The sequence below is a fragment of the Rathayibacter rubneri genome (assembly GCF_023743255.1).
GTDB classification, from domain to species: Bacteria; Actinomycetota; Actinomycetes; order Actinomycetales; family Microbacteriaceae; genus Rathayibacter; species Rathayibacter rubneri.
On record NZ_JAMRYM010000015.1, the window covers coordinates 1 to 50335 of the forward strand.

Here is a 50335-nt window from a genome sequence, read left to right on the forward strand (position 1 = left end):
CGGCAGGACCGCGGGCCGGGGAGCGCTCGCCCGGGTGGAACGGCGGGACGGGCCGCCGGTCGCGGCTGCGCCGTCGGATTCGCCGGTGTGCCGTGCGGATGAGTCGCTCATGAGTGCCTCCCGAGGCCTGCTGCGGGCGGCCCGCGAGGCGGATCCCAGCCTAGAGCCTCACGCCCGGGAGCCCGCCGAGCGCCCGAGCAGCCCCGCGCGCGCCAGCAGCAGGTAGAGCTCGCAGCCCAGGCAGACGCCGAACACCGCATTGAGGACGGCGGCGAGGAACGCGAGCGAGCCCGCCACCGCGACGGCGTACGGCACGCCCGCGAGATGGAGGAGCACACCCGCGCCCGTCACGACGAGTCCGACCACTTGCGCGAAGCGGAGCGGACGCGCGTCCTCCCACTCCCGGGGTGGCGCGAGACGCGGGCGGACCCGCCGGCGGAACACGACCGCCCACGGACCGGAGTCGACGCCGCGCACCGCCGACCACGCGAAGAGCGCGGCGAGCGCCGTGAGCAGGAGGAAGCCCGGCTGCACGAGCCGCGCCGCCACGTCGGAGCGTGCTGGAGCGGCCAGCGCCAGGCCGACCGCGAGGAGCAGGAGGAGCGCGGTCACGGAGGCGGCGAAGCGCGGACCGCGCGGATCGACGCGGCCGGCGGGAGCGGGAGCGGTCACGGGATTCTCTCCAGGAGTCGGTCGAGCTCGTCGAGCACGACGGAGCGGGCGGGGGCTCCGCTGAGGCGGCTGCGCGCCACTCCGTCGGCGTCGAGGACGAGCAGGGTCGGGGTCTGCAGGACGCGGAAGCGGTCGGCGAGGTCCGCGCGGTGGGTGAGGTCGACGTCGAGGTGCACGACGCCGTCCCGCTCCCTGGCGAGGGCGTCGAGCATCCGGTGCACGCCCGGGCAGCGGGAGCAGTACTCGGTCGAGAACTGGACGACCGTCGCCGCGGCGCCGAGAGCCGCTCCCGACACGAGCGAGGCGGGATCGATCCGCTCAACGGAGGAAACGGGCCGGGCGCGGACGCGCCCGCTCGCGCGCCGGTGGGCCAGGCCGAGCACTGCCGCGAGAGCGACGAGCCCGGCCAGCAGTGCGGCGATCAGGAGGGGGTCCACGGGGGAAGGCTAGGCGCGATCCTCGGGCGTTGCCCGTTCATTGCGGCATGCGTCGGGACGCGATGGCCCAGCGCCGGGAGCGACGGTGTTCTATCGTGAGGCGGTGACCGAGCAGACGACCGCGCAGCCCTCCGACGCCCCCGACGACGCAAAGCCCTCGATCGAGTTCCGATCCGACATCGTCGTCGAGCTGGTGCGCTCCAGCGCCCACGACTCCGACGTCCTCTTCGCGGCCCGCGTCTCGACGCAGGGCGAGCAGACCCTCGCCGGCGCCCTCGACGCCGAGGAGGCCGACGCCGAGATCCAGCGCAAGCGCGACCGCGGCCTCATCAACTACCTGATGCGCGACCGCCACGGCTCGCCGTTCGAGCACAACTCGATGACCTTCTACGTGCAGGCGCCGATCTTCGTGTTCCGCGAGTTCATGCGGCACCGCATCGCCTCCTACAACGAGGAGTCGGGCCGCTACCGCGAGCTGCGCCCCGTCTTCTACGTGCCCGGCCCCCAGCGCAACCTCGTGCAGGTCGGCAAGCCCGGCGCCTACTCCTTCGAGCCCGGCACGCCGGAGCAGACCGAGCTCGTCGTCGCCGAGACCCGCCGCGCCAGCACCCAGGCCTTCGAGGCCTACCAGCGGATGCTCGGCGAGGGAGTGGCCCGCGAGGTCGCCCGCATCGTCCTCCCGCTCAACATCTACTCGTCCATGTACGTGACGCTGAACGCGCGCTCCCTGATGAACTTCCTGTCGCTGCGCACCAAGCGCGAGGACTCGACGTTCCCCTCGTTCCCGCAGCGCGAGATCGAGATGGCCGCCGAGCAGATGGAGCAGCGCTTCGAGGAGCTCATGCCCCTCACCTACGCCGCCTTCAACACCAACGGACGCGTCGCCCCCTAGCCGACGCCCGATCTGCAGGCCCCCGTCTGCCTGCAGCCACCCGTCTGCCTGCAGCCACCCGTCTGCCTGCAGCCACCCGTCCGATCTGCAGGATCCCGTCCGATCTGCAGGTGCTGGGCAGAGGAATCCGCTTTCCTCCGCATCCTCACGCCGTGCACGGCCGGGATCCCCTGCAGATCGCGCAGCAGAGCGGCCTCACAGGTTCCTCCACCGCGCGGCACCACTGCACCCTCTCCACAGAGCGCGGGCCTCGCGTCCGCCCCCGCGGCACGGGCGTCGAGACTGCCTCCGTGCGCTCCTCCTCCTCGTCCGTCCTCCGCGCCGGGGGTGTGGTGAAGACGGAGCAGTTCCTGCGCGAGGGAACCACTCAGCGTCAGCTGCGCGACGCTGTCGTGGCCGGCTCCCTCGTCCGCATCCGGAAGGGCTGGTACAGCCTTCCCGGCCTCGATGCGCGGATCGAGCAGGCCTTCCGCGTCGGCGGCGTCCTCGCGTGCGCCGATGCCGCCGTCTCGCACGGGCTCTGGGTTCCGAGGTTCCGCGGGCTCCACGTGGCCGTTCCCGAGCACGCGTCTCGGCTGCGCGATCGCGACCAGCACGCGTCTCGGCTGCGCGATCGCGACCAGCACGCGAGACGGCTGCTCGGCGACCCCGGAGTCGTCGTCCACTGGTCGGCAACCGCCCCACCGCCGTGCACCCTCGTCCAGGCGCTCGAGGACTGCATCGTCACCGCCGCCTCCTGCGTCGGCGCGGAATCCGCGTTCGTGCTGCTCGAATCCGCGCTCCACCTGCGACTCCTGGGCGCGCCCGGCAAGGCGAGGATCCTCGCACGTCTGTCCTCGCCGCTCCGAGCGCTCCTGCGGTGGGCAGGTGCGCGCTCGGAGAGCGGCCTGGAGTCGCAGGTCGCGTTCCGGCTCCGTCGGCTCGGCGTCCCGTTCCGCCAGCAGGTCCGCATCGGCGGTCGCCGCGTCGACTTCCTGATCGGCGAGGTCCTCGTGCTCGAGGCCGACGGAGCGGCGTTCCACGACCCGGACAGCGACAACCGCCGCGATGCCGACCTCGGCTCCCTCGGCTACCGGATCCACCACTTCCGGGCGTCGTTGATCGACGACGGCTGGGACCTCGCGGAGGCGGACATCGTCGCGGCGCTCTCTCGCGGCGACCACTGGCGCAGTTGAGACCACTCCTCGCTGCCCGCCGGTGCCGGCAGCTGGTGCGCCATCTGCAGGGGATCCCGGCCGGTGGCACGGGTCCCAGGCGGAGGAATGCGCCTTCCTCGGCAGATCGCCTGCAGATCGATCGAGGGCCTGCAGATCGAACGGGTCCACCATCCGAGCGACGAGGAGCCGACCTCCGATCCCGCCCCCGGCCTCCCGCGCCCGACCCGCTACCCTGGCCTCGTGTCAACTCCGGAGAATCCTTTCGGCCAGGTCCTGGTCGCCCTGGTCACCCCGTTCACCGCCGACGGCGAGGTCGACTGGCCCGGTGTCGAGAAGCACATCGACGACTGCATCCGCGCGGGCGCCGACGGCATCGTCGTGACCGGCACCACGGGCGAGACCAGTACGCTCACCGACCCCGAGAAGATCCGCCTCGTCGAGGTGGGCAAGTCGGTCGCCGCGGGCCGCGCGAAGATCATCACGGGCGGCGGCTCGAACGAGACCGCCCACGCGATGCAGCTCGCCCGCCAGAGCGAGAAGGCCGGCGCCGACGGCAACATGATCGTGACGCCGTACTACAACAAGCCCACGCAGGCCGGCATCCTCACGCACTTCCGGATGATCGCCGACGCGACGGACCTGCCCGTCATCCTCTACGACATCCCGGGGCGCACCGGCGTCCCCATCCGCTACGAGACGATCCTGCGCGCGGCCAAGCACCCCAACATCCTGGCCGTGAAGGACGCCAAGGGCGACCTGTCCGAGGTGAGCCGCGTCCTCAACCAGACCGACCTGATGTACTTCTGCGGCGACGACGCGAACGTGCTGCCCGAGCTCGCGATCGGAGCGACGGGGCTCATCGGCGTCACCGCCAACATCGCGTCCTCGCCGTACCGCACCATCGTCGACGCGGTGAACGCGGGCGACCTGCGGGCCGCGACCCTCGCGCACCAGCAGCTCGAGCCGCTCGTGCGCGCCGTGATGACGCACGTCCCCGGCACCGTCGCGGCGAAGTACATCCTGCACGGCCTCGGCCGCATCTCCTCTCCGCGCGTGCGCCTGCCCCTGGTCGGCCCGGAGGAGTCGGAGGCGGCGCTCATCGAGGACGAGCTCGGCCTCGTGCGCGACATCCCCGGCGTCGACTTCCGCAACTTCCGCCCCGACCGCAACGCCGCCGCCGGCGGCGCCCTCCCCAAGGTCGCCGGAACCACACGCTGACGCCGCTCGAGCGGCACCTCCACCGAGAACCGAACGAAGAGGAGGGCGCATGCCCAGTCCCGTGATCACCCCGCCGGCGCTCGCGGCCGGCACGCTGCGCATCATCCCGCTGGGCGGTCTCGGCGAGATCGGCCGCAACATGACGATCTTCGAGATCGACGGCAAGATCCTGGTCGTGGACTGCGGCGTGCTCTTCCCCGAGGAGAACCAGCCGGGCGTCGACCTGATCCTCCCCGACTTCTCCCCGATCAAGGACCGCCTCGACGACATCGTGGGAGTCGTCCTCACCCACGGCCACGAGGACCACATCGGCGCCGTCCCCTACCTCCTGAAGCTCAAGCGCGACATCCCGCTCATCGGCTCGACGCTCACCCTCGCGCTCGTCGAGGCGAAGCTCAAGGAGCACCGGATCAAGCCGTACACGCTGGCGGTGAAGGAGGGCGACATCGAGAACCTCGGGCCCTTCGAGCTCGAGTTCGTCGCCGTCAACCACTCCATCCCGGATGCGCTCGCCGTGGCGATCATCACGGACGCGGGCTCGGTGCTGCACACCGGCGACTTCAAGATGGACCAGCTGCCCCTGGACGGCCGGATCACCGACCTCCGCGCCTTCGCCCGCCTGGGCGAGGAGGGCATCGACCTCTTCATGGTCGACTCGACGAACGCCGACGTCCCCGGATTCACGCCGAACGAGCGCGACATCGGCCCGGTCATCGAGAGCGTGATGGCCAAGGCGTCGCGCCGCGTCATCGTCGCGAGCTTCTCGAGCCACGTCCACCGCGTGCAGCAGGTCCTCGACGCCGCGCACGCGAACGGGCGCCGCGTCGCTCTGCTGGGCCGCTCGATGGTCCGCAACATGGGCATCGCCGCCGACCTCGGCTACCTCCGGGTGCCGCAGGGCGTGCTGATCGACTTCAAGAAGGCGGGGGACATCCCCGAGGACCGGATCGTCTACATGTCGACCGGCTCCCAGGGCGAGCCGATGGCGGTCCTCAGCCGCATGGCCAACCTCGACCACCAGATCGAGCCGGGGGAGGGCGACACCGTCATCCTCGCGTCGAGCCTCATCCCCGGCAACGAGAACGCCGTCTACCGCGTGATCAACGGCCTGACCAGGCTCGGCGCGACCGTGGTGCACAAGGGCAACGCCAAGGTGCACGTCTCGGGTCACGCGGCGGCGGGCGAGCTGATCTACTGCTACAACATCCTCAAGCCGCTCAACGTCCTGCCGGTGCACGGCGAGTACCGCCACCTCGTCGCGAACGCGAAGCTGGCGCGCGACACGGGCATCGCGGAGGAGAACACGATCATCGCCGAGGACGGCACGGTCCTCGACCTCCTCGACGGCACGGTCACCCGGGTCGGGCAGCTCGATCTCGGCTTCGTCTACGTCGACGGCTCGACCGTCGGCGAGATCACGGACGCCGATCTCAAGGACCGCCGCATCCTCAGCGAGGAGGGCTTCATCTCGATCATCGTCGTCGTGGAGGCGGGGACCGGACGCATCGTCGTGGGCCCCGAGATCCACGCCAAGGGCTTCGCCGAGGACGACCGCGTCTTCGACGAGGTGAAGCCGCGCATCGCGAAGGCGCTGGAGGAGGCGGTGCAGAGCGGAGTGAGCGATCAGCACGCTCTGTCCCAGACCATCCGCCGCGTCGTCGGCCGCTGGGTGAACTCGAGCTACCGCCGCCGCCCGATGATCGTGCCGCTGGTCATCGAGGCCTGACCCGGAGGGCGGGGGAGCGCCGCTCCCGAGCCCGCCGCATCCGGGGAGAGGGCGCACCGCCCGCCGGGGGAACCACCGACCGAGCAGCCAGGAGGCCGCACGTGGAGTACAGGATCCGCACCGCCCGGAGCGAGGACGCGCCGTTCCTCGCCGACATGCTCGTCGAGGCCGCCAACTGGAACTGGACGACCGCCAGGACCCGCATCGACGTCCTCGAGGAGGAGTCGACCCGCCGGTACGTCGCGGGCTGGCCCCGCCCGGGAGACCTGGGCTCCATCGCCGAGACCGGCGAGGGCGAGCGGATCGGCGCCTGCTGGTCGCGCCTGTTCACGACCGCCGTCCCGGGGCGCGGCTTCGTCGCGCCGGGCGTCCCCGAGCTCACGCTCGGCGTCCGACCCGTCTGGCGGGCGCAGGGAGTGGGACGAGCGCTGCTGAAGGCGGCGCTCGAGCAGGCGCGATCGGCCGGCTACGCCCGGATGTCCCTGAGCGTCGCGACCGACAACTTCGCCCGCCGTCTGTACCGCAGCGAGGGCTTCACCGCCGTCGCCGACCGGGGCGACGCCGAGACCATGGTCGCCACCCTGTGCTGAGCGGGCCGCCTCGGCGCGGGTCCCCGGCGATGACGGGGCCTGCAGGTACGGTGGCAGCATGGCCACGAGTACCAAGACGACCTCCCGCGGGCGGGGGAGCTCGCCCGCGCGCTCCGGCGCGCCGCGTTCCGGCCGGGGCTCGGGGCGGGGAGCGGCCGAGACGAAGGCCACCGTCGCCTTCGACTCCGGTCCGCGCACCAACGTCCTCGTCCGCCTGTGGATGACGCTCGCGCACGTCGTGGGCGGCGCCGCGCGCGCCCTCGGCCCCGAGCGCCTCGCGAAGGAGGAGCGCCGCGACGGCGTGCCGTTCCTCCTGGTCCTGCTGGGAGTCGTCGGAGCCGTGGTCGAGTGGTTCCTCGCGGGCGATCCCGTCGCGCAGGTGCTCGACGCGTGGAGCTTCGGCGCCCTCTTCGGACGGGTCGCCTACGTGCTCCCGGTGGTCCTCGTGCTCTTCGCGCTGTGGCTGTTCCGGCACCCGAGCTCCGTCGACGACAACGGCCGGATCGGCGTGGGCCTGTCGTTCCTGCTGATCGCCTCCGCCGGCATCTGCCACGCCCACCTCGGCACGCCCTACCCGGGCGACGGCATCCTCCGCATGGCCGCGGCCGGTGGCGTGCTCGGCTGGCTGGTCGGCGCCCCCCTGGTCGCGATCGCGACGGTGCTCGGCGCGACGGTGGTGCTCTCCGCGGTCATCCTGCTCTCGCTCTTCATCATCACCAAGACGCCGCCGAACAGGCTCGGCTCGCGGTTCCGCGACCTCTACTCCTACCTCTTCGGCGCTCCGGTCGTCGACGACGAGGAGCGGGCCCGTCTGAAGGCCGAGAAGGCCGCCGCGAAGGCGGCCGCCAAGGCCGAGGCGGAGTCGTCCGACGACCAGGAGGACGGCGGCGAGCTGCCCTGGTGGCGCCGGACCGAGTCCGGGCGCGAGGACGAGCCGATGGTGCAGGCCGAGCTCCCGATCGACTCCCTCGCCGAGGTCGACGACGAGCCGAAGGGCCGCCGCGGCCGCTCCCGCACGAAGGGCTTCGACACCGCCCTCGAGGAGCACGACGAGCCGTCCGACCCGCCGACGCGCTCCTACGAGACCCAGGTGCTCTCGGACGTCGAGGACGCCGAGGCGGCCCTCGCGCGCTTCGAGCGCTCCGGTGCAGCCACCACTCCCGTCGGAGTCGTCGACGACGACGCGACCGGGGTCATCCGGTTGGACGACCTCGACGTCGCGCCCGCCGTCCCGGTGCCGCCGGTCATCGAGACCGGTCCCATCGCCCCCGTGCCCGCAGACGACCCGACCGCCGGCTTCGACTCCTCGTTCGAGGACGACACCCCCTACCGGCTCCCGTCGGCCGCCGCGCTCTCCACCGGCACGCCGTCCAAGGCCCGCTCCGCCGCGAACGACGAGATGGTCCGCGCCATCACCGAGGTGCTGCAGCAGTTCAACGTCGACGCCACTGTCACCGGATTCTCCCGGGGCCCCACGGTCACGCGCTACGAGATCGAGCTCGGTCCGGGCGTGAAGGTCGAGCGCGTCACCGCGCTGAGCAAGAACCTCTCCTACGCCGTCGCCAGCAACGAGGTGCGGATCCTCTCGCCGATCCCCGGCAAGAGCGCCATCGGTGTCGAGATCCCGAACACCGACCGCGAGATCGTGTCACTGGGCGACGTCCTGCGCTCCTCGGCCTCCACGACGTCGACCCACCCGATGACGATCGGCGTCGGCAAGGACGTCGAGGGCGGCTACGTCGTGGCGAACCTCGCCAAGATGCCGCACCTCCTGGTCGCGGGCTCCACCGGCTCCGGCAAGTCCAGCTTCGTGAACTCCATGATCACGAGCCTGCTCATGCGCGCGCGGCCTCAGGACGTCCGCATGGTCCTCATCGACCCCAAGCGCGTCGAGCTGACGATCTACGGAGGCGTCCCGCACCTCATCACGCCCATCATCACGAACCCCAAGAAGGCGGCCGAAGCGCTGCAGTGGGTCGTGAAGGAGATGGACATGCGATACGACGACCTCGCGTCGTTCGGCTACCGCCACATCGACGACTTCAACGCCGCCGTCCGCGGCGGCGAGATCGTCCTGCCGCCGGGCAGCAACCGGGTGCTGAAGCCGTACCCGTACCTGCTGGTCGTCGTCGACGAGCTGGCCGACCTGATGATGGTCGCCCCGCGCGACGTCGAGGACTCGATCGTCCGCATCACCCAGCTCGCGCGCGCCTCCGGCATCCACCTGGTGCTCGCGACCCAGCGCCCGAGCGTCGACGTCGTGACCGGCCTGATCAAGGCCAACGTGCCGAGCCGTCTCGCGTTCGCGGTCACGAGCGTCACGGACTCCCGGGTGATCCTCGACCAGCCGGGCGCCGACAAGCTGATCGGGCAGGGCGACGGCCTCTTCCTGCCGATGGGCACGAACAAGCCGATGCGCGTGCAGGGCGCGTGGGTCCGCGAGGACGAGATCGCGAAGGTCGTCGAGCACGTCACCCGGCAGGCGCAGCCCGAGTACCGCCAGGACATCACCGTCCAGGCGCAGCGCAAGGAGGTCGACTCCGACATCGGGGACGACCTCGAGCTGCTCGTCGCCGCGGCGGAGCTCGTGGTCAGCACGCAGTTCGGCTCGACGTCCATGCTCCAGCGCAAGCTCCGCGTCGGGTTCGCGAAGGCGGGACGCCTGATGGACCTCCTCGAGTCGCGCGAGGTCGTCGGTCCCTCCGAGGGGTCCAAGGCCCGCGACGTCCTGGTGACCGCCGAGCAGCTTCCCGGCGTGCTGGCCCGCATGCGCGGAGAGGAGCCGGGCGAGGCTCCCGTCGCCCCCTCCGCGGTCGCTCCGGACCCCTATGACGACCCGCTGGCCGAGCCGACCGGTCCCGCCGCCGTCGACTACCACGACCACGACGAGAGCTCGGACGACGACGCCTGGCACCTCACGGGACGCGACTGAGCGATGATCCGCGCGCCGCACAGGACGACCACGACGAACGCAGGAGCACGATGAGCACCCCCACTCACGACCAGGCCTCCCCGGTGAGCAACTGGAACCTGCCGAACGCCATCACCGTGGTGCGGATCCTGCTCGCGCCGGTGTTCTTCTGGATGCTGCTCGCCGACGGGGGAGACGACGGCGGCCTCCGGATCGCAGCCGCCCTGCTCTTCATCGTCGCCATCGCGACCGACGGCATCGACGGGCACATCGCCCGCAGCCGCGGCCTGGTCACGGACCTCGGCAAGCTGCTCGACCCGATCGCCGACAAGGTGCTGACCGGTGCCGCCCTCATCGGCCTCTCGATCCTCCTCGAGCTGCCGTGGTGGGTGACGATCCTCGTCCTCGTGCGCGAGATCGGCATCACGGTGTTCCGGATGGCCGTGCTGTCCGATCGCGTGATCCCCGCCTCGCGCGGGGGCAAGCTGAAGACGATCGCGCAGTCCGTGGCCCTCTCGCTCGCGCTGCTGCCGCTCTGGAACGTGCTCGGCGAGTGGGTGCACTGGCTGAACGGCGCGACCATGACCGTCGCCGTCGTCCTCACCGTCGCGACGGGCATCGACTACCTCGCCGACGCCGCCCGTCAGAGCCGCGCGGCGCACCGGGCGTGATCGCCGGGCCGCTCGTCCGCGCGCTGGAGGCCCGCGGACTCGGACTCGCCGTGGCGGAGTCGCTCACCGGCGGAGCCCTGAGCTCCGCGATCGTGGAGGTGCCCGGCGCCTCGGCGGTGCACCGCGGGGCCGTGGTGAGCTACGCCACCGACCTCAAGCACCGGCTTCTCGGCGTCGACGAGTCGCTCCTCGAGGCGGAGGGCCCGGTGCACCCCGAGGTCGCGCTCCAGATGGCCCGGGGGGCGGCCGAGCTGCTCGGAGCCGCCGGCGCCCGAACCGTCGGCGTCGCGACCACCGGAGTCGCGGGGCCGGACCCGCAGGGAGGCCGCGCGGTGGGCACGGTCTTCGTCGCCGTGGTGCTCGGCGGTCTCGAGACGGTGCGCGAGCACCGCTTCGAGGGCGACCGCGCGGCGATCCGAGCGGCGAGCGTCGAGGCGGCCCTGAGCCTCGCCGCCGAGACCGTCTCGCGCTCGTCGGACGAGTCCGACTGAGTGTTCCGGAATCGCTCCGGAATCGTGGAATGCCCTGGGTTTCGCCCCGGTTACATCTGACGTCGCTCACACGCAAAGTCCAGTCATCCGGTATTAGAGTCGACTCACACGAGCCGGGTAGTGAACAGCTATCCGGTTCCTTCGTACACACCCCCTTCGAATCCGTGCTCCGGCATCACTCGACGAGACCGTGGACGAAGAAGCGGTTGACGTGGAGAAGGAGGGTCCAATGGTTCTAGTTCGTCAGGAGATCGGCGATGTCCTCAGGGACTTCCGCCTGCAGAAAGGTCGCACGCTGCGCCAGGTGGCCAGCAAGGCGAGTGTCGCTCTGGGCTACCTCAGCGAGGTCGAGCGCGGTCAGAAGGAGGCCTCCTCGGAGATCCTCGCCTCTGTCGCCGATGCGCTCGACACCCCCATCTCCGTCATCATGCGCGAGGTCGGAGACCGGCTCGCGGTGATCGAGGGGATCGACACCATTCCCGACACCATCCCGGCCGACATGGTCGCCGGATTCGACGCGGATCTCGTCACGCGGTAGACGGTTCCGCCCGCTTCATCACTCACCTCCATTCCACGCGAAGGGCGCCCCGGCTCCGGCCAGGGCGCCCTTCGTCGTTCCCGGGTGGCCGCACCTGCGGTTAGCGTGGAGTCATGAGGTTGAGCGAGTTCCGGCAGTTGGTCGACGACGAGTTCGGGGCGTCCTACGCCCGCGTGCTCGTCTCCGATCTCGTGCTGACGGAGCTCGACGGCCGGACCGCCGACCGGGCGCTCCGGGACGGCGCCGAGCCCCGGGAGGTGTGGCTCGCCCTGTGCCGCGCGAGCGACGTGCCCGAGAGCCGGTGGCACGGGATCGACCCGAAGAGCCGTCGCCGCTGAGCCGGTGGCGCCCCCCTGCCCGAAGTCGTGTTCGACACGCCGGGTGCCCATGATCGAAGTCGTGTTCGATCGGGTCTAGGCTCCTCCACAGAAGCAGGAACGCCACCGTCTCCACGGAGGCGCTCCTGCCGGCCGCCGATGTCGGTGGTCCGGCATACCGTGATGACAAGTCAACGGACCTGCTTCACCGCCTTGTCGCAGCCGGCCGGCGTCGTGTTCACCACGGCGGCACCACCGGCACGACGCGACAGCCTGTAGGCGATACCACCCCGACACGAGAGCGAGACGGCCATGCCCAGTTCCTCAGACCGCGAGAAGTCCCTCGAGACCGCACTCGCGCAGATCGACCGCCAGTTCGGCAAGGGCGCCGTCATGCGCCTCGGCAGCGACGAGCGCGCCCCCGTCGAGGTGATCCAGACGGGTTCGATCGCCCTCGACGTTGCGCTCGGCATCGGTGGGCTCCCGCGCGGGCGCATCGTCGAGATCTACGGCCCCGAGTCCTCCGGAAAGACGACGCTGACGCTGCACGCCATCGCGAACGCGCAGCGCAACGGCGGCATCGCGGCGTTCATCGACGCCGAGCACGCGCTCGACCCCGAGTACGCCAAGAAGCTCGGCGTCGACATCGACTCCCTGCTGGTCTCCCAGCCCGACACCGGAGAGCAGGCCCTCGAGATCGCCGACATGCTCGTCCGCTCGGGGTCCATCGATCTGATCGTCATCGACTCCGTCGCCGCACTCGTGCCGCGTGCCGAGATCGAGGGCGAGATGGGCGATTCGCACGTCGGTCTGCAGGCGCGCCTCATGTCCCAGGCGCTGCGCAAGCTCACCGGCGGACTGAACACCACCAACACCACGATGATCTTCATCAACCAGCTCCGCGAGAAGATCGGCGTCTTCTTCGGAAGCCCCGAGACCACCGCCGGAGGAAAGGCGCTCAAGTTCTACGCGTCGGTCCGCCTCGACATCCGCCGCATCGAAACGCTGAAGGACGGCACCGACGCGGTCGGCAACCGCACCCGCGTCAAGGTCGTCAAGAACAAGATGGCGCCGCCGTTCAAGCAGGCGGAGTTCGACATCCTCTACGGCATCGGCATCTCGCGCGAGGGAAGCCTCATCGACTTCGGTGTCGAGCACGAGATCGTCCGCAAGTCGGGAGCCTGGTACACCTACGACGGCGACCAGCTCGGGCAGGGCAAGGAGAAGGCGCGTCAGTTCCTCATCGACAACCCCGACATCGCGGCCGAGATCGAGAAGCGAATCCTCATCAAGCTGGGTGTCGTCGCCGATCCGAACGCGGTGAAGGACGCCGCTCCGGTCGCGATCGAGACCAAGCAGCCCGTCGCCAAGCAGCCCGTCCGCAAGGGCGCCTGAGCCCGGTGCGAGACGTGAACGGGGAGAGGGCCGAGGGCCGTCCCGTGGCCTTCCTCCCCTGGGTCACCGAGGGCGAGCGGGAGCCGGAGGCGTCCGCCTCCGCTCCTGCGGGCGCGGGCGACGGGCCGACGGATCGGATCGCCGAGCTGTCGGCGCACGTCGCCCGCCGCTCCCCGGCCGCTCCCGCGGCGTCCGAGCCCGCTCCGCTCGAGGCGGCCGCCGACGAGGACGACGAGGCGCTCGAGCTGCCGGAGGAGCCCGACCCCGAGCAGATCGCCGACCGCATCGTCCGGGGACTCTCGCGCAAGAGCCTGTCGGTCGCCGAGGTCGAGGCGCGCCTCTACACCGAGGGCGTCGCCGAGAAGGACGCACTCGAGATCCTCGAGCGGTTCGCGCGCTTCGGCTATCTCGACGACCACCGGATGGCCGAGCAGCTGGTCACACAGCTGCGCGAGCGCAAGAAGCTGGGCAGGTCCTCGATCATGCAGGAGCTCCGCGGGCGCAAGCTCGACCCCGATGCGATCGCCGCGGCGCTCGACGAGCTCGACGGCGACGACGAGTACCGCACTGCCGTCGAGCTCGCGCGCAAGCGCCTGCCGAGCCTGCGCTCCCTGTCGGACGAGGTGGCGGAGCGGCGCCTGACCGGGTTCCTGGCGCGTCGCGGCTACTCCGGAGCCCTCGTGCAGCGCGTCGTCCGCGAGACCGTCCGCAAGCCGGGCTCGAGCGTCCGCTTCCGCTGAGCGGCGTGGGGATGCTCCCGCCCCGAGGGCGCACCGGGAGCGCTCCGAGCGGCGCGTAGAATCCCTGACCATGACCACGCTCATCCCCGCTCCGGTCTCCGTCGCCGGCGCCCGTCCGAGGACCTACGAGGTCCGCACGTTCGGCTGCCAGATGAACGTCCACGACTCCGAGCGGCTGAGCGGGTCGCTCGAGGCGGCGGGCTACGTCCCGGCCGACGGTGCCGAGGCCGATGTGGTCGTGATCAACACCTGCGCGGTGCGCGAGAACGCCGACAACAAGCTCTACGGCAATCTCGGCCATCTCGCGTCGGTGAAGCGCCGGCACGAGGGCATGCAGATCGCCGTCGGCGGCTGCCTGGCGCAGAAGGACAAGAACGTCATCCTCGACAAGGCGCCGTGGGTCGACGTCGTCTTCGGGACCCACAACATGGGTGCTCTGCCGAGCCTGCTCGAGCGCGCGCGTCACAACGACGAGGCGCAGCTCGAGATCCTCGAGTCGCTCGACGTCTTCCCGTCGACGCTGCCGACCAAGCGCGACTCGACGTACAGCGGGTGGGTGTCCATCTCGGTGGGCTGCAACAACACCTGCACGTTCTGCATCGTCCCCTCGCTGCGCGGCAAGGAGAAGGACCGCCGTCCGGGCGACGTCCTCGCCGAGATCCAGGCTCTCGTCGACGACGGCGCCATCGAGGTGACGCTGCTGGGGCAGAACGTGAACTCCTACGGCGTCGAGTTCGGCGACCGCCAGGCGTTCTCGAAGCTGCTGCGCGCCGCCGGGACGATCGACGGGCTCGAGCGCATCCGCTTCACGAGCCCCCACCCCGCCGCCTTCACCGACGACGTCATCGACGCGATGGCCGAGACCCCGTCGGTGATGCCCCAGCTGCACATGCCCCTGCAGTCCGGCTCCGACCGCGTGCTCAAGGCGATGCGCCGCTCCTACCGCTCCGAGCGCTTCCTCGGCATCCTCGACCGGGTGCGGGCGAGGATCCCGCACGCCGCCATCAGCACCGACATCATCGTCGGATTCCCCGGCGAGACCGAGGCCGACTTCGCCGAGACGCTGCGCGTGGTCGAGGAGGCCCGCTTCGCCTCGGCCTTCACCTTCCAGTACTCCATCAGGCCCGGGACTCCCGCAGCGACGATGCCGGACCAGCTGCCCAAGCAGGTGGTGCAGGAGCGCTACGAGCGCCTTCTCGCCCTGCAGGACGCGATCAGCGAGCAGGAGAACCGCACCGTCGTCGGTCGCGAGGTCGAGGTCCTGGTCGCCACGGGGGAGGGGCGGCGTGACGCCGAGACGCACCGCCTGAGCGGTCGCGCCGAGGACAGCCGGCTCGTCCACTTCGACGTGCCCGCCGGATCGGAGCAGCCGCGGCCCGGAGACGTCGCCTCGGTCCGGATCACCCGCGCCGCTCCCTTCTACCTGATCGCCGACTCCGCGGACGGAGCGCCGCTGCGCATCCGCAGGACCCGCGCGGGCGACGCGTGGGACCGTGCGCAGACGGAGTCCTGCGGCGTGCCGCAGACCGGCGCGCCGTCGACGGGCGGGACCGGCGCGCCGCGGGTCTCCCTCGGTCTGCCGACGCTCCGCGCACGGCCGGCCGCGCTGACGACTCCGATCTACGACGCGCTCGATGGCGAGCGCTGACGCGGGCGCACCCGAGCTGATCGCCGTCGTCGGGGCCACGGGCACGGGCAAGTCCGAGCTCGCCCTCGATCTCGCCGAGCGGGTGCGCGCGGCCGGTCGAGGGGCCGAGATCATCAACGCCGACGCCATGCAGCTCTACCGCGGCATGGACATCGGCACGGCGAAGCTCCGCCCCGACGAGCGGCGGGGGATCCCGCACCACCTCCTCGACGTCCTCGACGTCACCGAGGAGGCGTCGGTCGCGCGGTACCAGTCCGAGGCGCGCCGCGTCGTCGACGAGGTGCGGGTGCGGGGGGCCCTGCCGATCCTGGTCGGCGGCTCCGGTCTCTACGTCTCGAGCGTCGTCTTCGAGTTCTCCTTCGCGGGGACGGACCCGCAGGTGCGCCGTGCACTCGAGGAGACCGCGGAGCGCGAGGGCGTCGCCGTCCTGTTCGAGCGCCTACGCGCCGTGGACGAGGTCGTGGCGGCTCGGATCGGTCCGCACAACGTCCGGCGCATCGTCCGCGCCCTCGAGATCACCGAGCTCACCGGCACCCCGAACAGCGCCCTGATGTCGGACGAGCCGGAGCTCTGGCGGCCGGCGGAGCTGCTGGTCCTCGAGGCCCCCCGCGACGTCCTGGTGCGGCGGCTCGACGAGCGCGTCGAGCGGATGTGGGCCGACGGCGTGCTCGACGAGGTGGAGCGGCTGGTGCCCCTCGGGATCGAGCGCGGTGTCACCGCGAGCCGCGCGATCGGCTACGCCCAGGCGCTCGGGCAGCGTGCGGGCGAGCTCTCGCAGGAGGAGGCGATCGCCTCGACGCAGTCGCTCACCCGCCGCTACGCCCGACGGCAGAACAGCTGGTTCCGCCGCTACCGGGACGCTCACCGCCTCCCGTCCGGAGCGCCGGATCTGGCGGCACGGGCCGCGGTCGCAGCCCAGGTCGACGACTCCGCTCCTCGCTAGGCTGTCCGCCATGACGATCGAGCTGCACTTCACCAAGGGCCAGGGCACCGGGAACGACTTCGTGCTCTTCAGCGACCCCGACGGTGAGGTGGACCTCACGCCCGCGCAGATCGCGATGATCTGCGACCGGCACTTCGGCGTCGGAGCCGACGGCATCATCCGCGCCGTGCGATCGAGGGCGATCGCCGAGGGCGCGGCCTCGCTCGCGGAGGAGCCGGAGGCCGAGTGGTTCATGGACTACCGCAACGCCGACGGGTCGATCGCCGAGATGTGCGGCAACGGCGTCCGCGTCTACGCGGCGTTCCTCCTGGCGGGCGGGCTCGCCGAGCTCGAGCCGGGCGACACCCTCCCGATCGGCACCCGCGCCGGTGTGCGCGACCTCACGCGCAGCGGCTCCGGTTTCCAGGTCGACCTGGGCCGCTGGGAGCTGGCGGGCGGCGAGCCGCTGGTGCGCGCCAAGGAGCTCAAGGTCGCCCGTCCGGGTCTCGGCATCGACCTCGGCAACCCGCACGTCGTCGTCGCGCTCAGCAACGACGAGGAGCTCGACTCCGCCGACCTGACCTACATCCCCCAGGTCGAGCCGGAGCCCGTGGACGGGGCGAACATCGAGTTCGTCGTGCCGGGGGAGCCGCTGATCCACGACGGGATCGGCCGCATCCGCATGCGCGTCCACGAGCGCGGCAGCGGCGAGACCCTCAGCTGCGGCACCGGTGCCGCGGCGGCCGCCCTCGCGGTGCGCTACTGGGCGGGAGCCCGCGCGCCGCAGTCGTGGCGGGTCGACGTCCCGGGCGGCACGCTGGGAGTCACGATGTTCGCCACCGAGGAGGGCGAGCACGTGGGCCTGTCCGGTCCGGCCGATCTCGTCTACACCGGCACGATCCGCATCGACTGAGGCGGGAGTCAGGCTGAGGCGGGAGTCAGGCCGAGGCGGGAGTCAGGCCGAGCGGGTGGTCCGCAGGACGCGGAAGCCCTTGGCGCTCGCGACCCGCTCGACCTCGAGCCGCTCGTCGAAGGCCTCGACGAGCCACTTCTGCAGGGAGTCGGACCCGAGGTTCCGCTGCACGACCAGCCAGCCGTCGGCTCCGGGAGCCAGCCGGGGGAGCCAGCGCTCGAGCAGCGCGTGCAGCTCCTCCTTGCCGATGCGGATCGGCGGGTTCGACCAGATGGCGTCGAACCGCACGTCCGCGGGAACATCCTCCGGCAGGACGGCGTTGACATTGGTGACGCCGAGTTCCTCGCAGTTGCGACGGACCAGCTCGAGCGCCCGCTGATTGACGTCCACCGCCCACACCCGGGCGGCCGGAGCGCCGAGGGCGAGCGCGAGGGCGATCGGACCCCAGCCGCAGCCGAGGTCCAGCAGGTCCCCGCTCGCGGGAGGCTCGGGGACCGCGTCCAGCAGGACGCGGGTTCCGAGATCCACGTGGCCGGGGCTGAACACGCCTCCGGCGGTGGTCAGCTCGAGGTCGCGGCCCGCCAGACGGGCCGTGATCCTGCGGGGCCGGAGGTCACCGTCGGGCGTACTCGTGAAGTAGTGCTCGGCGACCATGAGAAGTGAACCTATCAAGACCTGAGGAGTTAGTGTTATCCGGATGACGGAAGACCTGAACGAGACCGGCACGACCGAGGCCGTGGACGTCGTCTCGAGGGTCCTGGCGAACGCGCAGTCGCGGTCGGCGGGATACTCGCGCTTCGTCTCGGGCGGCGCCCAGGCGCTGCAGACGTCGGGGCACGGCGGCGAGGACTCGGACGGCGAGCAGTTCGACCGCGAGGACCGGCAGGCCCTGCGCCGCGTCGCCGGCCTCTCGACCGAGCTCGAGGACGTCACGGAGGTCGAGTACCGCCAGCTGCGCCTCGAGAACGTGGTGCTGATCGGCGTGTACTCGCAGGGCTCGCTCGAGGACGCCGAGAACTCGCTGCACGAGCTCGCCGCTCTCGCCGAGACGGCGGGGGCGACCGTTCTCGACGGACTGCTGCAGCGCCGTCCGCACCCCGACCCGAGCACCTATCTCGGCAAGGGCAAGGCCCAGGAGCTCGCCGGTGTCGTCGCCGCGCTCGGCGCGGACACCGTGGTGGCCGACACCGAGCTCGCCCCGAGCCAGCGCCGTGCGCTGGAGGACGTGGTGAAGGTGAAGGTGATCGACCGCACGGCGGTGATCCTCGACATCTTCAGCCAGCACGCCAAGAGCAGGGAGGGCAAGGCCCAGGTCGAGCTCGCCCAGCTCGAGTACCTCCTGCCGCGACTGCGCGGATGGGGAGAGTCGATGTCCCGCCAGGCCGGTGGCCAGGTGGGCGCGGGAGCCGGCATGGGCTCGCGCGGACCGGGCGAGACGAAGATCGAGCTCGACCGCCGTCGCATCCACACCCGCATGGCGCGACTGCGCAAGCAGATCACCGCGATGAAGCCCGCCCGCGAGGCCAAGCGCGCGAACCGCAAGCGCAACGCCGTCCCGTCGGTCGCGATCGCCGGCTACACCAACGCCGGCAAGTCGAGCCTGCTCAACCGGATGACCCACGCGGGCGTCCTGGTCGAGAACTCGCTGTTCGCGACGCTGGACGCCACGGTCCGGAAGGCTCAGACGGCCGACGGCCGCCTCTACACGTTCGCCGACACCGTCGGCTTCGTGCGGGCGCTGCCGCACCAGCTGGTCGAGGCGTTCCGCTCGACGCTCGAGGAGGTCGCCGACTCCGACATCATCGTCCACGTCGTCGACGCCTCGCATCCCGACCCCGCGGGGCAGATCGCGACGGTCCGCGACGTGATCGGCGAGGTGGGTGCCCGCAGCATCCCCGAGATCATCGCCTTCAACAAGTCCGACCTCGTCGACGAGGGCGCTCGGCTCGTCCTCCGCGGCCTCGCTCCGGACGCGGTCTTCGTCTCGGCGAGGACGGGCGAGGGCATCGACGAGCTGCGCTCCCGGATCGCCGAGATCCTGCCCGAGCCGAACGTCGAGCTCGATCTGCTCGTGCCCTACGACCGCGGCGACGTGATCTCGCAGCTGCACCGCAACGGCCGCATCCTCGCGACCGCGTACGTCGACGGCGGCACGCGCGTGCAGGCGCTGGTCCACCAGGACCTGGCCGGCCCGCTGGCCGAGTTCGCCGCTCCGGCGGCGGCCGTCGAGGCGTAGCAGCACCACCCGAGCGCCCGCGCTCCCCGACGAGGGGGCGCGGGCGCTCCGTCGTCCCGGGCACGCCCGACCGCCGCGCACAACGCCCTCCGACACACTCCGTCACGCCCGGTCACACCGCGTCACGCGCCTCGACGGCGCAGCGGAGGCGTTCCTACTGTGGACCCCGGAGCGCCACCCGGCGCCTGGAGCGACAGCCGAGCCCGGCACCCGCCCCACCGATCACACACTGTGGAACGGAGGGCCTGCTGTGCCGTCGACCCGCTCGGAGACCTCTCCGGACACGCACTGTCCGACTCCGGTCCCCTTCTCCTTCGAGGTCTACCCGCCTCGCACCGATGCGGCGACCGCGGCCCTCGTGCGCACCGTCGACCGCCTCGCCGAGGCCCGCCCCTCCTTCATCTCGGTCACCTACGGGGCGGGCGGCTCGTCGCGCCGCGCCTCCCTCGAGCTCCTCCGCCACATCCGGCGGCACACCTCCGTCGAGGCCCTCGCCCACCTGACCTGCGTCGGGTCGACGGCCGCGGAGGCGAGTCGGCTCGTGCACGAGTTCCTCGAGGCGGGAGTCACCCGCTTCCTGGCTCTGCGCGGCGATCCTCCGGCGGGCACCGCGGACGGCGAGACGTTCCTCGGCGAGCTGGGCAGCGCGGCCGAGCTGGTGCAGCTCATCCACCGCGTGCAGGCCGAGCGCGAGCCCTACGGGGCGGTCGCCGTCCCGGGGTCGTCGGCGCTGCGAGTGGATCCGGCGTCGCGCCCGCGCGCCCAGGTGGCGGTCGCGGCGTTCCCCAACGGGCACCCTCGCTCGCGGTCGTCGTCGCAGGACATCGACGCGCTCCTCGCGAAGGAGGCGGCGGGGGCGTCGTTCGCGATCACGCAGCTCTTCTTCCACCCCGCCGACTACGTGCGCTTCGTCGAGCGGGCGCGAGCCGCCGGCGTGCGCATGCCGATCATCCCGGGGGTGATGCCGGTCACCAGCCCCGGCCGCCTCCGCCGGATGCTCGAGCTCAGCGGGGAGGACCTGCCCGCCGAGCTCGCGATCGCGCTCGACGTCGAGCCCGACGACGAGGCGCGCGCTCGGATCGGAGTCGAGCACGCGGCGGGTCTCGTCCGCACGCTCGTCGAGTCCGGAGCGCCCGCCGTCCACCTGTACGCCTTCAACCGGCACGAGGCGGTCCTCGCCGTCCTCGCCGAGAGCGGCCTCCTGGCCGCCACTCCCGCCCCGACCACGACCCTCATCACGGAGAGAGCATCATGACGACGACCGCACCCGACTTCCCGACCGGAACGATCCTGGGCTACCCGAGGATCGGCCGCAGACGCGAGCTCAAGAAGGCCGTCGAGGCGTTCTGGAGTGGTGCCGCGTCGGCCGACGAGCTCGAGCGCGAGGCCGCGGGCCTGCGCGCGGCGACGCGCGAGCGCCTCGCCGCTCTGGGGCTGGGCCGCACCGACTCCTCGATCCCGGAGGCGCACTCCTTCTACGACCAGGTGCTCGACACCACGGTCGCCGTCGGCGCGATCCCCCAGCGCTTCGCCGATCTCGTCGCCGACGGCCCGCTGGATCTCGCCGGCTACTTCACCCTGGCGCGCGGGGACGGGGAGCGCGCTCCGCTCGAGATGACCAAGTGGTTCGACTCCAACTACCACTACCTCGTGCCGGAGATCGGCCCCGAGACGTCGTTCTCGCCCTCGGACGACCGCCGGGCGCGAGAAATTGAAGAGGCTCGGGACGCCGGCTTCACGACCCGCCCCGTGCTCGTGGGACCGGTGACCTACCTCCTGCTCGCGAAGCCCACGGACGAGGCCCCTGCCGGGTTCTCGCCCCTCTCCCGGCTGGCGGATCTCCTCCCGGTCTACGTCGAGCTCCTGGCGCGGCTGCGCGCGGCGGGCGCCGACTGGGTGCAGCTCGACGAGCCCGCGCTGGTGTCCGAGTCGGTCGAGGCGCGGAGAGCGGAGGTGCTCGCTGCGGTCCGGGAGGCGTACCGCGTCCTCGGCGGTGCGGTCGAGCGCCCGGCACTGTTCGTCGCGGCTCCCTACGGCGATCTCCGCGACGCCCTGCCGGTGCTCGCCGCGTCGGCCGTCGAGGCCATCGGCATCGACCTCGTCAAGGGATCGGCGCCGGCACCGACCCCGGGGCTCGAGAGCACGGTGCTGGTCGCCGGCGTCGTCGACGGGCACAACGTGTGGCGGGGCGACCTCGCGGCGGCCCTCGAGACGGCCGAGGGGCTGCGACCGCTCGCGGGCGGCCTCGCGGTGTCCAGCTCCACGTCCCTCCTGCACGTCCCGCACGATGTCACGGACGAGCCGGATCTGGACCCGCGCCTGGCGTCCTGGCTCGCGTTCGCCGATCAGAAGGTCGGGCAGATCGCCGTCCTCGCCGAGGGGCTCCTCGCGGGTGCGGCGGCCGTCGAGCGGCCGCTCCGCGAGGCGACCGCGGCGCTCGAGGACCGCCGCTCCGCTCCCGGAGTGCGCGACGGCGCCGTGCGGCAGCGCGCGGCACGACTCACCGCCGACGACCACCGCCGCGTCCCCTACGAGGAGCGCGTGGCGGCGCAGGAGGAGTCGCTCGGTCTCCCGGTGCTCCCCACCACGACGATCGGCTCCTTCCCCCAGACCCGGGGGATCCGCACGGCGCGGGCCGCGCTGACCCGCGGCGAGCTCTCGCACGAGCAGTACGTCGAGCGCATGCGCGACGAGATCCGGCAGGTGGTGACGCTGCAGGAGGAGATCGGCCTCGACGTGCTGGTGCACGGGGAGCCCGAGCGCAACGACATGGTGCAGTACTTCGCCGAGAACCTCGACGGGTTCGCCGTGACGCGCAACGGCTGGGTCCAGTCCTACGGGAGCCGCTGCACGCGTCCGTCGCTGCTGTGGGGTGACGTCTCGCGCCCCGCACCCATCACCGTCGAGTGGTCGAGCTTCACCCAGTCGCTCACCGAGCGGCCGGTCAAGGGCATGCTCACCGGTCCGGTGACGATCCTGGCGTGGTCCTTCGTCCGCGACGACCAGCCGCTGGCGGACACGGCCGTGCAGGTGGCGCTGAGCCTGCGCGACGAGATCGCCGATCTCGAGGCCGCGGGCATCCGCATCGTCCAGGTCGACGAGCCCGCCCTCCGCGAGCTCCTGCCGCTCGAGAAGGCGGATCAGCCGGAGTACCTCGAGTGGTCCGTCGGGGCCTTCCGGCTCGCGACGGCAGGAGCCCGTGCCGCAACGCAGATCCACACGCACCTCTGCTACTCCGAGTTCGGCGTGGTCATCGACGCGATCGACCGGCTCGACGCCGATGTGACGAGCATCGAGGCTGCGCGCTCCCGGATGGAGGTCGTCGTCGACATCGAGCGCTCGGGCTTCGCCCGGGGCATCGGCCCGGGCGTCTACGACATCCACTCCCCGCGGGTGCCGGGCGTCGAGGAGGTCTCGGACCTCGTCGGAACCGCGCTCGGCTCCATCCCCGCGCGGCAGGTCTGGATCAACCCGGACTGCGGCCTCAAGACGCGCGGATACGACGAGACGGTCGCATCACTGCGCTCCCTGGTCGCGGCGGCGGCCGAGGCGCGCCTCGCGCTGGCGGAGGCGGTCGTCTAGCGGGGCTCGGAACGACGAAGGGGGCGGACGGCGCGCAGCCGTCCGCCCCCTTCGCCGTCGGCGCTCAGACGGAGCGCAGGACCGCGACGATCTTGCCGAGCACCTCGGCCTCGTCGCCGAGGATCGGCTCGAAGTTCGAGTTGCGGGGGAGCAGCCAGGTGTGGCCGTCCCGCTGGCGCAGCACCTTCACCGTGGCCTCCCCGTCGAGCATCGCCGCGACGATCTCGCCGTTCTCGGCAGTGCGCTGCGACCGGACGACGACCCAGTCGCCGTCGCAGATCGCGGCGTCGATCATCGACTCGCCCACGACCTTGAGCATGAACAGCTCGCCCTTGCCCACCAGCTGGCGGGGGAGGGGGAACACCTCGTCGATCTGCTGATCCGCCGTGATGGGGACTCCGGCGGCGATCCGCCCGACCAGCGGCACCATCGCGGCGTCGCCGACCGTCACACTCGACTCGAACGAGCCGTCGTCCTCGGTCGAGCTCGGCACGTCGATGAGGATCTCGAGAGCGCGCGGGCGGTTCGGATCGCGGCGGAGGTAGCCGCTGAGCTCGAGCTGGTTCAGCTGGTGCGTGACGCTCGAGAGCGAGGCGAGGCCGACCGCGTCGCCGATCTCGCGCATGCTCGGCGGGTAGCCCCGGCTCGAGACCGAGCGCTGGATCGCGTCGAGGATCGCGAGCTGCTTCGCGCTCAGGTTCTTCCGGCGGCGTCCGGTGCCCTGCTTGGCCTTGGCGGTCTGCGCGTCGCTCACGTGATCCTCTCTCGGCGCGCACCCCGCGTGCGCGCCCGCCCGGGTTCCGGTCGACCGCCGATGTCGGTGGTCGCTGCTGTACTACCAGCGGGCTCTCGAAACTGTATCCGGCAAGGGTTCCCGTTCGAAACATTCGTTCGAGTGTGTCGCGCGTTCTCGGCAACGGATACGACGCGACAGGCTCTTGCCTCCCGCTTTCTTCGAAGATATATTCGGAACAGAGGTTCGGGGCGGCCTCCCGGCCGAGGTCCGCCCCGAATCCCTGCTGAAAGGAGCGATCCCCATGATCGATCAGCACACCCACCAGCACCGCAGCGCCGTCCTCGACGGTGCCGAAACGCAGCGTCCCGCCGTCGTGCGCACGCGACTCCGGATCACCCGCCGCGGCCGTGCCGCCCTCTCCGTCCTCGGAGCGCTCCCGCTCATCGCCGGCGCCTTCGCGTTCGGGCTCAACGGCGGAGGAGCGGTCGCCTCGGGCGAGACCTCCGACGTCGAGTTCCAGTACGTGACGGTCCGCGCGGGGGAGTCGCTCTGGTCCCTCGCCGAGGAGATCGCGCCCGACAGCGACCCGCGCGACGTCGTCTCCGACATCGTCTCGCTCAACCAGCTCCCGAGCGCCGGCCTCGAGCCCGGTCAGCGCCTCGCCGTTCCCGGCGCGTACGAGCTGGTCCGCTGAGCGGAGCGTCGGGGCGACTCCACGGCGGACCCTCCCGTCTCGATGGGCGCCGCTACCATTCCCTGGTGACGACTCTCGACGACCTTCCTCTCCGTGACGATCTCCGCGGCAAGCTGCCCTACGGCGCCCCGCAGAAGATCGTCCCCGTCGCCCTCAACGTCAACGAGAACACGCACCCCGTTCCCGACGACGTCATCGCCGACATCGTCGAGCGGGTGTCCGTCGCCCTGCGGACCGTCAACAGGTATCCCGACCGCGAGTTCCGGGAGCTGCGGGACTCGCTCGCCGGCTACCTCGGTCACGGACTGACCGCCGACAACCTCTGGGCGGCGAACGGCTCCAACGAGGTGCTGCAGCACGTCCTGCAGGCCTTCGGCGGACCCGGACGCTCGCTCCTCGGCTTCGCGCCGACCTACTCGATGTACTCGATCCTCGCCTCCGGCAGCGGCACCGAGTGGATCCCCGCGCCCCGGCAGGACGACTTCGAGGTCGGAGCCGACCACGCCGCGGAGCAGGTCCGCCGTGCGCAGCCGGACATCGTCTTCCTCTGCGCGCCGAACAACCCGACGGGCACGCCGCTTCCGCTGGCGACCATCGAGGCCGTCTACGACGCGACCCCCGGGATCGTCGTCGTCGACGAGGCGTACGCCGAGTTCGGCGGCAGGGACGCCGACACCGCCCTCAGCCTGCTTCCCGGACGGCCCCGGCTCCTCGTCTCGCGCACGATGAGCAAGGCCTTCGCCTTCGCCGGTGTGCGCCTCGGCTACCTCGCCGCCGACCCCGCGGTCGTCGACGCACTGCGGCTCGTGCGCCTCCCGTACCACCTCTCCGCCCTCACTCAGGCGGCCGCCACTGCCGCCCTCGCGCACGCCGACGAGATGCTCGCGATGGTCGGCGACATCATCGAGCAACGAGATCGGATGGTCCTCGGACTCCGCGAGCTCGGCTACACGCCCCACGCGACGGGCAGCAACTTCGTCCTCTTCGGCGGGGTCGCCGACCCCACGGCGACCTTCGAGGCGCTCCTGGCGCGCGGCGTCCTGATCCGCGACGTCGGGATCGCCGGGCACCTGCGGGTGAGCGCGGGCACCGAGGAGGAGACGACGGCGTTCCTCGAGGCGCTCCGCTCGCTGCCGGCACCCGACGCCGACCCGGCGACGGCGCTCGCGCACGAGTAGCTCCGGCCCGCGGAGGGGCGCGGGGCGGCGAATAGACTGGTTGCCATGACCTCCCCGAGCGCCGCATCCGGGCGCACCGCCTCCCTCAGTCGTGCCACCAGCGAGTCGAGCATCGAGCTCTCGATCGACCTCGACGGCACCGGCGTCGCGGATCTCGAGACCGGCGTGCCCTTCTTCGACCACCTGCTCACCGCCTTCGCGAAGCACTCGCTGACCGACCTCCGGGTGCGCGCGACGGGCGACGTCGAGATCGACATCCACCACACGGCCGAGGACATCGGCATCGTGCTCGGCACCGCGATCCGGCAGGCGCTGGGCGACAAGAGCGGCATCTCGCGGTTCGGCGACGCCCTCGTCCCCCTCGACGAGGCCCTCGTGCAGGCCGTCGTCGACATCTCCGGACGCCCCTACCTGGTCCACAGCGGCGAGCCGGAGGGCTTCGCCCTGCACCTCATCGGCGGCCACTTCACCGGCTCCATGGTCCGCCACGTGTTCGAGGCCATCGCCTTCAACGCGGGTCTCACCGTGCACGTGACGGTGCTCGGCGGCCGCGATCCGCACCACATCGCCGAGGCGGAGTTCAAGGCGTTCGCCCGTGCCTTCCGCCAGGCGAAGGCGTTCGACCCGCTCGTCGCGGGGGTCCCCTCGACGAAGGGCGCCCTGTGAGCGGCCGCCCGTCCGTCGTCGTCTACGACTACGGATCCGGCAACGTCCACTCGGCGGTCAAGGCGCTCGAGCTCGCCGGCGCCGATGTCGAGCTCACCTCCGACCGCCGGAAGGCGCTGGAGGCCGACGGCCTGCTCGTACCCGGGGTCGGCGCCTTCAGCGCGGTCATGGACGCGCTGACGAAGGCCCGCGGCGGCGAGATCATCGACAAGCGGCTCTCGGGAGGCCGCCCGGTCCTCGGGATCTGCGTCGGCATGCAGGTGCTCTTCGAGCGCGGCGTCGAGCGCGGTGTCGAGAGCGAGGGGCTGGGCGAATGGCCCGGCACGGTCGACCTCCTCCCCGCCGAGGTGGTCCCGCACATGGGTTGGAACACCGTGCAGGCGCCCGCCGGCTCCGTCCTCTTCGACGGCATCGCCGACGAGCGCTTCTACTTCGTCCACTCGTACGGTGCGCGGGAGTGGTCGCTCGACGTCATCCCTCCGTTCCCGGCTCCCGCGGTCACCTGGTCCGATCACGGCGGGCCCTTCATCGCGGCGGTCGAGAACGGTCCTCTCTCGGCGACCCAGTTCCACCCCGAGAAGTCGGGCGCGGCGGGCCTGCGGCTGCTCTCCAATTGGCTGGGCGGGCTCCGCACGAACTAGGATCGGCCGGTGGTCGGCGCCGCTCCCGGTGAGCGCCGCCTCTGCACCAGGGCTCCCGAGACTGAGGATGACGATGAGCGAGTTCACCAAGGCCCCGGGCCTTGTCCTTCTCCCCGCGATCGACGTGGCCGGCGGCAAGGCCGTCCGCCTGACGCAGGGCGAGGCGGGGACCGAGACCAACTACGGTGACCCGATCGACGCGGCCGGCGACTGGGCCGACCAGGGCGCGGAGTGGATCCACCTCGTCGACCTCGACGCCGCCTTCGGCCGCGGCGACAACCACGGGATCATGAAGAAGGTGATCCGCCAGGTGAAGGGCGTCAACGTCGAGCTCTCGGGCGGGATCCGCGACGACCGCAGCCTCGAGTCCGCGCTGAGCGCCGGTGCGAAGCGCATCAACCTCGGCACCGCCGCTCTCGAGAACCCCGAGTGGGCCGCGAGCGTCATCGCGCAGTACGGCGACCAGATCGCCGTCGGACTCGACGTGCGCGGCACCACGCTCGCCGCCCGCGGCTGGACGAAGGAGGGCGGCGACCTCTGGCAGGTCCTCGACCGCCTCGAGGAGGCCGGCTGCACCCGCTACGTCGTCACCGATGTGACGAAGGACGGAACGCTGAAGGGGCCGAACCTCGAACTGCTCGAGCAGGTCATGGCGCGCACCCGCCGCCCGGTCATCGCCTCCGGCGGCATCTCGAACCTCGACGACATCGCCGCACTGCGCGACCTCGTCCCGCAGGGCCTCGAGGGCGCGATCGTCGGCAAGGCCCTCTACGCCGGAGCGTTCACGCTCGCGGAGGCGCTGGATGTCGCGTCCGAGTGACGGACGCCCGCTCCCCTCGCATGTGACGGACTCCGCCGGCACCCCGTGGGCCGGCCGGCACTTCGCGCCCAGCGCGGGGGGCGAGGACGACGGCCGAGCGCCGGAGCTCCTCTCGCGCGCTCTCGCCGACTTCGGCGCCGACTCGCGCGGTCCGGAGGCCGTGGTCGACGCCCTGCGGGAGTCCCGGCTGCTGATCCCGCTCGTCGCGCACCTCGGCGAGGAGGGCGACGAGGTCGACGGCCTGCGGACCGACAAGACGCAGGAGCTGTCGATCGTCACGGTCGCCGGGCCCGACGGACGCAGCGTCCTCCCGGTCTTCAGCAGTGTCGAGACCATGCGGCGCTGGGACGCCTCCGCGCGCCCGGTGCCCGTCGACGGCCGTCGAGCGGCATTGGCCGCGGTGGCGGAGTCGACGGAGGTCCTGGTGCTCGACGCCGTCTCGGACCACGAGTTCGCCGTGCGCCGACCCGCGGTCTGGGCGATCGCCGAGGGCGCACCGTGGCGCTCGAGCGCCGAGGATCCCGAGGTGCTCGCCGCTCTCCGGGCGGCGGCCCGGGGCGAGTCGACCGTCGTGTCGGTCGATGTCCGGGCCGGAGACCCGCGTCAGCGGCTCCAGGGACCGGAGATCGTCGTGGTGCTCGCCCTCGTCCCCGGGCTCGACCGCGAGGCGCTCGGCGCCCTCGTGGCGCGGCTGGGGGAGCGGTGGTCCGCCGACGAGATCGTCGCCTCGCGGGTCGACTCCCTCTCGGTGCAGCTGGCTCCCGCCCGCTGAGTCAGGTGACCGGGCCGGTCCACTTCTCGCCCGGGCCCTTGCCGATCGGATCGGGGAGGGGGGACGCCTCGCGGAACGCGAGCTGGAGCGTGCGCAGTCCGTCGCGCAGGCTCCGGGCGTGCATGTCGCTGATGTCGGGAGCTCCGGCGGTCACGAGCCCCGCCAGCGCGTTGATCAGCTTGCGCGCCTCGTCGAGGTCGACCTGGGCGTCCGGCTCGTCGGCGAGGCCGCACTTGACGGCGGCAGCGCTCATCAGGTGCACGGCGGCGGTCGTGATGATCTCCACAGCGGGGACCTCCGCGATGTCGCGGGCGGCCTCCACGTCGGAGGAGTCGTCGGCGTCGCCGAAGCGGCGGACGTAGTCGTCGTCGTACTGGGCCATGGGTCCTTCGTTCGGTGGATCGGGCCCGTGCCGGGGCCTCGCGGAGGGGCCCCGAGCGGCGAGCGCATCCGCTCTGTCGCCCGGGCCGGGATTCTGCTAAGGTGATGCGGGCTCCGAGGCATGTCCTCGGTTCGAAAGTGGAGATTCTCCCACCCGCGCTTGACCGCTTCACTAGGTTACCGGGTCTGAAGCACTCCGCCCTCGGCAACGAGGGCAGGGCTGCGGCACCCGAGCGAAACCTCGGAGGCCGGGTCGCAGGGTGCGAGCACGTGCACGAGCACGTCAGGAATCTCCTCTCTCGGGATGCGCCGGATCAGAATCCGGCAGCAGAGCAGCTACTCACCGAGATCAGAGGAGAAACGCAATCAGCGATCCCCGTACCAACGACCGAATCCGCGTCCCCGAGGTCCGCCTCGTGGGTCCCGCCGGAGAACAGGTCGGCGTCGTGAAAATCGAGGTCGCCCTGCGACTCGCGCAGGACGCAGACCTGGATCTGGTCGAGGTTGCTCCCAACTCCAAGCCTCCCGTCGCCAAGATCATGGACTACGGGAAGTTCAAGTACGAGCAGGCCCAGAAGCTCAAGGAAGCCCGTCGCAACCAGGCGAACACGATCCTCAAGGAGGTCCGTTTCCGCCTGAAGATCGACAAGCACGACTACGAGACCAAGCGCAAGCGCGCCGAGGGCTTCCTCAAGGCCGGCGACAAGGTCAAGGCCATGATCCTGTTCCGCGGTCGCGAGCAGTCCCGCCCCGAGATGGGCGTCCGACTCCTGCAGCGCTTCGCGGAGGACGTGTCCGAGTTCGGCCAGGTCGAGTCCACCCCGACCATCGACGGTCGCAACATGGTGATGGTCATCGGCCCCCTGAAGAACAAGTCCGAGGCCAAGGCCGAGGCCAACGCGGTTCGCGCGGCTCGCCGCGAGGCAAACACCCCTGAGGAATCGGCCGAGGCCGAATCCGTCTGATACTTCGCCGCCCCGGTCTCGGGGCCGGTGGACGCCCTGCTCGCGGGGCACCGGTTTCGCCCCGCTGATGCGGGTGCGACGTGACAAGGAGAGAACATGCCCAAGATGAAGACCCACTCGGGTGCCAAGAAGCGCTTCAAGGTGACCGGCTCCGGCAAGGTCATGAAGCAGCAGGCCGGTATGCGCCACAACCTGGAGTCCAAGTCCAGCGTCCGCACCCGCCGTCTGAACCAGGACCAGGTCCTCGCCCCGCAGGACGCCAAGGTCGCCAAGAAGCTTCTCGGTCTGTAGCCCACTGCCGCGCAGTCCGCTGCGCCGCGTGGTCCGCTACTGCACCGACCCGGATCGATAGGAAGAAAAAGAAATGGCAAGAGTCAAGAGGGCGGTCAACGCCCACAAGAAGCGTCGCGTCATCCTCGAGCGCGCGTCGGGCTACCGCGGCCAGCGTTCGCGCCTGTACCGGAAGGCCAAGGAGCAGGTCACCCACTCCCTCGTCTACTCGTACCGCGACCGCCGCGCGAAGAAGGGCGAGTTCCGCCGCCTCTGGATCCAGCGCATCAACGCCGCCTCGCGTGCGAACGGCCTGACCTACAACCGCTTCATCCAGGGCCTCGCCCTGGCCGGCGTCCAGGTCGACCGCCGCATCCTCGCGGACCTCGCGATCACCGAGCCCGCGACCTTCGCCGCCCTCGTGGCGACCGCGAAGAACGCGCTGCCCGCCGACACGTCGGCGCCCAAGGCCGCCGCGTAGTCCGCACGGACGCTCCCGGAGGGGGTCCCGACCACTGGTCGGGGCCCCCTCCGTCGTTCCCCGCGGCGGCTTCGGGGAGGGCGACGTGTCGCCGGGGCGGCCGACGGCGCCGCCGATAGGCTCGCCGCATGCTCGACAATCCCCGTTCCCCTCGCGTCCGCTCCGTGGCGAAGCTGACCCGGCGTCCCGCGCGGCAGGAGACGGGTCTCTTCCTCCTCGAGGGTCCGCAGGCCATCGCGGAGGCGCTGCGCTACCGCCCCGAGCTGCTCGTCGAGTCGTTCGCGACTCCGACGGCTCTGGAGCGCCACCCCGAGATCGTCGCAGCCGCCGAGGAGGCGGACGTCGAGATCGAGTACGTGACCGAGGACGTGCTGGACGCGATGGCCGACACGGTCACTCCGCAGGGCTTCGTGTCCGTCTGCCGTCAGTTCCCCGTGTCGCTCAAGGACGTCGTCGCCTCCGAGCCGCGACTCGTCGCGGTCCTCGAGGAGGTGCGCGACCCCGGCAACCTCGGCACCATCGTCCGGGCGGCCGACGCCGCGGGTGCCGACGCCGTCGTCCTGACCGGCCGCTCCGTCGACCTGTACAACCCCAAGGTCGTCCGCTCGACGACCGGATCCCTCTTCCACCTCCCCGTCGCCGTCGACGCCGAGCTCGCGGACGTCCTCCAGCGCCTGCGGGCCGTCGGCCTGCGCTCGGTCGCGGCCGATGTGAAGGGGGAGGACCTGCTCGAGGTGCGGGCCCGCGGCGATCTCGCCCAGCCGACCGTCTGGGTGTTCGGCAACGAGGCGCGCGGTCTCGAGGACGCCTCGCTCGAGCTCGTCGACGGTGTCGTCGCGGTGCCGATCTACGGCGCGGCGGAGTCGCTCAACCTCGCGACGGCCGCGTCCGTCTGCCTGTACGAGAGCGCCTTCGCGCTCCGTTCCTGAGAGCGGGCGACGACCGCCTCGGGTCGGAGCGCACCCGCAGGGGGCCTATTAACCTCTGATTACGAAAACGCTCATGATTTGACCGACCCATTCGCGTGTGATTCTCTGGCCGAATGGAAGCAGCTGTGCAGGACGATCGCTCGTCCGCTCCCGTCGGAGCACCCCTCGTCGTCCTGGACGGCGTGCAGAAGCACTACGGGGAGTTCCAGGCCCTGAAGGACATCGACCTCTCCGTGCACCGCGGTGAGGTCGTCGTGGTCCTCGGGCCGTCCGGCTCCGGCAAGTCGACCCTCTGCCGCACGATCAACCGACTCGAGACCATCTCGGGCGGGACGATCTCGATCGACGGGCAGAAGCTGCCGGAGGAGGGCAAGGGGCTCGCCGCGCTCCGCGCCGACGTCGGCATGGTGTTCCAGTCCTTCAACCTCTTCGCGCACAAGACGATCCTCGAGAACGTCACGCTGGGCCCGATCAAGGTCCGCAAGCTCTCGCGCAAGGCCGCCGAGGCCGAGGCCCAGGCGCTGCTCGACCGGGTCGGCGTCGGCCACCAGGCGGGCAAGACCCCGGCTCAGCTCTCGGGCGGGCAGCAGCAGCGCGTCGCCATCGCCCGGGCGCTGGCGATGAAGCCCAAGGTCATGCTCTTCGACGAGCCGACCTCGGCTCTGGACCCCGAGATGATCAACGAGGTGCTCGACGTGATGGTCGGCCTCGCCAAGGACGGCATGACCATGATCGTCGTCACCCACGAGATGGGCTTCGCGCGGAAGGCCGCCGACCGGGTCGTCTTCATGGCCGACGGCGAGATCCTCGAGGACACCGATCCGGAGTCGTTCTTCACCGCGCCGCGCACCGACCGCGCCAAGGACTTCCTCTCGAAGCTCATCACCCACTGACTCCTCCCGCACCAGGAGGTGCGAGGGTGCGCGTCCGCACAGCACGCAGGACGCACGGCCCCGCACAGCATCCATCCGACGGATCGATCCCCACCATCACGGGGAGAGATCGGACATCGCCCGCTCCGGCGGGCCACACCCCAGGAAGGACGACCATGCGCACCAAACTCATGTTCATGACCGCCGGGATCGCAGCAGCGACCCTCGCTCTCGCCGGCTGCTCCGGCGGCGACTCCGGAACCGGCGACGCCGGAGCCGGCTCCGAGGGAAGCGGAGCGGCCTACGAGGTCGCGACCGACGTCACCCTCGAGGGCAGCCCCACCTTCGACGCCATGACCTCGGACGACACGGTCACCATCGGCGTCAAGGAGGACCAGCCCGGACTCGGCTACCTCGACGCCGCGACCGGCGAGCGCTCGGGCTTCGACATCGAGATCGCCAAGTGGATCGCCGCCTCGCTCGGCTTCTCCGAGGACCAGATCGAGTACACCGCGATCCCGTCGGCCAACCGCGAGGCGTCGATCGTGAACGGCGACATCGACTACTACGTCGGCACCTACTCGATCACGGACAAGCGCAAGGAGCAGGTCGGCTTCGCCGGACCCTACTTCGAGACGGGCCAGCAGCTGCTGGTCGCCGCGGACAACGACACGATCGAGGGTCCGGACGACCTCACCGCCGACACCACCGTGTGCTCGGCGACCGGGTCCACCCCGATCCAGAACATCCGCACCAACTACCCCGAGGTGAAGACCGAGGAGTTCGACACGTACTCGCAGTGCGTCGACGCCCTCAACGACGGACAGGTCGACGCGGTCACCACCGACGGCGCGATCCTGATCGGCTACGCGGCGCAGAGCCCCGACGAGCTCAAGGTCGTCGGCGAGCCCTTCAGCACCGAGCTGTACGGAGTCGGCCTGGCCAAGGACGACACCGCGCTGCGCGGCTTCATCAACGACATGTTCACCGAGGGCGGTGACACCTGGAGCGCGATCTACGACGAGACCCTCGGCGAGTCCGGCACCGAGGTCGAGCAGCCCGCGGTCGACGCGTACTAGCAGGCGGTCCCGGGCGGTGCTCTCCGCGCCGTCCGGGACTCCCGCTCCTCCCTCCCACCTCCCGATGAAAGGGCTCGCCGCATGGATGTTCTCCTGAACAACCTCGACGTGTTCGTCCCGGCGTTCGGCAACACGCTGTTGCTCTTCGCCGTCTCGCTCGTGTTCGCCCTCCTCATCGGCACCGTGGTCGGCGCCATGCGCGTCTCGCCCGTCCCGATCGCCCGCGCGGTCGGCACCGTCTACGTGAACACCGTCAGGAACACCCCGCTCACGCTCCTGATGTTCTTCTTCGCCTTCGGCTACCCGAAGCTCGACCTCCCCGATCTCGACTACACGACGCTCGCGATCTGCGCCCTGAGCCTCTACACGGCGACCTACGTCGCCGAGGTGCTGCGCTCGGGCATCAACACCGTGCCGATCGGCCAGGCCGAGGCGGCCCGCGCCGTCGGGCTCGACTTCGGCCTCACCATGACGCAGGTCGTCCTCCCGCAGGCCTTCCGCTCGGTGATCCCCCCGTTGATGAGCGTCCTCATCGCACTGCTGAAGAACACGACCGTCGCTGCGGGCTTCTCCGTCGCCGAGGCCGGCACGATCGTGCGCGAGCTCAACGAGCGCGGCGAGAACAGCCTGATCGTGGTGCTGTGGGTCGCCCTCGTGTTCGTCGTTCTCGTCACCGGCCTCTCGCTCGTCCAACGTCAGCTCGAGAAGAAGTGGAGGGTCGCCCGATGAGCTCCGTCCTCTTCGACAACCCGGGCCCCCGCGCCAGGGCGCGCAACCGCGCGATCGGGGCCGTCGTGATCCTGCTGATCGCCGCCTTCCTCGCCTTCGTCCTCTGGCGGTTCGCCGAGTCCGGCCAGTTCTCGGCCGAGAAGTGGCGCGCCTTCCAGTACCCGCTCGTCTGGCAGAGCATCGGAGCGGCGCTGGGCCAGACCCTCGCCGCCTTCGCGACCGCCGGGGTCGCGAGCATCGTGCTCGGACTCGTCCTCGCCGTCGGCCGCCTCTCGGACCGCCGCTGGATCAACGTCCCGGTCACGCTCTTCATCGAGCTGTTCCGTGCGATCCCCGTCCTCATCCTGATGATGCTGATGTACTACGGACTCCCGTTCGCGGGGCTCAAGCTCAGCCCCTACCTCGCCGTCGTCATCGCGCTGACGCTCTACAACGGCTCCGTCTTCTCCGAGATCTTCCGCGCCGGCATCGAGGCGCTGCCCCGGGGCCAGAAGGAGGCGGGCTACGCGATCGGCCTCCGCAAGGCGGGCGTCATGCGCCTGATCCTGTTCCCGCAGGCGATCCGATCGATGCTCCCGGTCATCATCGCCCAGCTCGTCGTCGCGCTGAAGGACACCGCGCTCGGCTCGATCATCACCTACAACGAACTGCTCTACTACGCGAAGTACCTCGGCAACCAGCCGAGCCTGGACAGCCCGATCATCCCCGCGGCCATCGTGATCGGCGCGATCTACATCGGCATCTGCCTCGCCCTCTCCGGCCTCGCGAAGTGGGTCGAGATCCGCACGAAGAGCAGCGGACGCCGCGGCACCGGGCACCCCGCCGCCCGCGCCACGACCGACACCGCACTGATCGCCGCACAGGACTGAGTCGATTCGCGCCCTCGCCCTCGGCGAGGGCGCCGCGGTCGGCTTTCCGACGTGGTGCGTTCCCGGGAGCGGGGTGCGTGCGGCTAGCGCGAATCGCTGGCACGCGATTCGCGCGTTCGCCTCGTCGAGACCGGCCGGTCGTCCGCCGCCCTGCTGGTCGAGCAGCCGCGGAGCGGCGTATCGAGACCCGCGTTCGCCCGCAGCCGTCGTGGTGGCGCGTCTTCTGCTCGAGCGGCGGCCTGCGGCGGAAGTCGGTTCCTCCGGCTGGTCCTGTCGGCGCCTCTGCTGGTCGAGTAGCCGCGCAGCGGCGTATCGAGACCCGCGTCCGCCCGCAGCTGTCGTGGTGGCGCGTCTTCCGGTCGAGCGACGTCACACGGCGGGGAAGGGCGGCGCAGGCCCTCGCCTACACTGGGGGATCGTGTCCGACAGCAACCCGATCACCGACGAGGCCGTCTCCGCAGCCGTCGCCGAGGCGCTCACCGCGATCAGCGCGGCCGGCGACTCCGCTGCCCTGAAAGCGGCCCGCTCCGCCCATCTCGGCGAAGGCTCCGCCCTCGCCCGACTCAACGCGCAGATGCGCTCCGTGCCGCCCGAGTTCAAGGCCGCCTCCGGCAAGCTCGTCGGCTCGGCCCGCAAGCAGGTGGGCGACGCGTACGCCGCGCGGGAGGCCGAGCTCGTCGCCGCCGAGGACGCGGCCGCTCTCGACGCCGAGCGCGTCGATGTCACCGCCGGCGCGAGCTTCCGCCGCGTGGGCGCCCGCCACCCGCTCTCGCTCCTGCAGGAGACGATCGCCGACGTCTTCGTCGGGATGGGCTGGGAGATCGCCGAGGGCCCCGAGCTCGAGAACGAGTGGTTCAACTTCGACGCCCTGAACTTCGACGAGGACCACCCGGCCCGCGCGATGCAGGACACCTTCTTCGTCGATCCGGTCGACTCCCACCTCGTCCTGCGCACCCACACCTCGCCGGTGCAGATCCGCTCGATGCTCGAGCGCGACCTGCCCGTCTACGTCATCGCGCCCGGACGCGTGTACCGCACCGACGAGCTCGACGCGACGCACACCCCCGTCTTCACGCAGTTCGAAGGACTCGCCGTCGACCGCGGTCTCACGATGGCGCACCTGCGGGGCACCCTCGAGCACGTCGCCCGGCTCCTCTTCGGCGACGAGGCGCGGATCCGCCTGCGTCCGAACTACTTCCCGTTCACCGAGCCCAGCGCCGAGCTCGACATCTGGCACCCGACCTTCGTCGGCGGCGCGCGATGGATCGAGTGGGGCGGCTGCGGGATGATCAACCCGAACGTGCTCCGTGCGGCGGGGATCGACCCGGAGGAGTACTCCGGTTTCGCCTTCGGGATGGGCATCGAGCGCACGCTGATGTTCCGCAACGACGTGAAGGACATGCGCGACATGGTCGAGGGCGACGTCCGCTTCAGCGAGCAGTACGGGATGGTGATCTGATGCGCATCCCGCTGAGCTGGCTGGGCGAGTACGTCGACCTCGAGCAGGGGACGAGCACCGAGTCGGTGCACGCCGCCCTCGTCTCCGTGGGTCTCGAGGAGGAGGACGTCCACCGCTTCGAGGTCTCCGGGCCCGTCGTCGTCGGCGAGGTCCTCGACCTGGTCCCCGAGCCGCAGAAGAACGGCAAGACGATCAACTGGTGCACCGTGCGCGTCGCTCCCGAGGGGGAGACGGCGGCGGACGGAGGCGGGGACGTCCGCGGCATCGTCTGCGGTGCGCACAACTTCGCCGCGGGCGAGAAGGTGGTCGTGTCCCTCCCGGGCGCGGTCCTGCCCGGGCCGTTCCCCATCTCGGCGCGGAAGACCTACGGCCACGTGTCCGACGGCATGATCGCGTCGAGCCGCGAACTGGGCCTCGGCGACGACCACGACGGCATCCTCCGCCTCGCGAGCCTCGGCATCGATCCCGAGGTGGGGACCGACGCGATCGCGCTGCTCGGGCTCGACGATGCGGCCGTCGAGGTCAACGTCACGCCCGACCGGGGCTACGCGTTCTCGATCCGCGGCATCGCCCGCGAGTACGCCCACGCGACAGGAGCCGCGTTCCGCGACCCGGCGCTCTCCGTCGTCGACGCCGGACGCTCGGCAGCGGCACCGGTGTTCCCGGTCGAGATCGAGGACCGTGCTCCGATCCGCGGCCGGCAGGGCGCCTCCGTCTTCGTCACCCGCGTCGTGCGGGGCGTCGACACCGCCCGCCCCACGCCTCCGTGGATGGTGGCGCGCCTGCGCCTGGCCGGCGTCCGCTCGATCTCGCTGGTCGTCGACATCACCAACTACGTCATGTTCGAACTCGGGCAGCCGCTGCACGGCTACGACCTCGCCACCCTGCAGGGCGGCATCGTCGTGCGCCGCGCAGCGCCGGGGGAGACCCTCGAGACCCTCGACGGCCAGACCAGGAGGCTCCACCCCGAGGACCTGGTGATCGCCGACGACGGCGGCGCCATCGGCCTCGCGGGCGTGATGGGCGGGGCTCGCACCGAGATCGGCGGATCGACGCAGGACGTGCTGATCGAGGCGGCGAACTTCGACCCGGTCTCCGTCGCGCGCACCGCCCGTCGGCACAAGCTGCCGAGCGAGGCCTCCCGCCGGTTCGAGCGCGGGGTCGACCCGCTCGTCGCGCCGGTCGCCGCCGCCCGCGTGGTCCAGCTGCTCGTCGAGCTCGCCGGCGGCAGGGCGGACGAGCTCGGCTCGTCGCTGACCGCCTCCGCCGCGGCGCCCGTGATCGAGCTGCCCGACGGCTACGTGTCCTCGCTCATCGGAGTGGAGTACACGCCCGAGGAGATCCGCGGCTCGCTCGTCGAGATCGGCGCGAGCGTCGAAGCGGGCGGATCGGGTCTCCTGGTCACTCCGCCGAGCTGGCGCCCCGACCTCACCGACAAGGCGACGCTCGCCGAGGAGGTCGCGAGGATCACCGGGTACGACCGCATCCCCGCGATCCTGCCGGTCGCGCCCCCCGGACGCGGTCTCACCTCCGGTCAGCGCCTGCGTCGCGTCATCGCTCAGACGCTCGCGGCGACCGGGCTCGTCGAGGTGCTCTCCTACCCGTTCCTCCCGCGCGCGCTCAACGACCGCCTCGGCTCGCCCACCGGCGAGCCCGTGCAGCAGGTGACCCTGGCGAACCCGCTGGACGCGACGGCCGCGCAGCTGCGCGTCACGCTGCTCCCGGGCCTCGTGCAGGTCGCCGCGCGCAACCGGTCGCGCGGTCTGACCGACCTCGCGATCTACGAGACGGGCACGGTGTTCCTCCCCGACGCCTCGGCGCCGTTCGGCTCCGACGTGCTTCCCCGCGGTGCCGAGCGTCCGTCGGCCGACATCGAGCGCGCGCTGAACGCCGGCATCCCGCCGCAGCCGCTGCACGTCGCCGCTCTGCTCACGGGAGCCGCGGTCGAGCGCCAGCCCGGCGTCGCTCAGCGCGACGTCGACTGGCGCGACGCACTCGACGTCGTCCGGGCGATCGGAGCGGCGGCCGGGGTCGACCTCGTCGTCCGTCAGGGCTCGCACGCCGCGCTCCACCCCGGCCGCACCGCCGAGATCCTCCTGGGCGACTCCGTCGTCGGCTACGCGGGCGAGCTGCTCCCCGCGCTGGCGGAGGAGCTCGACCTGCCCCGGCGGGTCGCCGTCGTCGAGCTCGACCTCGATCCCGTCCTCGCCCGAGCCGGAGCCGTCGTCGTCGCGCGACCCGTCGGCGCCCTCCCCGCCGCGACCCAGGACCTCTCGCTCGTCGTTCCGATCGAGGTGGCGGCCGAGGACGTCCGATCGGCCGTCGCCGACGGTGCCGGGATGCTGCTCGAGTCGATCCGCCTGGTCGACGACTACCGCGGCGCGGGCCTGGAGGAGGGGACGAAGTCGCTGACCTTCGCCCTCCGCTTCCGCGCCGCCGATCGCACCCTCACCGCGGCCGAGGCGACCGCCTCGAAGGAGAGCGGAGTCGCGGTCGCGGCCGAGCGCTTCGGCGCGCGACTGCGCGACTGATCGCTGCGGCCGCCGGCTCGCGAGAGCCGACGGCCGCACCGATCGCGTCCCCTGCACGGACTAGGCTGTCGGGCATGACTTTTTCCGTGGCGGTCGCCGGTGCGAGCGGGTACGCGGGCGGCGAGCTCCTGCGCCTGCTCGCCGAGCACCCCGGGTTCGAGGTGCGCACCGTCACGGCGCACGCCAACGCCGGGCAGCCCCTCATCGCCGTGCAGCCCCACCTGCGCTCGCTGCGCCACCTGACCCTCGTCGACACGACGACCGAGAACCTCGCCGGCCATGACGTCGTCTTCCTCGCCCTCCCGCACGGCAGGTCCGGCGAGATCACGGCGACGCTCCCGGACGACGTCCTCGTCGTCGACTGCGGCGCCGACCACCGGCTGACCGACGAGCAGGACTGGGCCGACTACTACGGCGGCGAGTTCGCCGGAGCGTGGCCCTACGGACTCCCGGAACTCCTCATCGGCGGCGGCGGACGCAAGCAGCGCGAGCGGCTCGAGGGCGTCCGGCGCATCGCGGTGCCCGGCTGCAACGTCACGGCCATCACCCTCGGGCTCGCACCGGGACTGCACGCGGGGGTCATCGAGCCCGGCGACCTCGTCTCGGTGCTGGCCGTCGGCCCCTCCGGCGCGGGCAAGAGCCTGCGCACGGATCTGCTCGCGAGCGAGCTGCTCGGCTCGGCCCACGCCTACGGGCTGGGAGGCGCCCACCGGCACAACCCCGAGATCCGGCAGAACCTCGCACTCGCGGGAGCGGGCCCGGTCTCGATCTCCTTCACGCCCGTCCTCGTGCCGATGTCGCGGGGGATCCTCGCCACGTCCACCGCGCGACTGGCCCCCGGGGTGTCGGCGCACGACGTGCGCGCCGCCTGGGAGTCCGCCTACGCCGACGAGACCTTCGTGCAGCTGCTGCCCGAGGGCTCGTTCCCCCGCACGGCCGATGTGGTGGGGGCGAACACCGCGCTCGTGGGCGTGGGCGTCGACGAGCGGGCCCGCCGCGTCGTCGCGATCACCGCGATCGACAACCTGGTCAAGGGCACCGCGGGCGCCGCGATCCAGTCCGCCAACATCGCCCTGGGCCTCGACGAGTCCCTCGGCCTCAGCGTGAACGGAGTCGCGCCGTGAGCGTCACCGCAGCAGCAGGGTTCGAGGCGGCCGGTGTCGTCGCCGGTCTGAAGTCGACCGGCGCCCGCGACATCGCCCTGGTGAAGAACATCGGGCCGCTGCAGAACGCCGCGGCGGTCTTCACGAGCAACCGCTGCAAGGCGAATCCGGTGCTCTGGAGCGAGCAGGTGATGCGCGACGGCGTCGTCTCGGCGATCGTCCTGAACTCCGGCGGGGCCAACTGCTACACCGGGGCGCAGGGGTTCCAGGTCACGCACCGCACCGCCGAGCTCGTCGGCGAGCTGCTCGACGTCGCCGCCGGTGATGTGCTCGTGTGCTCCACGGGGCTGATCGGCGACCAGCTCGACCTCGCGAAGATCACGCGCGGAGTGACCGACGCGGCGGCCGCACTCCCCGGCGCCACCGCGACGGACGCCAGCGAGGACGCCGCCCGGGCGATCATGACGACCGATACCGTCCCGAAGCAGGCGACGGTGCGCTCGGATGACGGCTGGAGCGTCGGCGGCATGGCCAAGGGCGCGGGCATGCTCGCGCCCGGGCTCGCGACCATGCTCGTGGTGATCACGACCGACGCGGTCCTCGACTCCGCGGAGCTCGACACCGCCCTGCGCGCGGCCACCCGCGTGACCTTCGACCGCCTCGACTCCGACGGCTGCATGTCGACGAACGACACCGTGGCCCTGCTCGCGAGCGGTGCGAGCGGCGTGCGCCCCTCGGCCGACGCCTTCGCCGCCGCGCTCACCGAGGTGTGCCGCGACCTCACCCTCCAGCTGCAGGCCGACGCGGAGGGGGCGGCGCACGACGTCGCGATCCGCGTGCTGAACGCCGTGAGCGAGGACGAGGCCGTGGTCGTCGCCCGCGCCGTCTCGCGGAGCAACCTCTTCAAGGCCGCGATCTTCGGCAACGACCCCAACTGGGGCCGGGTCCTGGCCGCGGTCGGCACGACCGACGCCGAGTTCGACCCGTACGGCATCGACGTCGCCATCAACGGGGTGCAGGTCTGCCGCGCCGGCGAGCCGTTCGAGAGCCGCGACCTCGTCGACCTCGCGCCGAGGTCCGTCTCGGTCGACATCGACCTGCACGCGGGCCCCGCGACGGCGACCATCTGGACGAACGACCTCACGCACGACTACGTGCACGAGAACTCGGCCTACTCGAGCTGAGGCGGACATGGACCACGACACCCACACCGAGGCCGAGGGCATCGCCCTGCGCGAGGAGGCCGGGCTCAAGGCGGGCACCCTGATCGAGGCGCTGCCGTGGCTCACGCGCTTCCACGGGCGCACGATGGTGATCAAGTTCGGCGGCAACGCCATGGTGTCGGAGGAGCTGCAGCGCGCCTTCGCACAGGACATCGTCTACCTGCGCTACGCCGGCATCCGTCCGGTCGTCGTGCACGGCGGCGGTCCGCAGATCTCCCGGATGCTCGACCGGCTCGGCATCACGAGCGAGTTCCGCGGCGGGTACCGCGTGACGAGTCCCGAGGCGATGGAGGTCGTCCGGATGGTGCTGACCGGGCAGATCAGCCGCGACATCGTCCGGCGCATCAACGAGCACGGACCGCTCGCCGCCGGCATCTCCGGAGAGGACGCCGGCCTGTTCCTCGGTCGTCGGCGCGGGGTCGTCCTCGACGGCGTCGAGCACGATCTCGGTCTCGTCGGCGACGTCGTCGCCGTCGACCCCGCCGCCGTCCTCGCGCAGCTCGAGGCCGGGCGCATCCCCGTGGTCTCCTCGATCGCTCCCGACTCCGACGACCCGACGCAGTCGCTCAACGTCAACGCCGATGCGGCCGCCGCGGCGCTGGCCGTCGCTCTCGGGGCCGAGAAGCTCGTCATCCTGACGGATGTGGCGGGCCTCTACTCCGACTGGCCGAACCGCGACTCGCTGGTCTCCCAGATCTCCTCCGACGAGCTCATCCACCTGCTGCCCTCGCTCGAGTCCGGCATGATCCCGAAGATGACGGCGTGCCTCGACGCCGTGCAGGGCGGTGTGCCCAAGGCCGCGATCATCGACGGACGGCTCGCGCACTCGGTGCTCCTCGAGGTGTTCACCAGCGAGGGCATCGGCACCGAGGTCGTCGCCTCGCCCCGACCGGACGACCGGGAGCGAACGTCGGGCCGCTGACCCGTCAGCGGCCCCGGCTCCGAGCGCGCGCCCTCCCGGGTCCGCGCACCGACGGCCGCTCCGGCCGTTCCGCTCGTCCAGAAAGGTCCGTCATGCCCTCCGACACCCCCGGTTCCACCGCGGTCGACTCCCGCGCCGACGAGGCGCAGCAGCGCTACGCGTCCGCGATGATGCGGACGTTCGCCCCTCCGCTCGCCGTCCTGGAGCGCGGAGAGGGCTGCCGCGTCTGGGACGTCGACGGTCGCGAGTACCTCGACTTCCTCGGCGGCATCGCCGTCAACTCGCTCGGGCACGCCCATCCGGTCTTCGTGGAGGCGGTGAGCCGCCAGTCCGCGGCGATCGCCCACGTGTCCAACTACTTCGCCACCGCGCCGCAGATCGCGCTCGCCGAGAAGCTCCGCGAGCTCACCGGCGCGGGGGAGCAGGGGCGCGTCTACTTCGCGAACTCCGGGACGGAGGCGAACGAGGCCGCGTTCAAGCTGGCGCGACTGAACGTCGAGGGCGGGGCGCGCCCGCGCATCCTGGCGCTCCGCAACGCCTTCCACGGGCGCACCATGGGCGCCCTCGCGCTGACCGGCAAGGCCGCGATGCGGGCGCCGTTCGAGCCGATGCCCGCCGGGGTGGAGCACATCGACGCGAGCGTCGAGGCCCTCGAGTCCGCGCTCGACACCTCGGTCGCGGCCCTCGTCGTCGAGCCCATCCAGGGGGAGGCGGGGGTGATCCCGCTGCCCGACGGCTTCCTCGAGCGCGCACGGGAGTTGACCCGCGAGCACGGCGTCCTCCTGATCGTCGACGAGATCCAGACCGGGGTCGGCCGCACGGGCCACTGGTTCGCCTACCAGCGCTCCGGCATCGTCCCGGATGCGATCACCCTCGCCAAGGGTCTGGGCGGCGGGTTCCCCGTCGGCGCGCTCGTGACCTTCGGCCGGGCCTCGGAGCTGTTCCAGAAGGGGCACCACGGCAGCACGTTCGGCGGCAACCCTCTGGCGACCGCCGTCGCGGGAGCAGTCCTGGGCGAGATCGAGCGGGCCGGACTGCTGGCCAACGCCCGCGAGCGCGGTGAGCAGATCGTCCGGGCCGTCGACGCCCTGTCCTCTCCGCTCATCAGCGGCGTCCGCGGCGCGGGGCTGCTGCTGGGCATCGCCCTCACCGAGCCCGTCGCCGCGGAGCTCGCGGCGGCGGCACTCGCGGAAGGGCTCATCGTGAACGCCGCGAACGAGGCGAGCATCCGACTCGCGCCACCGCTGATCGTCTCGGCCGCCGACGTGGACGACTTCGCCGTCCGCTTCGCGCGGGCGCTCTCGACCCTCACCTCCGACCACTCCTCGACCGAAAGCGACCCGCTCCCGTGACCCGCCACTTCCTCCGCGACGACGACATCACCCCCGCCGAGCAGGCCGAGATCCTCGATCTCGCCCTCGAGCTCAAGCGCGACCGGTGGTCGAGGACGCCGCTCGAGGGTCCGCAGACCGTGGCCGTGATCTTCGACAAGTCCTCGACCAGGACCCGCGTGTCCTTCGCCGTCGGCATCGCCGATCTCGGCGGCGCCCCGCTGATCATCTCCACCGCTAGCAGCCAGCTCGGCGGCAAGGAGACGGCGTCCGACACCGCCCGGGTGCTCGAGCGCCAGGTAGCCGCGATCGTGTGGCGCACCTACGCGCAGTCGGGGCTGGAGGAGATGGCCCGCGGCACCCGCGTGCCCGTCGTCAACGCGCTGTCCGACGAGTTCCACCCGTGCCAGCTGCTGGCCGACCTGCTCACGATCCGCGAGCACCGCGGCCGCCTCGCCGGCCTCACGCTGACCTTCTTCGGCGACGGCGCGAGCAACATGGCGCACTCCTACCTGCTCGCCGGAGCGACGGCGGGCATGCACGTGCGGATCGTCTCGCCCGACACCTACGCGCCCGACCCCGAGGTGCTGGCCGACGCGCAGCGCATCGCCGCGACCACGGGAGGATCGGCGACGACGACGACCGACCCCGCCGCGGGCGCGACCGGCTCCGACATCGTGATCACCGACACCTGGGTGTCGATGGGCAAGGAGGAGGAGAAGGCGCAGCGCGTCGAGACGTTCGGCGCCTACCGCGTCGACGCCGGGACGATGGCGGCCGCGGCTCCCGACGCGCTCTTCCTCCACTGCCTCCCCGCGGACCGCGGGTACGAGGTGACCGCCGACGTGATCGACGGCCCGCAGAGCGTGATCTGGGACGAGGCCGAGAACCGCCTCCACGCCCAGAAGGCACTGCTCGTCTGGCTCCTCGAGCGCGCGGGCGAGACCGCCGCCGCTCAGTAGACTCGACAGCCGAACCGAGGAGAACCATGACGGAACGACCCTCCGCCCGTGCGGGCGAGGCCGGCGCGCTCTGGGGCGGCCGCTTCGCCGGCGGGCCCTCGCCCGAGCTCGCAGCCCTCTCGAAGTCCACGCACTTCGACTGGCAGCTGGCCGAGTACGACCTCGCCGGGTCCCGCGCCCACGCGCGAGCGCTCGCCGCCGCGGGGTACCTCGACGACGTCGAGCTCCAGCAGATGCTCGATGCCCTCGAGCGCCTGCGGGCGGACGTCGTCGACGGCCGCTTCGTCGCCGAGGAGTCCGACGAGGACGTGCACGGCGCCCTGGAGCGCGGCCTGATGATCGAGGCCGGCCCCGAGCTCGGCGGCAAGCTGCGGGCGGGCCGGTCGCGCAACGACCAGATCGCGACCTTCGTGCGGATGTACCTCCGCGACCACGCCGCCGTCGTCTCCGAGCAGGTCGTCCAGCTCATCGACGCGATCGCCGCGCAGGCGTCGGCGCACCCCTCCGCGATCATGCCGGGCCGCACGCACCTCCAGCACGCTCAGCCCGTGCTCCTGGCGCACCACCTGCTCGCGCACGCCTGGGCGCTGCTGCGCGACCTCGAGCGCCTGCGCGACTGGGGCGTGCGGGCCGACGTCTCGCCCTACGGGTCGGGGGCACTCGCCGGATCGACGCTCGGTCTCGACGCCGGCGCCGTCGCCACTGAGCTCGGCTTCGCCGCCAGCGTCCCCAACTCCATCGACGGCACGGCGAGCCGGGACCTCGTGGCGGAGTTCGCGTTCGTCGCCGCGATGATCGGAGTCGACGTCTCGCGTATCGCCGAGGAGATCATCCTCTGGAACACCCGCGAGTTCTCGTTCGTCACCCTCGACGACGGCTACTCGACGGGGTCGTCGATCATGCCGCAGAAGAAGAACCCCGACATCGCCGAGCTCGCCCGCGGCAAGGCGGGCCGGCTCCTCGGCAATCTGACCGGGCTCCTCGCGACGCTCAAGGCGCTGCCGCTGGCCTACAACCGCGATCTGCAGGAGGACAAGGAGCCGGTCTTCGACTCGGTCACCACCCTCGAGGTGCTGCTCCCCGCGTTCAGCGGGATGATCGCGACCCTCACCTTCCACACCGATCGCATGGCGGAGCTCGCACCCCAGGGGTACTCGCTCGCCACCGATGTCGCCGAGTGGCTGGTCAAGAAGCACGTGCCGTTCCGCGACGCCCACGAGATCACCGGCGAGCTGGTGAAGGCGGCGGAGCAGCGCGGCCTGGGGCTCGAGGAGCTCGACGACGAGGAGCTGGCCGCGGTCTCGCCGCTCCTCACGCCGGACGTCCGCTCGGTGCTCTCGCTCGAGGGCTCTGTCGCCAGCCGCGACGGAGTCGGCGGCACCGCCCCGGCGCGCGTCGCGGAGCAGCTGGCCCAGCTCACCGAACGGGTCCGCGTCGTGCGCTCGTCGCTCCGGGGGGAGCGCTGATGACGCTCCGCAAGGACGACGACGACGACCGGCGCCCGCTGCGCCCCGTGCAGCAGCGGATCCTGGTGGCCGTCGCCGTGGTGATCATCGTCGCCGTCGTCGTGGTCACGCTCGTCTCCGGTCAGAGCTTCTTCTAGGCCGTGACCCGGCCGATCGACCTCCGGCGCTCTGCGCTCGACGTGGCGCCGGACCTGCTGGGCTGCGTCCTCGTGCATCGCAGCCCGGAGGGTCCGGTCGCCGTGCGCCTCACCGAGGTCGAGGCCTACCTCGGAGTCGGCGAGGACCCGGGCTCGCACGCCTACCGGCGCCGGACCGAGCGCACGGCGCCGATGTTCGGCGAGCCGGGCACGATCTACGCGTACTTCACGTACGGCATGCACACGTGCGTGAACATCGTCTGCGCGCCAGCGGGAACAGCGTCGGCGGTGCTGCTGCGGGCCGGCGAGGTCGTGGAGGGCCTCCCCCTCGCGCGGTCCCGGCGCCCGGCGGTGCCGGACCGGGATCTCGCCCGCGGCCCCGCCAGGCTGACCCGCGCGCTCGGGGTGCTGCTGTCGGAGTCGGGGGATCCGCTCGAGGAGTCCTTCGAGCTGCGCCCGCGTCGGGCCGCCGTCGCGATCACCGCATCCCCTCGGACCGGAGTCGCCGGACCGGGCGGAGGCGAGGAGTACCCCTGGCGGTTCGCGATCGCCGGCGAGCCCACGGTGTCGCCGTACCGCCGGGCGGTGCCGCGTCGGCGCGCCGGTGGAGCTCAGCCCGCGAGGTAGAGCCGTGCGAGCGTCCCGAGCGCGGCCGACCACGCGAGGCTGGCGAGGGTGCCGATGATGAAGCGCTCGCGGGCCTCCGGTGAGGCCAGCTCGCTGAAGCGGCCGACGCCCTTGACCGCGACCACCACTGCGACGCCCTCGGGGATCCCGCTCATGAGGGCACCGGCGGTCGCGATGCGCTCGAGGACCCCGATGGTCGTTCCGCCGCGGAGCACCTCGATCGGCTGGCCGATGGCGCTGGGCGACGCGGTCGCCGCCGACGGAGATCGGGGCGCCGCGATCATGATGCCGCCGTGGGCGCCCGCCCGGGCGTCGGACGTCGCCAGATCCAGAGTCAGGAGCACTACGGGCCCGCCGCCGAGCACGGCGATCGCGAAGGCCGCCGTCGCGACGAGCAGGGCGACCGGCACCGGCGCGGAGGATCCCGCGAGTCCCGTGAGGAGGAACCCCGCCACCACTCCGCCGATCCCGATCCATGCGAGGACGGGCCGTCTCAGGCGCAGCGCGAGCGCCGTGCCGACGAGAGCCGCGACGAGGACGAGGACGACTCCCGTCCATGCGAGGGACTGCACGGAGGCGGCCACCGCGTCGGGGAGTGCGCTGGGTAGTGCGCTGGGGAGTGCGCTGGGGAGCATCGTCATCGCTCGGTCCTCTCGTCGGCGGGGTCGAGCGTACGGTCGACCACCGTCAGGAGCCGCGCGAGGGCCGCGGCGGCCGGGGCGTCCACGCGGGCACTGGCCGCGCGCACCCGCAGGCTCACGGCCTGCGGGGTGACGGCGAGATGCTCGGCCGCGTCCTTCTGGCTGCGCCCGGCGGCGAGGAGGTCGACGATCTCCCACCCCGCCTCGGACCGGGAGTCGCGCAGCTGCAGGAGCGGGTCGAACAGCGCCTGCGCGTCGGCGGGGGAGGGGAAGGCCGTCGACGCGTCGTCGGGATCCGTCGAGAAGCGGCTCGGTCGGGTCTTCGCGGCCTCGACCGCCCGACGCGCCGCGAAGTGCGCGGAGCCGGTCGCCGCACGAGTGGTGCGGGGGAGGGGGCGCTCCACCGGCCCCACGCCCAATCCGATACTCCAATGACCGGTCCGGTGCAGAGCCAGGACGAGGGCGACGACGACTTCCGCGCGGTCGAGGACGAACTGGAACTCGTCCCCCGCGGTCCTCTCGGGCGGAAGGACGAAACCGTCCGCATGCTCGAGGAGCAGTCGGGCGATGGCGTCGTCGACACGGTCACGGTCACGTCTGCTATCGCGCTGATCCGCAGTGATGACGAACACGAGCACCTCCTGCGACAAGGATCCAGGCTTGATCTCCCCACATCAAGCCCAGATGCTTGATAGCCAGCCCGGGCAGCGGCCGTGCGGGCGATACCCTGGACGCGTGATCGATCAGTCTGTCCACGGCTCCTCCGCGAACCCCCTGCTGGACGCGGCCTTCGAGACCGTCTGGGACGAGATCGTCTGGCGCGGATCCGTCCACGTCTCGACGGATCGCGACTCGCTCCGGGAGCTCCTCGCCGGCGACCCGATCACCTACTACTGCGGATTCGACCCGACCGCGCCGAGCCTGCACCTGGGCAATCTCGTGCAGCTCATCCTGATGCGCCGGCTCCAGCTGGCGGGCCACCGGCCGCTCGGTCTCGTCGGTGGCTCGACGGGACTGATCGGCGACCCGCGGCCCACCGCCGAGCGGACGCTGAACTCGCGCGAGACCGTGACGGAGTGGGTGCAGCGCCTCCAGGGCCAGGTCTCGAGGTTCCTCTCCACGGAGGGGGAGAACCCGCTGCGCCTGGTGAACAACCTCGATTGGACCGCGCCCCTCTCGGCGATCGACTTCCTCCGGGAGATCGGCAAGCACTTCCGAGTGGGCACGATGCTCAAGAAGGACGCCGTGAGCGCGCGGCTGAACTCGGACGCCGGCATCAGCTACACGGAGTTCAGCTACCAGATCCTCCAGGGACTGGACTTCCTCGAGCTCTACCGCCACTACGACTGCGTGCTCCAGACCGGGGGCAGCGACCAGTGGGGCAACCTCACGAGCGGGACCGATCTCATCCACCGCACGGAGGGCGACTCGGTGCACGCGATCGGCACCCCCCTGGTGATGAACTCCGACGGCACCAAGTTCGGCAAAAGCGAGGGCAACGCCGTCTGGCTGGACCCGGAGCTGACCAGCCCGTACGCCTTCTACCAGTTCTGGCTCAACGTCGACGACGACGACGTCGTCGACCGGTTGAAGGTCTTCACGTTCCTGCCCCGGGTCGAGATCGAACGTCTCGCCGAGGCGACCGCCGCAGCGCCTTTCAAGCGCGAGGCGCAGCGGGCCCTCGCGTGGGAGGTCACGTCGCTGGTCCACGGGGAGACGGTGACGCGCCAGGTGATGGACGCGGCATCGGCACTCTTCGGCCGCGGAACGCTCGAGGGCATCGACCCCTCGATCCTCCGCGGTGCGCTCGAGTCGGTGCGGACCATCGGAGCCGGGCGCGCGACGCCCGTGATCCAGGCCGTCGTCGACACCGGTCTCGCAGCGAGCCTGGGGGAGGCGCGTCGGGGCATTGCGCAGGGCGGGATCTCGGTGAACAACGTCGTCGTCACAGACGACGCCGCGGTTCTCGGCGACCTCCCGCTGATCGACGGCATCGCCGTGCTGCGCCGAGGCAAGAAGAGCTTCGCCGGCGCGTTCGTCGCCGAGAGCAGCTGACGAACCCGACACGCCCGGGTTCCGGGCGACTTGCGGGCCCGCGAAACATCGACGTAATGTAACCCCTCGTCACCCCAAAGGAGCGGCGAGCGAGAGTCGGACGCAGAGCGTCGAGACCCGGTCGTCGACCTCAAGCGGGGACCATCCCCTCGCTCCACCGCCCGCGAGAGATTCGTCTCTTGAAGGTCTCGGATCGCGAGCGTAAGATGTAAAGCCTCCGCAGGACCTCGGTCCCGCTTCGCTGCAGCACCGTCACCGGGAACGATGACGACGAGCGGGTGAAGGTGACGGAAGGTGATCGCGAGATCGCCGCGTTCGTGTAGACGAACTCCGCCGCTGACATCATGAAGACGCCGATTTGACACGGCGTGCGGACGTGCTAAGTTAGTCAAGTTGCCACGGGGGCGATCGGAACTGCGGTTCTGATAAGCATAACCGGTTCTGGCAACCACAATCAAATCGAGTGCCTCCGGGCCTCGATCGCAACATCTTCGATCACTCTCGTTGTGAAGCATCTTTTTTGGTGTGGAGGCGGGGTGTGTCCGATTCTTGAGAACTCAACAGCGTGCACTATGTTCAATGCCAATTTTATACCCCGGCCGGGTCTTGTGATCTGGTTGGGATTCCTTTGGAAATTGATGTCAGTAATGATGTCTTATTTGCTAGAGGTCAAACTTGACTTCCTTCTCTTCGGGGTTGGTTGTCGTAAATTTTTTTACGGAGAGTTTGATCCTGGCTCA

The 50335-nt window shown here is 71.4% G+C and carries 51 protein-coding genes; 44 read left to right on the forward strand and 7 right to left on the reverse strand.

Features of this window, described 5'->3' with window-relative positions; genetic code table 11:
- Positions 1-168: 168 nt before the first annotated feature.
- Positions 169-672, reverse strand: coding sequence for a DUF4395 domain-containing protein (locus NB037_RS05790; protein WP_251944348.1), 504 nt, complete (start codon positions 670-672; stop codon positions 169-171).
- Entirely contained in the window at positions 669-1109 is a 441-nt protein-coding gene (locus NB037_RS05795; RefSeq protein WP_251944349.1) for a thioredoxin family protein, read from the reverse strand. Before NB037_RS05795 ends, NB037_RS05790 begins: the two co-directional genes overlap by 4 nt.
- A 103-nt stretch (positions 1110-1212) precedes the next feature.
- Between NB037_RS05795 and thyX the strand changes: the two genes are divergently transcribed.
- From thyX to dapF, 15 genes are all read left to right on the forward strand, one after another.
- A complete protein-coding gene (gene thyX / locus NB037_RS05800; protein WP_251944350.1) occupies positions 1213-2001 on the forward strand; it encodes an FAD-dependent thymidylate synthase in 789 nt (262 codons plus the stop codon).
- Positions 2002-2291: 290 nt separating this feature from the next.
- A complete protein-coding gene (locus NB037_RS05805) occupies positions 2292-3176 on the forward strand; it encodes a DUF559 domain-containing protein (protein WP_251944351.1) in 885 nt (294 codons plus the stop codon).
- Positions 3177-3398: 222 nt separating this feature from the next.
- Positions 3399-4376: a 4-hydroxy-tetrahydrodipicolinate synthase gene (dapA, locus tag NB037_RS05810; RefSeq protein WP_207405810.1), complete on the forward strand. Its 978-nt coding sequence runs from the start codon at positions 3399-3401 to the stop codon at positions 4374-4376.
- Between the two features lie 49 nt (positions 4377-4425).
- The gene (locus tag NB037_RS05815) at positions 4426-6102 is read left to right on the forward strand and encodes a ribonuclease J (protein ID WP_251944352.1); all 1677 of its coding nucleotides are present in this window, start codon (positions 4426-4428) and stop codon (positions 6100-6102) included.
- 101 nt (positions 6103-6203) lie between these two features.
- Positions 6204-6692 carry a GNAT family N-acetyltransferase gene (locus NB037_RS05820; RefSeq protein ID WP_308202054.1) on the forward strand — a complete coding sequence of 163 codons (489 nt, stop codon included), beginning with the start codon at positions 6204-6206 and terminating at the stop codon, positions 6690-6692.
- 58 nt (positions 6693-6750) lie between these two features.
- Positions 6751-9624, forward strand: coding sequence for an FtsK/SpoIIIE family DNA translocase (locus NB037_RS05825; RefSeq protein ID WP_251944353.1), 2874 nt, complete (start codon positions 6751-6753; stop codon positions 9622-9624).
- 50 nt (positions 9625-9674) lie between these two features.
- On the forward strand, positions 9675-10274 hold the full coding sequence (gene pgsA / locus NB037_RS05830) for a CDP-diacylglycerol--glycerol-3-phosphate 3-phosphatidyltransferase (protein ID WP_251944354.1): 600 nt from the start codon (positions 9675-9677) through the stop codon (positions 10272-10274).
- Entirely contained in the window at positions 10271-10765 is a 495-nt protein-coding gene (locus NB037_RS05835) for a CinA family protein (protein WP_251944355.1), read from the forward strand. Before pgsA ends, NB037_RS05835 begins: the two co-directional genes overlap by 4 nt.
- A gap of 229 nt (positions 10766-10994) precedes the next feature.
- Positions 10995-11303 carry a helix-turn-helix domain-containing protein gene (locus NB037_RS05840; RefSeq protein ID WP_055793878.1) on the forward strand — a complete coding sequence of 103 codons (309 nt, stop codon included), beginning with the start codon at positions 10995-10997 and terminating at the stop codon, positions 11301-11303.
- A 113-nt stretch (positions 11304-11416) separates the two neighbouring features.
- Positions 11417-11641, forward strand: coding sequence for a DUF3046 domain-containing protein (locus NB037_RS05845; protein ID WP_207405818.1), 225 nt, complete (start codon positions 11417-11419; stop codon positions 11639-11641).
- A 291-nt stretch (positions 11642-11932) separates the two neighbouring features.
- Positions 11933-13015: a recombinase RecA gene (recA, locus tag NB037_RS05850; protein ID WP_055793336.1), complete on the forward strand. Its 1083-nt coding sequence runs from the start codon at positions 11933-11935 to the stop codon at positions 13013-13015.
- A 44-nt stretch (positions 13016-13059) separates the two neighbouring features.
- On the forward strand, positions 13060-13755 hold the full coding sequence (locus NB037_RS19830; protein ID WP_251944356.1) for a regulatory protein RecX: 696 nt from the start codon (positions 13060-13062) through the stop codon (positions 13753-13755).
- Between the two features lie 70 nt (positions 13756-13825).
- Positions 13826-15403, forward strand: a complete 1578-nt coding sequence (gene miaB / locus NB037_RS05860) for a tRNA (N6-isopentenyl adenosine(37)-C2)-methylthiotransferase MiaB (RefSeq protein ID WP_251944357.1) — start codon at positions 13826-13828, stop codon at positions 15401-15403.
- Complete coding sequence (gene miaA / locus NB037_RS05865; RefSeq protein WP_251944358.1) at positions 15390-16346, forward strand: tRNA (adenosine(37)-N6)-dimethylallyltransferase MiaA; 957 nt, start codon at positions 15390-15392, stop codon at positions 16344-16346. Before miaB ends, miaA begins: the two co-directional genes overlap by 14 nt.
- 10 nt (positions 16347-16356) lie before the next feature.
- Positions 16357-17238, forward strand: a complete 882-nt coding sequence (gene dapF, locus NB037_RS05870) for a diaminopimelate epimerase (RefSeq protein WP_251944359.1) — start codon at positions 16357-16359, stop codon at positions 17236-17238.
- Between the two features lie 42 nt (positions 17239-17280).
- Here the strand turns inward: dapF and NB037_RS05875 are convergent, their stop codons facing one another.
- Positions 17281-17892, reverse strand: a complete 612-nt coding sequence (locus tag NB037_RS05875) for a class I SAM-dependent methyltransferase (protein ID WP_251944360.1) — start codon at positions 17890-17892, stop codon at positions 17281-17283.
- 43 nt (positions 17893-17935) lie between these two features.
- Here NB037_RS05875 and hflX point away from each other — a divergent pair, with 43 nt between their 5' ends.
- The 3 genes from hflX to metE all read left to right on the forward strand — a co-directional run bounded on the left by hflX (position 17936) and on the right by metE (position 23056).
- Complete coding sequence (hflX, locus tag NB037_RS05880) at positions 17936-19474, forward strand: GTPase HflX (RefSeq protein WP_251944361.1); 1539 nt, start codon at positions 17936-17938, stop codon at positions 19472-19474.
- A gap of 358 nt (positions 19475-19832) precedes the next feature.
- Complete coding sequence (locus tag NB037_RS05885; RefSeq protein ID WP_251944362.1) at positions 19833-20729, forward strand: methylenetetrahydrofolate reductase; 897 nt, start codon at positions 19833-19835, stop codon at positions 20727-20729.
- Positions 20726-23056 (forward strand): 5-methyltetrahydropteroyltriglutamate--homocysteine S-methyltransferase, encoded by a 2331-nt coding sequence (metE, locus tag NB037_RS05890; RefSeq protein ID WP_251944363.1) that lies wholly within the window; start codon positions 20726-20728, stop codon positions 23054-23056. The genes NB037_RS05885 and metE overlap by 4 nt, the downstream gene beginning before the upstream one ends.
- Before the next feature lie 64 nt (positions 23057-23120).
- Here the strand turns inward: metE and lexA are convergent, their stop codons facing one another.
- A complete protein-coding gene (gene lexA, locus NB037_RS05895) occupies positions 23121-23810 on the reverse strand; it encodes a transcriptional repressor LexA (protein ID WP_207405835.1) in 690 nt (229 codons plus the stop codon).
- 283 nt (positions 23811-24093) lie between these two features.
- On the opposite strand from lexA, the gene NB037_RS05900 reads away from it, so the two are divergent.
- From NB037_RS05900 to NB037_RS05925, 6 genes are all read left to right on the forward strand, one after another.
- Complete coding sequence (locus NB037_RS05900) at positions 24094-24486, forward strand: LysM peptidoglycan-binding domain-containing protein (RefSeq protein ID WP_251944364.1); 393 nt, start codon at positions 24094-24096, stop codon at positions 24484-24486.
- Positions 24487-24548: 62 nt separating this feature from the next.
- Positions 24549-25664, forward strand: coding sequence for a histidinol-phosphate transaminase (locus NB037_RS05905; protein ID WP_251944389.1), 1116 nt, complete (start codon positions 24549-24551; stop codon positions 25662-25664).
- Between the two features lie 45 nt (positions 25665-25709).
- Complete coding sequence (gene hisB, locus NB037_RS05910; protein WP_251944365.1) at positions 25710-26330, forward strand: imidazoleglycerol-phosphate dehydratase HisB; 621 nt, start codon at positions 25710-25712, stop codon at positions 26328-26330.
- Complete coding sequence (hisH, locus tag NB037_RS05915; RefSeq protein WP_251944366.1) at positions 26327-26971, forward strand: imidazole glycerol phosphate synthase subunit HisH; 645 nt, start codon at positions 26327-26329, stop codon at positions 26969-26971. Before hisB ends, hisH begins: the two co-directional genes overlap by 4 nt.
- Before the next feature lie 73 nt (positions 26972-27044).
- Positions 27045-27791, forward strand: a complete 747-nt coding sequence (gene priA, locus NB037_RS05920; RefSeq protein ID WP_055793876.1) for a bifunctional 1-(5-phosphoribosyl)-5-((5-phosphoribosylamino)methylideneamino)imidazole-4-carboxamide isomerase/phosphoribosylanthranilate isomerase PriA — start codon at positions 27045-27047, stop codon at positions 27789-27791.
- A 22-nt stretch (positions 27792-27813) separates the two neighbouring features.
- On the forward strand, positions 27814-28563 hold the full coding sequence (locus NB037_RS05925; protein ID WP_251944367.1) for an SseB family protein: 750 nt from the start codon (positions 27814-27816) through the stop codon (positions 28561-28563).
- Between the two features lies 1 nt (position 28564).
- Here NB037_RS05925 and NB037_RS05930 read toward each other — a convergent pair whose 3' ends face one another.
- The gene (locus tag NB037_RS05930) at positions 28565-28945 is read right to left on the reverse strand and encodes a DUF1844 domain-containing protein (protein ID WP_251944369.1); all 381 of its coding nucleotides are present in this window, start codon (positions 28943-28945) and stop codon (positions 28565-28567) included.
- Positions 28946-29309: 364 nt separating this feature from the next.
- Between NB037_RS05930 and infC the strand changes: the two genes are divergently transcribed.
- The 18 genes from infC (at position 29310) to NB037_RS06020 (ending at position 46899) form a co-directional block, all read left to right on the forward strand.
- Positions 29310-29909 (forward strand): translation initiation factor IF-3, encoded by a 600-nt coding sequence (gene infC, locus NB037_RS05935; protein ID WP_077222490.1) that lies wholly within the window; start codon positions 29310-29312, stop codon positions 29907-29909.
- A gap of 96 nt (positions 29910-30005) precedes the next feature.
- On the forward strand, positions 30006-30200 hold the full coding sequence (rpmI, locus tag NB037_RS05940) for a 50S ribosomal protein L35 (RefSeq protein WP_055793295.1): 195 nt from the start codon (positions 30006-30008) through the stop codon (positions 30198-30200).
- A 73-nt stretch (positions 30201-30273) separates the two neighbouring features.
- The gene (gene rplT, locus NB037_RS05945) at positions 30274-30660 is read left to right on the forward strand and encodes a 50S ribosomal protein L20 (protein WP_055793292.1); all 387 of its coding nucleotides are present in this window, start codon (positions 30274-30276) and stop codon (positions 30658-30660) included.
- A 128-nt stretch (positions 30661-30788) separates the two neighbouring features.
- Entirely contained in the window at positions 30789-31589 is an 801-nt protein-coding gene (locus NB037_RS05950; protein WP_207405849.1) for a TrmH family RNA methyltransferase, read from the forward strand.
- Between the two features lie 173 nt (positions 31590-31762).
- Positions 31763-32482: an amino acid ABC transporter ATP-binding protein gene (locus tag NB037_RS05955; RefSeq protein ID WP_242683249.1), complete on the forward strand. Its 720-nt coding sequence runs from the start codon at positions 31763-31765 to the stop codon at positions 32480-32482.
- 155 nt (positions 32483-32637) lie between these two features.
- A complete protein-coding gene (locus NB037_RS05960; RefSeq protein WP_251944371.1) occupies positions 32638-33540 on the forward strand; it encodes a glutamate ABC transporter substrate-binding protein in 903 nt (300 codons plus the stop codon).
- 81 nt (positions 33541-33621) lie between these two features.
- On the forward strand, positions 33622-34269 hold the full coding sequence (locus NB037_RS05965; RefSeq protein WP_207405853.1) for an amino acid ABC transporter permease: 648 nt from the start codon (positions 33622-33624) through the stop codon (positions 34267-34269).
- Positions 34266-35138 carry an amino acid ABC transporter permease gene (locus NB037_RS05970; protein ID WP_207405854.1) on the forward strand — a complete coding sequence of 291 codons (873 nt, stop codon included), beginning with the start codon at positions 34266-34268 and terminating at the stop codon, positions 35136-35138. The genes NB037_RS05965 and NB037_RS05970 overlap by 4 nt, the downstream gene beginning before the upstream one ends.
- A gap of 418 nt (positions 35139-35556) precedes the next feature.
- Positions 35557-36597: a phenylalanine--tRNA ligase subunit alpha gene (pheS, locus tag NB037_RS05975; RefSeq protein WP_251944372.1), complete on the forward strand. Its 1041-nt coding sequence runs from the start codon at positions 35557-35559 to the stop codon at positions 36595-36597.
- Positions 36597-39128, forward strand: coding sequence for a phenylalanine--tRNA ligase subunit beta (gene pheT, locus NB037_RS05980; protein WP_251944374.1), 2532 nt, complete (start codon positions 36597-36599; stop codon positions 39126-39128). Before pheS ends, pheT begins: the two co-directional genes overlap by 1 nt.
- A gap of 74 nt (positions 39129-39202) precedes the next feature.
- Positions 39203-40252: an N-acetyl-gamma-glutamyl-phosphate reductase gene (gene argC, locus NB037_RS05985; protein WP_251944375.1), complete on the forward strand. Its 1050-nt coding sequence runs from the start codon at positions 39203-39205 to the stop codon at positions 40250-40252.
- Positions 40249-41415 carry a bifunctional glutamate N-acetyltransferase/amino-acid acetyltransferase ArgJ gene (argJ, locus tag NB037_RS05990; protein WP_251944376.1) on the forward strand — a complete coding sequence of 389 codons (1167 nt, stop codon included), beginning with the start codon at positions 40249-40251 and terminating at the stop codon, positions 41413-41415. The genes argC and argJ overlap by 4 nt, the downstream gene beginning before the upstream one ends.
- A gap of 7 nt (positions 41416-41422) precedes the next feature.
- A complete protein-coding gene (gene argB / locus NB037_RS05995; RefSeq protein ID WP_251944377.1) occupies positions 41423-42376 on the forward strand; it encodes an acetylglutamate kinase in 954 nt (317 codons plus the stop codon).
- A gap of 92 nt (positions 42377-42468) precedes the next feature.
- On the forward strand, positions 42469-43728 hold the full coding sequence (locus tag NB037_RS06000; RefSeq protein WP_279308633.1) for an acetylornithine transaminase: 1260 nt from the start codon (positions 42469-42471) through the stop codon (positions 43726-43728).
- Complete coding sequence (gene argF, locus NB037_RS06005) at positions 43725-44669, forward strand: ornithine carbamoyltransferase (protein WP_251944379.1); 945 nt, start codon at positions 43725-43727, stop codon at positions 44667-44669. The genes NB037_RS06000 and argF overlap by 4 nt, the downstream gene beginning before the upstream one ends.
- 26 nt (positions 44670-44695) lie before the next feature.
- Entirely contained in the window at positions 44696-46135 is a 1440-nt protein-coding gene (gene argH / locus NB037_RS06010) for an argininosuccinate lyase (protein WP_251944380.1), read from the forward strand.
- On the forward strand, positions 46135-46272 hold the full coding sequence (locus tag NB037_RS06015) for a hypothetical protein (protein ID WP_207405871.1): 138 nt from the start codon (positions 46135-46137) through the stop codon (positions 46270-46272). The genes argH and NB037_RS06015 overlap by 1 nt, the downstream gene beginning before the upstream one ends.
- A gap of 3 nt (positions 46273-46275) precedes the next feature.
- Positions 46276-46899, forward strand: a complete 624-nt coding sequence (locus NB037_RS06020; RefSeq protein WP_251944382.1) for a DNA-3-methyladenine glycosylase — start codon at positions 46276-46278, stop codon at positions 46897-46899.
- Here the strand turns inward: NB037_RS06020 and NB037_RS06025 are convergent.
- Positions 46884-47540 carry a hypothetical protein gene (locus NB037_RS06025; protein WP_251944383.1) on the reverse strand — a complete coding sequence of 219 codons (657 nt, stop codon included), beginning with the start codon at positions 47538-47540 and terminating at the stop codon, positions 46884-46886. The genes NB037_RS06020 and NB037_RS06025 overlap by 16 nt on opposite strands.
- On the reverse strand, positions 47537-47953 hold the full coding sequence (locus NB037_RS06030; protein ID WP_251944384.1) for a hypothetical protein: 417 nt from the start codon (positions 47951-47953) through the stop codon (positions 47537-47539). The genes NB037_RS06025 and NB037_RS06030 overlap by 4 nt, the downstream gene beginning before the upstream one ends.
- An 18-nt stretch (positions 47954-47971) precedes the next feature.
- Here NB037_RS06030 and NB037_RS06035 point away from each other — a divergent pair, with 18 nt between their 5' ends.
- A complete protein-coding gene (locus tag NB037_RS06035; RefSeq protein WP_251944385.1) occupies positions 47972-48232 on the forward strand; it encodes a hypothetical protein in 261 nt (86 codons plus the stop codon).
- Positions 48233-48278: 46 nt separating this feature from the next.
- Entirely contained in the window at positions 48279-49595 is a 1317-nt protein-coding gene (tyrS, locus tag NB037_RS06040; RefSeq protein ID WP_251944392.1) for a tyrosine--tRNA ligase, read from the forward strand.
- Positions 49596-50335: the final 740 nt, after the last annotated feature.

What these genes read in the sequence shown, in the direction of transcription:
- NB037_RS06000 (WP_279308633.1), top strand. Translation starts at nt 42,469, where the DNA reads ATGCCCTCCGACACCCCCGGTTCCACCGCGGTCGACTCCCGCGCCGAC.
- argB (WP_251944377.1), top strand. Translation starts at nt 41,423, where the DNA reads ATGGACCACGACACCCACACCGAGGCCGAGGGCATCGCCCTGCGCGAG.
- argC (WP_251944375.1), top strand. Translation starts at nt 39,203, where the DNA reads ATGACTTTTTCCGTGGCGGTCGCCGGTGCGAGCGGGTACGCGGGCGGC.
- priA (WP_055793876.1), top strand. Translation starts at nt 27,045, where the DNA reads ATGAGCGAGTTCACCAAGGCCCCGGGCCTTGTCCTTCTCCCCGCGATC.
- hisB (WP_251944365.1), top strand. Translation starts at nt 25,710, where the DNA reads ATGACCTCCCCGAGCGCCGCATCCGGGCGCACCGCCTCCCTCAGTCGT.
- rplT (WP_055793292.1), top strand. Translation starts at nt 30,274, where the DNA reads ATGGCAAGAGTCAAGAGGGCGGTCAACGCCCACAAGAAGCGTCGCGTC.
- recA (WP_055793336.1), top strand. Translation starts at nt 11,933, where the DNA reads ATGCCCAGTTCCTCAGACCGCGAGAAGTCCCTCGAGACCGCACTCGCG.
- NB037_RS05840 (WP_055793878.1), top strand. Translation starts at nt 10,995, where the DNA reads ATGGTTCTAGTTCGTCAGGAGATCGGCGATGTCCTCAGGGACTTCCGC.
- argH (WP_251944380.1), top strand. Translation starts at nt 44,696, where the DNA reads ATGACGGAACGACCCTCCGCCCGTGCGGGCGAGGCCGGCGCGCTCTGG.
- NB037_RS05970 (WP_207405854.1), top strand. Translation starts at nt 34,266, where the DNA reads ATGAGCTCCGTCCTCTTCGACAACCCGGGCCCCCGCGCCAGGGCGCGC.
- miaB (WP_251944357.1), top strand. Translation starts at nt 13,826, where the DNA reads ATGACCACGCTCATCCCCGCTCCGGTCTCCGTCGCCGGCGCCCGTCCG.
- NB037_RS05960 (WP_251944371.1), top strand. Translation starts at nt 32,638, where the DNA reads ATGCGCACCAAACTCATGTTCATGACCGCCGGGATCGCAGCAGCGACC.
- NB037_RS05930 (WP_251944369.1), bottom strand. Translation starts at nt 28,945, where the DNA reads ATGGCCCAGTACGACGACGACTACGTCCGCCGCTTCGGCGACGCCGAC.
- pgsA (WP_251944354.1), top strand. Translation starts at nt 9,675, where the DNA reads ATGAGCACCCCCACTCACGACCAGGCCTCCCCGGTGAGCAACTGGAAC.
- NB037_RS06035 (WP_251944385.1), top strand. Translation starts at nt 47,972, where the DNA reads ATGACCGGTCCGGTGCAGAGCCAGGACGAGGGCGACGACGACTTCCGC.
- NB037_RS05815 (WP_251944352.1), top strand. Translation starts at nt 4,426, where the DNA reads ATGCCCAGTCCCGTGATCACCCCGCCGGCGCTCGCGGCCGGCACGCTG.
- dapF (WP_251944359.1), top strand. Translation starts at nt 16,357, where the DNA reads ATGACGATCGAGCTGCACTTCACCAAGGGCCAGGGCACCGGGAACGAC.
- NB037_RS05825 (WP_251944353.1), top strand. Translation starts at nt 6,751, where the DNA reads ATGGCCACGAGTACCAAGACGACCTCCCGCGGGCGGGGGAGCTCGCCC.
- miaA (WP_251944358.1), top strand. Translation starts at nt 15,390, where the DNA reads ATGGCGAGCGCTGACGCGGGCGCACCCGAGCTGATCGCCGTCGTCGGG.
- NB037_RS06015 (WP_207405871.1), top strand. Translation starts at nt 46,135, where the DNA reads ATGACGCTCCGCAAGGACGACGACGACGACCGGCGCCCGCTGCGCCCC.
- hflX (WP_251944361.1), top strand. Translation starts at nt 17,936, where the DNA reads ATGACGGAAGACCTGAACGAGACCGGCACGACCGAGGCCGTGGACGTC.
- NB037_RS05875 (WP_251944360.1), bottom strand. Translation starts at nt 17,892, where the DNA reads ATGGTCGCCGAGCACTACTTCACGAGTACGCCCGACGGTGACCTCCGG.
- NB037_RS05845 (WP_207405818.1), top strand. Translation starts at nt 11,417, where the DNA reads ATGAGGTTGAGCGAGTTCCGGCAGTTGGTCGACGACGAGTTCGGGGCG.
- metE (WP_251944363.1), top strand. Translation starts at nt 20,726, where the DNA reads ATGACGACGACCGCACCCGACTTCCCGACCGGAACGATCCTGGGCTAC.
- NB037_RS06025 (WP_251944383.1), bottom strand. Translation starts at nt 47,540, where the DNA reads ATGACGATGCTCCCCAGCGCACTCCCCAGCGCACTACCCAGCGCACTC.
- pheT (WP_251944374.1), top strand. Translation starts at nt 36,597, where the DNA reads ATGCGCATCCCGCTGAGCTGGCTGGGCGAGTACGTCGACCTCGAGCAG.
- rpmI (WP_055793295.1), top strand. Translation starts at nt 30,006, where the DNA reads ATGCCCAAGATGAAGACCCACTCGGGTGCCAAGAAGCGCTTCAAGGTG.
- NB037_RS05900 (WP_251944364.1), top strand. Translation starts at nt 24,094, where the DNA reads ATGATCGATCAGCACACCCACCAGCACCGCAGCGCCGTCCTCGACGGT.
- NB037_RS05950 (WP_207405849.1), top strand. Translation starts at nt 30,789, where the DNA reads ATGCTCGACAATCCCCGTTCCCCTCGCGTCCGCTCCGTGGCGAAGCTG.
- NB037_RS05965 (WP_207405853.1), top strand. Translation starts at nt 33,622, where the DNA reads ATGGATGTTCTCCTGAACAACCTCGACGTGTTCGTCCCGGCGTTCGGC.